Genomic DNA, 56,361 nt, shown 5'->3' on the forward strand with positions numbered 1-56,361 from the left:
GAGACAAAGTGGTCAGCTATTGATGTTGCTCGATGTCCAATCGAGAGCGAGCCGCTCGCGATGTTCATCCGTTCGCGTCGAAAAAGCAGCCCAAAAGGGTGAAGGAGACATGCGATGCCTCCTTCGACCCAAGTGAATGCGAATTCTTCAGGTCATGACCGAAGCCGGCCGGTCGCCTGCTTCTTGAAGGCCGACCACGCCTCCGCGCTCACGGGCAGGTGGGTGGCCGGTGCCTTGCTGTCCCGGATGCCGACGCCGGTGGCGACCTCAACGCAGTTGTCGCCGGTGCCGCTGTAGCTGCTCTTGTGCCACTCGGTCATTGGAGGTCCTCCAAGATGCTGTTGATCACCGCCCTCGATTGTTCCTCATCGAGAGCGACGGCAGCGAGGTCCTTCAGGATGGCTTCGTAGGTGTCCACGGTCTCCTCGTCGTCGAAGAACAGACAGCACTTGAGGCTCTCGATGTAGACGACCGGTGGGTACTTCGGGAACTTCATCAGCCGGAAGTCGCCCGATGTGCCCGCGTGCATGCCGATCGCCGTGGGGATGATCCGGACGCTGATGTACTTGCGCACCGACATCCGCAGCAGATGGGCAAGCTGCTCCCGCCACACCTCCTCACCGCCGACCGGAAGCCGTAGTGCTTGTTCGTGCACGTAGAAGGTGAAGGTCCGGCTGTGTTCGAGGATGTTCGCGCGGGCAACCCGTGCGGCGACCACGGCCGGCATGTCATCGGCGTCGATGGGAGCTGCTTTGGTGACCTCGTTGACGTACTCCGGTATCTGGAGCAGGCCGGGCACGAGGACCATCGACCAGCAGGTGATCTCGTCGGCGTCCTTCTCCTGGTTGATCAGCGTGCGGACCTGGTCCGGCACGCCGTCGTCCGGCACCCTCAGGTAGACGTTCCCCGACTCGCGGTACAGCGCCAGCAGCTCTTCGCGTTCCTTGAGCGGTGTGCGGCAATAGGCCAGGAGCTCGCGGACCTCGGCCTCGTCCACCCCGCCCTTGCCGGCGAGCATGTCGCAGACCTTGGCCTCCTGCCAGCCGAGCAGCTCGGCGAGCCTGCGCTGGGTCAGGCCGGTCCGCTCGACCACCTTCCGGACGCCGTTGCCGAACTCGCGGCCCACCACGCTGGACGATCTCTTGGGCATGCGCGAACGCTAGGAGCAGGAGAGCCCCCGCCTCCATCGTTTCGCACCGAATGTGCCTGAAGGTGGGAGCCCTTGGAACAGCTCCAAGCAGGCCTAAGGCACAAAAACGGTGCCGTAGGCTGGAACGCGTGCTTTCCGACGAAGACATCGAGCTGCGGGCTCGCCTGCTTTCCGCGGCCGACCGGCACGGTCACACCAACGTCGTCGTGAACCCGGACGCCGAGGGCCCGGGGTACGTGTTCTCCGTGGGCGCGTGGCGGCGGTTCGGGGTGGCCGAGGCGGTGGTCATCGGGCTGCCGCAGGGCATGGGCGAGAACCTGGTCAACGCCTACGTGCAGCGGGCCAGCAAAGGTGAGCGGTTCGTGCCGGGGCAGCTCTACCACGACTTCTTCGAGGGCGTGCCGATCACGTTCGAGCGGGTCTACAAGGGGTTCTACCCGGAGTTCTTCGGCAGCGCGTACCTGCTCTACGACGGATCGGACTTCGCGGCGGTGCAGATCATCGTGCCCACGCCGCAGGGGCACTGGCCGTGGCAGCCGGACGCGCCGGAAGGGTTCCACGACCACCAGCTGATCCTCACCGAGAGCGGCCTGCCGGAGAGCTGGACGCCGGGGGTCACCGGGCCGTGAACGTCCACATCGGACCGATCGGGGCCGGTCACGCCGGCGAGGTCCTGACGGTCCAGCGCGCCGCGTACCTGCCGGAGGCGCGCCGGTACGGGGCGTGGGACCTCCCGCCGCTCGTGGAGACGCTCGACGAGATCCGCGACCACCTGGGTGACGGCACGCCCGCGTTCGGCGCGTTCGACGGGCCGCGGCTGGTGGGGTCGGTGCGCAGCCGGATCGACGGCGAGCGGATGGAGATCGCCCGGCTGGCCGTCGCGCCGGACGTGCAGGGCGGCGGCGTCGGCCGGAGATTGCTGCGGGCGGTGGCGGAGCACGCGCCCACGACGGTGAGCGTCGTCTGGCTGCTCACCGGGGCCGAGAGCGACGAGAACCTGAGGTTCTACGAGAGCGCCGGGTTCGTCCGGGCCCGCGAGCACCTCGACGCGGTCGGTATCAGGTGCGTCACCCTGGAGCAGAAGGTCATCTCACGTTCAGGGGCCGGACACGCGGGGCTGGCAGGGTCCTGAAGCGGTCCACCCACGACCGACCACCGGTGCGGACGTCGATCACAACTCGGCTGATCCGTCCGGCACCCGTCCGCCCCGGCGCATCCGGCGCCGGGGCGGACGCTGTTGCGGGCCCGACCGTTGTACGGAGAACGTTGTCCGGTCGGCGCGGCCCGACACCGGACAACGGTGAACCGGTAGAACTGCCGTGTGGCCACCGGTCCGGGGGGATCCAGTGGCGAGGGGGAGGAGCGCCCCGCCGCGCAGGGGTCAGGGGGATGCGCGGCGGGGCGCTTCAGGCTTCCCGGGCCTAGGGTTTGCGGCCCAGTAGTCCGATCAGCCTCGTTTGGTCGTCGGCGTCGGAGGCAACCGGTACAGGTGAGTCGAACATCGAGGAGCCGCTCCAGTCCTCGATGTTGCGTTCGACGTACCCCAGCACCGCCGACGCCAGGTCCGGGTCGATCCGCTCGTCCGCGCCGATCGAGCGCGCCAGGTCCCACGCGTGCACCGCGAGGTCCGCGGTCATCTGCCAGCAGTACTCCTCCGCGGGGATCGTCCCGGACGACACGCTCACGGTCTTCGACAGCGCGGACGGCTCCAGCCACGCCTCGCGCGCCGCCGCGGCCGCCACCACCCAGGACACGAGCGGGTCGTCACCCAGGTTGTCGTGGTCGAACCGGTCGCCGACCTGGTCGGGCGTGCAGCCGGCCAGCAGCTCGGGAGCCCAGAGCTGCTCGTGGACCAGATGACCGACGAGGTCTCTCACCGACCACTCCCGGCAGGGGGTGCCGAGCGACCACTGGTCGGGTGCGATCTCCCGCACCCGCCGGTCGAACTCCGTCATCGCCACACCGTGCGCCTGGATCAACTCCATCTCAGCAGTGCATCAAATCCCGCCCAGGTGCGCATCCCGGCGTGAGAGTTCGACCACTCGGACGCAACCTGAATTGCTAACCGTACGGACGTTCGGCGTAATGTGCACCGATCCGCCGTGACATCGTTGACACGAGAGGACGATGACGTGAGCGCCCCTAGCGCCAGCATCTCCGCACAGGACAAGGGATTCTTCGGGCATCCCCGGGGCCTGTCCACGCTGTTCTTCACCGAGCTCTGGGAACGGTTCTCGTTCTACGGGATGAAGGCCATCCTCGGCCTGTACCTGTGGACAGCCGTGTCCGAGGGCGGCCTCGGCGTCGACAAGGCGCTCGCGCTGTCCGTCGTCGCCATCTACGGCACCGCGGTCTACATGTCCGGCGTGGCGGGAGGCTGGCTCGCCGACCGCGTCTGGGGCGGCCAGCGCTCCACGTTCTACGGCGGCGTGCTGATCATGTGCGGCCACATCGCGCTGTCGCTGCCGATCGGCATCACGGGCGTGTACATCGGCCTGATCTTCATCGTCATCGGCACCGGCCTGCTCAAGCCGAACATCTCGACCGTCGTCGGCGGCCTCTACGACCAGCACGACACGCGTCGTGACGCCGGCTTCACGATCTTCTACATGGCCATCAACATCGGTGGCTTCATCTCGCCGTTGATCACCGGCGCGCTCGCGGACGGCATCGGCTACCACGCGGGCTTCGCGGTCGCCGCGATCGGCATGGCGCTCGGCCTGGTCCAGTACCAGATGGGCCGCAAGCACCTGCGCGGTTCCGCCGCGGTGCCGCCGAACCCGCTGCCCCCGGCCGAGAAGGGCCGCGTCTACGGCCTCATCGGCGGCGTCGCGGTCGCCATCGCCGGGCTGGGCGTCGTCTCGTACCTGATCGGTGGGGTCGAGGGCGTCATCCTGATGATCAGCATCATGTCGATCGTCCTGCCGATCGCGTACTTCACCGTGATGCTGCGCAGCAAGAAGACGCTGCCGCAGGAGAAGCCGCGCGTCATCGCGTACATCCCGCTGTTCGTCGCGGCCGCGATGTTCTGGCTGATCTTCGAGCAGAGCGCGTCGGTCATCGCCGAGTTCGCCGACTCGCACGTCGACAACCACGTGTTCGGCTGGGAGTTCCCGGTCGCCTGGTTCCAGTCGATCAACCCGATCATGATCATCGCCCTGGCGCCGGTGTTCGCGCTGCTGTGGGTGAAGCTCAAGGACCGCGCGCCCTCCACGCCGCGCAAGTTCGCGGGCGCCCTGGTGCTGGTCGGCCTGTCGTTCGTGCTCATGTACTTCGCGAGCAACTCGGCGGCCGACGGCAAGGTGACGCCGCTCTGGCTCGTGGTGATGTTCCTGATCATGACCGCCGGTGAGCTGATGCTCTCGCCGGTCGGCCTGTCGGTCACGACGAAGCTCGCGCCCAGGGCGTTCGCCTCGCAGACGATGAGCCTGTGGTTCCTCGCCACCTCGGCGGGCACCGGTGTGGCCGCGCAGCTCGTGAAGTTCTACACGACGAGCCCCTCGGCGTACTTCCTCACGCTGGGCGGCGCGGCCGTGGTGCTCGGCATCGCCCTGGCCGTCGCGGCACCGGCGATCCGCAAGCTGATGGCGGGCGTCGAGTAGGGCTCCGGACAAGGCGAGAGGGAGGCCCGTCGCGGCGGCGGTGCGGCGGGTCTCCCTCTCGCCTTCCAGCATGCACTACGCAGAAGTGTCATTGGGGCACGAACATTGCTCCAGCCGGGTGAAGTCGCGCACTCGCTGCGACGAATTTCGCCCGACGTCAGCTCGGGTTCACCGCGAGTGGTCGTTTGGTTTCGTTCGCTCGTACCGGAAGTCGCAACGCGCCGCGGATCAGCTTCGACCTCCTGCGCGCCACCGGGCCGTCCGGCGCGAGGCCCGGGAACCGCTTGAACAGCTCGTGCAGCGCGATGGCGCCCTCGATCCGGCTCAGACCGGCGCCGATGCAGTAGTGGATGCCCGCGCTGAACGCGAGGTGCTCGCGCGCGTTGGACCGCGTCGGGTCGAACTTCGCCGGGTCGGCGAACACCCGCGGGTCGCGGTTCGCCGCCGCCAGCACGAGCATCACCGGCATCCCCTTGGGCAGCGACACCCCCGCGAGCTCCAGGCGCTCCTTCGGCCAGCGGATCGTGTACTGGACGGGCGGGTCGAGCCGCAGGACCTCCTCGACGAACCCCTCGGCGTACTCGGGGCTCTGCGCGAGCGGCGCGACCGTGTGCGGGTTCTCGAACGCCTTCAGCACGCCGTTGCTGATCAGGTTCACCGTCGTCTCGAACCCGGCGAAGAGCAGCAGCCCGGTCGTGGCGACGAGGTCCTCGCGGCTGAGGTCCTCGTGCCGCGTCACCAGGTGGCTGACGATGTCGTCCTGCGGGTCGCGGCGGCGCTCGTCGATCAGCACGTCGATGAAGTCGTTGTACTCGATGATCGTCGCGTGCAGGTTCTTGAGCTGCTTGTGCGACCACACGCCGTCGAGCGTCTCCGCGAGCGCCGACCCCCACCGCGCGAAGGTGTCCTTGTGGTCGTCGGGCACGCCCAGCAGGTCCGCGATGACCTGGATCGGCACCTGCGACGCGAACTCCCGCACGACGTCGAACCGGCCGTCGAGCCGGTCGAGGTAGGTCGTGACGATCTTCTGGATGGACTCCGTGCGGTCCTTCAACGCGCGCGGCGTGAAGAATGGCTGCACGAGCTTGCGGAGCCGGGTGTGGTCGGGCGGGTTCATCATCAGGAACGAGTCCTGCACCGGGTTGACGATCTTCTGGCCGTCCTTGACCAGCGTGATGGGCACCATCGACGCCTCGTCGAACGTCGCGGTGATGAACCGGCTGTCCCGCAGCACCGAGTCGCAGATCGCGCGGGACGGCGTCACGTACGCGCCCATGCGGCTGCGGACCATGTCGCCCTTGGCGCGCACCTTCTCGTACATCGCGTACGGGTCGCGGTCCGGCGGTGAGGCCATGACACCCGCGTACGGGTCACCGAGGAGCGCGTAGCCGCGGACGAGCGTGCGCATCGCGAAGAGCTGGGCGGTGGTCTTCAGCGTGGACATGCGTTCACCTTGCGGTGTACGTGAAGAACCTTCAAGAGGTCCGGCGGTGCCTGCGCACGGTTTCCTCGACCAGGTCGAGCACCGGCTCCATGTCGTCGGCGGGAAGCCCCATCGCGAGGTGCGAGACCAGGCCTTCGAGGACGAGCTCCAGGAAGCTCGTCAGGACGGTCACGTCCACGTCGTCGCGCAGGTTGCCGGCTTCGCGCTGGCGGATCAGGCGCTGCCGGGTGGCCGCCGTGAGCTGTTCGCTGCGCTCGGCCCAGCGCGCCCGGAAGTCGGGGTCGGTGCGCAGCCGGCGCGAGACCTCGAGGCGCGTGCCGAGCCAGTCGGCCGCGTGCTCCTCGTCCCGCTTCTCCGGTTCGTCGAGGAGGTCGCGCATGACCTGGACCAGGCCCTGCGCGGCGACGACGTCGGCCATGCGGAGGGCGTCGTCCTCGGCGAGCGCGAGGAACAACGACTCCTTGTCGCGGAAGTGGTGGAAGATCGCACCACGGGACAGTCCGGTCGCCTCTTCCAGACGGCGTACGGTGGCACCCTCGTAGCCGTGACGCGCGAAGCAGGCACGCGCGCCGTCGAGGATCTGACGGCGGCGGGCGTCGAGGTGGTCCTGGCTCACCCTGGGCACCGGTAGATGGTGGCAGGGGGAGGGCGGGAAATCCAATCCGTACGTACGGATTGAACAGGTCCACCCGTGTGATCCTTTCGTGTGGATCACCGGCGGGGAATGTGGGTAGCCGCGCGACATCCCCCATATCCTCCGTCGTCATGGAGACCCAGCAGACCGTGGAGCTGTCGGCGCTCGTCGAGCGCCTCGGGTGGCGGCGGCGCGAGTCGACCGGCGTCCACCTGGTCGACCTGCTGCTGGGCCGCTCCGTCTCGGACCTCGTCGCCGCCCTGGCCGAGCACCGCGATCGGTGACACCGCCGGGGTGCGCGATCTGGGATCGTGACGCCTGCGCGCACCTGTGTGCACCGTTGCTTCACTTGTTCCGCAAGGATTTGAGGGCTGCGACCGCCGGATCCCGCGTGTAGCGTCGAACGGGTCAGACGATCACGGGGGTGTGAGACGTGACTCCGTTGCGCAACCAACCGGTGCCGGCGAGGTTCGCCGACCGCGCCGAGGCCGAGGCCTACGTCGCCTCGGTCTGCTTCAAGCACGGTCCTCCGAGGCTGTTCGGCGTGGAGCTCGAATGGACCGTGCACCACGCGGAAGACCCAGCTCAACGGCTTGACGAACGAAGACTGGCGGCGGCTCTCGGAGAGCACGCGCCGCCGACCCTGGTACCGGACAGTCCCCAGCGGCCGCTCCCGAGCGGCACTCCCTTGACCGTCGAACCGGGCGGGCAGGTCGAGATCTCGACTCCTCCCTGCTCCAGCCTCCCGGACCTCTTCCGCACGGTCGCCAGGACATCTCCCACCTCACCGCCATCCTGGCGGACCACGGCCTCGTGCTCGGTGACCGCGGCGCCGACCAGCACCGCGGCCCCGCGCGCATGCTGCGGGTGCCCCGGTACGCGGCGATGGAGCACGCGTTCAACCAGCTCGGCGACGACGGCATCTCGATGATGTGCAGCACCGCGGGCCTGCAGGTGTGCCTCGACTTCGGCGAGGAGAAGCACCTGGAGGACAGGTGGGCCGCCGTGCACGGGCTGGGGCCGGTGATGATCGCGTTGTTCGCGAACTCGCCGGGCATCGGCGGGCAGCACCGCGGCTGGGCGTCCGCCCGCATGAGGGCGCTCTACGGCACGGATCCCGTGCGCACCAGGCCGAGCGCCGTGTGCGCCGATCCGGCCGCCGCCTACGCGAGGCGGGTCGTCGACACCCCGGTGATCGTCGTGCGCGGGCCGGGCGCGAGCTGGATCCCGCCGCGGCGGCTGACGTTCGCCGAGTGGATCGACGGGGCGCTCGACCGCCCGCCCACGAGCGACGACCTCGACTACCACCTGACGACGATGTTCCCGCCGGTGCGGCCGCGCGGGTACATCGAGATCCGGTACCTGGACACGCCGGCGCCCGGCGGGTGGATCGCCCCGAGCGCGCTGCTCGTCGCGCTGTTCAGCGACCCGTCCGTCGTGGACGGCGTGCTGGCGGCGACGGAACGGGCCGCCGGGCGGTGGCTCACCGCCGCACGGCACGGGATGGCGGACGAGCGCATCGCCACGGCCGCGAGAGAGGTCGTCGCGCTGGGCATCGAGTCGCTGCACCGCACCGGGCTCTCCCACGACCAGATCAGCGTCATCAGCCAGGAGCTTGAGGGGAAGCTGTGACTGAAGAACTCCGCGAGCACGTGGCGGAGGAACTGTTGCGCTCGCGCGCGCGTTCCACCGCCTTGACCGACGCCGTCGACGAGCACGACCTCGTCCGGCAGCACTCGAAGCTGATGTCGCCACTGGTCTGGGACCTGGCGCACATCGGCAACCAGGAGGAGCTGTGGCTCGTCCGCGACGTCGGCGGGCGGGAACCCGTCCGCAGCGACATCGACGAGTACTACGACGCCTTCAAGTACAGCCGGTCGGTCCGGCCGGAGCTGCCGCTGCTGAACCCCCACGAGGCCCGGCAGTACGTCGGGGACGTGCGGGGCAAGGTCTTCGACGTGCTGGAGAAGGTGCCGCTGCAGGGCCGCCGGCTGGTCGAGAACGGCTTCGCCTTCGGCATGATCGTGCAGCACGAGCAGCAGCACGACGAGACGATGCTCGCCACGCACCAGCTCCGCACCGGCGAGCCCGTCCTGCACGCCCCGCTGCCGCCCAAGGGCAAGCTCGTCCCGGCGACGGAGGCGTTCATCCCCGGCGGGCCGTTCGAGATGGGCACCTCGGACGAGCCGTGGGCGCTCGACAACGAGCGTCCGGCGCACACCGTCCACGTCGACCCGTTCTTCATCGACACGACGCCGGTCACGAACGGCGAGTACGCCGAGTTCGTCCTCGCGGGCGGTTACGACGACCGTCGCCTGTGGACCGACGAGGGCTGGGAGCACCGGACCACGGCGAAGCTGCGGGCGCCGCGGTTCTGGCAGCGCGAGGGGAGCGCGTTCGCCCGCACGGTCTTCGGCGTGACCGAGCCGATCGTGGCGGACGAACCGGTGGTGCACGTGTGCTTCCACGAGGCCTGGGCGTACGCCACGTGGGTGGGCAAGCGGCTCCCGACGGAAGCGGAGTGGGAGAAGGCGGCCCGCTTCGACCCCTCGACGGGGCGGACCCGCCGGTGGCCGTGGGGCGAGGAGGACCCGACCGAGCTGCACGCGAACCTCGGCCAGCGGCACCTGCGCCCGGCCCCGGCCGGCGCGTACCCGGCGGGAGCCTCCGCGACCGGGGTGCACCAGCTGATCGGTGACGTGTGGGAGTGGACCTCGACCGACTTCGGCCCCTACCCGGGATTCGAGGTCTTCCCGTACCGCGAGTACTCGGAGGTCTTCTTCGGGCCGGACTACAAGGTGCTGCGCGGCGGTTCGTTCGGCACCGACAAGTCCGCGATCCGCTCGACGTTCCGCAACTGGGACTACCCGATCAGAAGGCAGATCTTCGCGGGCTTCCGCTGCGCCAGGGACGCCTGAGCGGTGTGCCGCCACCTGGCTTACCTCGGCCCCGCCGTGCCCTTGGCCGACCTGCTCTTCGACGCGCCGGACTCGTTGGAGCGGCAGGCCTACGCGCCACAGCGGATGCACGGTGGTGGCACGGTCAACGTCGACGGGTACGGCGTGGGCTGGTTCCCCGGTCCGGTCAGGTACCGCCGCGCCGGTCCGATCTGGGCCGACGCCAACCTGCGCCAGCTCGCCGGGACCGTCCGGTCGGCGGCCTTCCTGGCCGCGGTGCGGTCGGCCACCACCGGCATGCCGGTGGTCGACCCGGCGTGCGCGCCGTTCACCGACGGCACGTGGCTGTTCAGCCACAACGGGCGGATCTCCGGCTGGCCGGGCTCGGTCGCCGACCTCGCGCGGACGCTGCCGGTGACCGACCTGCTCACCATGGACGCGCCGACCGACTCCGCGCTGCTCTGGACGTTGGTGCGGCGCCGGCTGGAGACGGGGAGGAACCCCGCCGACGTCCTCGCCGAGCTGACGAAGGAGGTGGTGGCCGTCGCTCCCGCGTCGCGCCTCAACTTCCTGATGACCGACGGTTCGGTCATCGTCGGCACGACGTGGACCCACTCGCTGTGGGTCCTGCACGACGAGGAGAGCGTCACGCTCGCCTCCGAACCGCTCGACGGCGACGACGCGTGGCGGGAGATCCCCGACAACCACGTCGTGGTGGCCGATCCATCCACTGTGGAGGTTCGACCGATATGACCGAGCCGGTGCTGGACGTTCACCTCACCCCCGAGGACGCCGCACACGCGCTTCGCGCCGACGTGCGTGCCGGGCTCACCGCGGACCCGAAGTGGGTCTCGCCGAAGTGGTTCTACGACGCGGCGGGCAGCGCGTTGTTCGAGGACATCACCCGCCTGCCGGAGTACTACCCGACGCGGGCCGAACGCGAGGTGCTCGCCGGCCGCGCGGGCGAGATCGCGGCGACGACCGGGGCGCACTCGCTGGTGGAGCTGGGCTCCGGGTCGTCGGAGAAGACCCGGCTGCTGCTGAGCGCGCTGCGCGGGCACGGCACGTTGCGGGAGTTCGTGCCGCAGGACGTGTCGGTGTCGGCGCTCACCGAGGCCGCGCACGCGATCATGGCGGACTACCCGGGGCTGCGGGTGCACGGCGTGGTCGGCGACTTCACCCAGCACCTGTCGTTGCTGCCGGGTGAGTCACCGCGCCTGGTGGCGTTCCTGGGCGGCACGATCGGCAACCTCATCCCCGAGGAGCGGGAGAAGTTCCTGCGCACGGTCCGCGACGTGCTGGAGCCGGGGGAGTGGCTGCTGCTCGGGACGGACCTGGTCAAGGACGAGCGGACGCTGGTGCGGGCCTATGACGACGCGCAGGGCGTGACGGCGCAGTTCAACCGCAACGTGCTGAACGTGCTCAACCGCGAAGTCGGCGCCGACTTCGACGTCGAGGCGTTCGAGCACGTGGCGTTGTGGAACGCCGAGCAGGAGTGGATCGAGATGCGCCTGCGGGCCAGGCGGGCGGTGCGGGTGACGCTCGCGGACCTCGGCCTGACCGTCGAGTTCCGCGAGGGGGAGGAACTGCGCACCGAGGTGTCGGCGAAGTTCCGCGAGGAGGGAGTGCGCCGCGAGCTGGAGGAGGGCGGGTTCTCGTTGCACCGCTGGTGGACCGACGCCGCGGGCAGGTTCGCGGTCTCGCTGGCCCAAGCGGTGTAATCGGGGCACAACCCTCCGTTAGACGGTTCCGGGCGGCCCACCGTCAGTGATGGGCTTCGCCGATGACACCTGCAACTTCGCGGGCCGTGCGCGTGGCGCTCGTCAGCGCCCTCGCGCTCGGCACCGTCATCACCGGCCTGGGCACCGCGTCGGCCCAGCCAGGAGCCACGGCGGCCGCCAGACCCGCCGCGTGGGGGCCGTGCGCGGCGGACGTGCTCGCCGAGATCCCGGCGGCCGAGCGCACCAAGGTGAGCTGCGCCGTCCAGGAAGTGCCCGTCGACCACTCGCGGCCGCGCGGCGACTCCACGGGCGTCGTCATGATGAAGCGCCCCGCCGGCGACCCGGCGAAGAAGATCGGCTCGCTGTTCATCAACCCCGGCGGCCCCGGTGGCGCCGGCCTGATCTACAGCGCCTACGGCTCCAGCTTCTTCACCCCGGAGGTCCTGGAGAAGTTCGACCTGATCGGCTTCGACCCGCGCGGTGTCGGCCGCAGCGCGCCGCTGCGCTGCTTCCGCACCCAGGAGGAAGCCGAGGCGGTGAACGACGGCTGGTACGCGCTGCCGATCACCCAGGAGGAGATCGCGAGCTCGATCCGGCAGTCCAAGGCCTACACGGACTACTGCGGGATCAACGCCGGTCCGCTGCTCGACCACATGTCGACCGAGGCCGTCGCCCGCGACCTCGACCTCATGCGCGAGTCCGTCGGCGACCGGCAGCTCACCTACGTCGGCTTCTCGTACGGCACGCTGCTGGGCGCGACCTACGCGAACATCTTCCCGCAGCGGTCCCGCGCCCTCGTGCTGGACGGCAACGTCGACCCGAAGCTGCGGCTGACCAACGGCGCGCAGTACGACCGCGAGCGCGCTCGCGGCTTCGAGATCGCGCTGGACGCGATGCTGCGGCGCTGCGACACCGTCGGCGTCGAGCGGTGCGCGTTCGCCGGTGACGCGCGCAAGAAGTTCGACAACATCCGCGAGTCGCTGCGCAAGGCCCCGACGACGTTGCCGAACGGCACCACGGTCACGCTGACCGACGTCGTCGGCCGCACGGCGAGCAACCTCTACAGCCCGTCGACCTTCAAGTCCCTGGCCGCGTGGTTGCAGTCGATCCACGCCGCCCAGAACCCGTCCGCGGCCGCGCTGGGCGCGCAGTCCGTTGTGGACGTTCCGATGCTGAACAACCTGGCCGGCCGCGCCGACGTGCGGCCGCTGCCGGAGACCCCGTACACGAGCGACGACTCGTACTACGCGGTGAACTGCACGGACAAGCCGTTCGCCCGCACCACCCGCAACTGGGCCACCACGGCGGCCAAGTGGGAGCAGGAGTCGCCGACGTTCGGCCGCTACCAGGCCGCCTCCGACGCGCTGACCTGCCCGACGTGGCCCGCGCGCCACCCGGACCGCTGGATCGGCCCGTGGAACAGGCACACGAAGAACCCGATCGTCGTGGTGGGCAACTACTACGACCCGGCGACGCAGTACCTGTTCTCGCAGCGCATGGCCAAGCAGCTCGGCAACGCCCGGCTGATCAGCGTGGACGCGTTCGGCCACTGCATCCTCGGTGACTCGGCCGGCGCCGACGCGGCGGTGACGAGGTACCTCGTCGACCTCACCGCTCCGGTGCACGGCACGGTCTACCAGCCGAACACGCAGCCCTTCTAGCCCGGTCGGGGGTGGCGGCGCCTTCCCCGGCGCCGCCACCCCGGAACCCTCCGAAAGACGGGTACAAACGGTGCACCGACGGTGATGGGGTGCACCCGTGACGTCATCTTCTGCAACTGTGCGTGTCTTGCTCGCGAGCGTGCTCGCGCTCGGCACCGTCGTACCCGGTCCGGGCACCGCGTCCGCCCAGGCCGCCACCGGACCCGCTGCCTGGGGGCAGTGCGCGGCAGACGTTCTCGCCACGCTTCCCGCCTCGGTCACGCCCGAGGAGCGGGCGCGCCTGTCCTGCGCCGTGCAGGAGGTGCCCGTCGACCACTCGCGCCCGCGCGGGGAGAAGACCGGCATCGCCATGATGAAGCGCCCGGCGAACGACCCGTCCCGCAAGATCGGCTCGATCTTCCTCAACCCCGGCGGTCCCGGCGGCTCCGGCCTGCTCCGCGGCGCCGTCGCCAAGAACTACTTCCAGCCGGAGGTGCTCGACCGGTTCGACGTCATCGGCTTCGACCCGCGCGGTGTGGCCCGCAGCGCCCCGTTGCGCTGCTTCCGCACGCAGGAGGAGTCCGACGCGGTGAACTCGGGCTGGTCCGCGTTGCCGATCACCGAGGAGGAGATCGGCGCCACCATCCGCTCGGCCAAGGCCTACACCGACTACTGCCGGATCAACGCCGGTCCGCTGCTGAACTTCATGTCGACCGAGGCCGTCGCGCGCGACCTCGACGTCCTGCGGGAGGCAGTCGGCGACGAGCAGCTCAACTTCGTCGGCTTCTCGTACGGCACGCTGATCGGCTCGACGTACGCGAACATCTTCCCGCACAGGTCCAGGGCGATCGTGATCGACGGCAACGTCGACCCGCAGCTACGCCTGACCAACGGCGCCGAGTACGACCGCCAGCGCGCGCAGGGCTTCGAGATCGCGCTGGACGCGATGCTGCGGCGGTGCGACAGCGCGGGAGCCGAGAAGTGCGCCTTCGCCGGTGACGCCCGCAAGAAGTTCGAGGACATGAAGAAGGCCCTCGCCGGGGGACCCGCGACGTTGCCGAACGGCACCAAGGTCACGCTGGCCGACGTCGTCAGCCGAGTGGCGGGTGACCTGTACTCGGTGCCGAGGTTCGCCACCCTGGTGGCCTGGCTGCAGAGCGTCCACGTGGCGTTGAACCCCGGCCCGGCCACCTTCGGCGCCGCGTCCACTGTGGACCTGCCGGCGCCGCTGAACAACGGCGGTGGCCGCCTGGACGTCGACCCGCTGCCGGAGACCCCGTACACGGCGGACGACTCGTACTTCGCGGTCAACTGCTCCGACAAGCCGTTCGCCCGCACGAACCGCTTCTGGGAGCAGACCGCGGACAGGTGGGAGAGGCAGTCGCCGACGTTCGGCCGCTACCAGGCCGCCTCGGACCTGCTCGCCTGCCCGACGTGGCCCGCGCGCAACCCGGACCGCTGGATCGGCCCGTGGAACAGGCACACGAAGAACCCGATCGTCGTGGTGGGCAACTACTACGATCCGGCGACGCAGTACCTGTTCTCGCAGCGCATGGCCAAGCAGCTCGGCAACGCCCGGCTGATCAGCGTCGACTCGTTCGGCCACTGCATCCTGGGCCGCTCTGCCGCGACGGACGCGGCCGTGGCGCGGTACCTGGTCGACCTGGTCGCACCCGCGGACGGCTCGGTGTTCCAGCCGAACGTCCAGCCGTTCGCCTGATCACCTCCGCGGAGCGCACTTCCCTACAGGAGTGCGCTCCGCGCGATCAGCACCACGGCACTGACGCCCGCCACGACGAGCGTCGGCGTGCGGACGCCCCCGGCGTCGAACCGCTTGCGCAACGGCCCGGACGCCAGGAAGCCGGCCACCAGGAACGGGATCAGCAGCACCCCGCTCCACAGCTGGTGCGCGGTGACGTTGCCGGTGGCGGCGAGCCCGATGATCGAGGTGATGGAGCCCAGCGCGAAGAACGCCGCGAGCGTCGCCCTGACCTCGGGCCCCGACTGGTTCTGGTACAGCAGCGCGACCATCGGCCCGCCGATCGACGTGGCCGTGCCGAACGACCCGCTCGCCACCCCGGCCGTGACCAGCGCCGGCGCGGTGGGCTCCGGCCGCCACGACAGGACCGAGAGCACGACGCACGCGAGCACCGCCGCGCCGACGACCACGCCGAAGCTCCGCGGGTCGAGCGAGTCGACGATCCAGATGCCGACGACCGTGCCCGGCAGCCGGCCGAGCATCGCCCAGCCCACCCCGCGCCAGTCGGCGTGGCCGAACTCCCTGGCGAGCGACATGACCGCGTGAGCGCTCGCGACCACCAGCACCGGAACCGGCACGAGCGCCGGGTCCAGCAGCGCGAGCAGCGGCACGGCGACCAGCGCCAGGCCGAACCCGATCAGGCCCTGCAGCAGCCCTCCGGCCGCCACGACCACGCCTGCGACGACCAGCAACCCCCAGGACATGGTTAGCAAGGCTACCTATCTGCCGGGGTGGAGAGGTTCGCCCGGCGTTCTCCTGGCGTTGGGAAAGCGCATTTACGCTCCGCGCCATGACCCCCTCCCGTCGTTCCTTCCTGCTGGGCACCGGCGCGACCGCTGCCGCCGCCGCCCTGGTCACGCCCGGTTCCGCCGCCGCGGACAACGTTGCCGGAGCCGGCCGTCCCGACCCGGAGGCACGGCGGTTCACGCTCGCGGTGATCCCGGACACGCAGTACATGTTCGACCTCGACCGCGGCGACTCGGCGCCGTTGAAGGCGACGCTGCAGTACCTGGTCGACCACCAGAGGTCCGAGAACATCGTCTTCGTCAGCCACCTCGGCGACCTCGTCGAGAACGCGCTCCAGAGCGAGATCGACGACATCAGCGAGCGGTTCGAGGTGCTCGACCGGCGCAGAGTGGGCTACAGCGTGCTCGCCGGCAACCACGACGTGCCGGACTCGCGCACCGACGACCAGCGCGGCCGCACGCCGTACCTCGACAGGTTCGGGCCGCAGCGGTTCCGGCGCTCGCCGACGTTCCGCGGCGCGAGCCCGGACGGCTACAACACGTTCCACGTGTTCCGCGCGGCCGGCCGGGACTGGCTGGTCCTCGCGCTGGACTGGCGCATGTCCGCCCGCGGGTTCGAATGGGCGCGCTCGGTGTTCGCGAAGCACCCGAAGCTGCCCGTCATCCTCACCACGCACGAGCTGGCCCGCGAAGGCCACGACGGCGTCGCGCAGATGTCCGACTACGGCCGCAAGCTGTGGGACGAGCTGATCAAGGACAACGACCAGGTCTTCCTCACGCTGAACGGGCACTTCTGGCCGCCCGCCAGGGCGACGCTGCGCAACTCCGCCGGCAACGACGTGCACGTGCACATCACGAACTACCAGGACCGCTACTACGGCGGCGGCGCGATGATCCGGCTCTACCACTTCGACCTCGACCGCTCGACCATCGACGTGCGGACCCTGTCGCCCTGGCTGCTGGGCAAGAAGGCGCTCAACCCGCTGGAGCGCAAGGAGATCGAGCTGACCGGACCGGCCGACCGGTTCAGCGTGCCGATCGACTTCGAGCGGCGGTTCGCCCGGTTCGACCCGCCGGTGCTGCCGCCCGCGCAGCCCGTTCGTGACGTCCTCGTGCGCGGCACGGTCGCGTACTGGCGGCTCGGCGAGGGCCTGAAAGACCTGTCGGGCAACGGGAACGACCTGGTGCAGACCGGCACGCTGACCGCTTCCGACGACCACCACCGGTTCGCGCCGTCACACCGCTCGCTGTACTTCGGCAAGAACGGCCACCTGTCCACGGTGGACAACGCACCGCTGAACGCGCAGACGTTCGAGCGCGGCTACACCATCGAGCTGTTCCTCAAGCTGCCCGCGGACTTCAACCACCCCTGGTGCGGCCTGTTCACCAAGCTCGCGCCGGGCTCGGCGGCGGGCAAGACCGGTGACGACCCGAGCGAGCCGATCGCCACGCTGAACGTCGCGGGCGGCGGCCAGCTCCAGTGGGCGGTGTTCCCGCGCAACCTGCCGGGCATCTCCACGAACTGGGGCCACGAGATGGACTACGAGACGTGGTGGCACATCGCGGTCGTCAACGACGGCGTGCACAGCACGCTGTACGTCGACGGATCCCCGTTGCTGCGCAACCCGTCCACGCCCGCCCGCGGCATCTCCACCGCCGGTGACCCGTGGCTCGTCGGCGCCTACGCGTACGACAAGGTCGTCGAGAAGTCGTTGCACGGCTGGATCGGCGACATGCGGATCGTGAACCGGCCGCTCGACCGTTCGGAGTTCATGCGGTCGAAGGCAGCCCGAACCGCGGGAACAGACTGAGGTCGAAGAACGACGAGACGCGGGTGATCCGGCCGTCGCCGATCTCCAGCACCTGGAGGTTGAACGGCCGGAACACGCCGTCCTCCGCCCGCAGGTACAGGCCGTAGGCGGGCTGGCCGTTGGCCTCGGTGGCGATCATCCTCGCGCCGTGCGGCACCGCGGGGCACTGGTGGGTGAGGTGCCACGCGACCATCTCCCCGCCGTGGTACCACTGCGGGAACGGCGGCATCTCCCAGACGACGTCCTCGGCCAGCATCCCGATGATCGCCGGGATGTCCTTGGCCTCGAACGCCTTCACCCACCGGTCGAGCAGCGGCTTGGCGTCCGCGGGCTCGACGACCTCCTCCTCGCTGAGGTCCCCGAGCCGCGCGTGCGCCCGTTGCAGCGCGCTGTTGACGGCCGCCACGGTCATCCCCAGCTCCCCGGCGGTCTCCGCGGCGCTCAACCGCAGGACGTCGCGCAGGACCAGCACCGCGCGCTGCCTCGGCGGCAGGTGCTGCAGCGCCGCCACGAACGCGAGTCTCGTCGACTCGCGTTCGACGACGATGGCGGCCGGGTCCGTCGGGAACGGCTCCAGCCACGGGACCTCGTGGTCCCGGGTGAGCGGGTCGTCCTCGGTGGCGCCGCTCGTGCCGAGGCCGGACGGCAGCGGCCGCCTGCCGCGGCTGTCGAGCGCGGTGAGGCAGGCGTTCGTCGCGATCCGGTAGAGCCAGGTGCGCACCGACGAGCGGCCCTCGAACCCGTCGTAGGCCTTCCAAGCGCGCAGGTAGGTCTCCTGCACGAGGTCCTCGGCGTCGTGCAGGGAGCCGAGCATCCGGTAGCAGTGCGCGAGCAGCTCCCGCCGGAACGGGTCCGCCGCGGTCTCGAAGTCCACCGTCATCCTCGTGCCCCGATCGCGTTCTGCAGCCTGCCGATGAGCGTTCTCACGTGGTCGGTCAGCTCCTCCGGCTCGTGCACGGTGAAGTCGTGGCCGAGGAACATCAGGTGGAAGACGATCCGGTCGAGCGAGTCGGCGCCCGTGCGCATGAGGCAGGAGCTCTCGTCGATCGGCTCCAGCACCGCCGAGATCGGCGTGGTGCGTTCGGCGACGGCCCGCAGCGGCGCGTGGATCGTGAGCACCGCCTGGTAGGTGTAGACGTTGGAGGCGACCTGCCGGGACACGAACTCGCCGAGGCTCTCCGCCGGTGGCTCGCGGGGCGGGCAGCGCGCGGCGGGGGTGGGCTCGGTGGTGATGCGGTCCACGCGGAAGGTCCGCCAGTCCTCTTTGGACACGTCCCAGGCCACGAGGTACCACCTCCGGCCGGTGTGCACGAGGCCTTGCGGCTCGACCAGCCGCCGGGTGGGCTCGCCGTGCGTCGGGGCGTAGGTGAAGCGCAGCTGCCGGTGGTCGCGGCAGGCGGCGGCGATGGTCGTGAGCGTCTCGGCGTCGACGGTCGGGCCCGCGGCGGACAGCGCGGTGGTGTGCGCCTGGAGTGCCTGCACGCGCCTGCGCAGTCGCGCCGGCAGCACCTGTTCCAGCTTGGTGAGTGCGCGGACCGAGGTCTCCTCGATGCCCGCGACGGTGCCGTTCGCGGCGGTCCTGAGCCCGACCGCGACGGCGACCGCCTCGTCGTCGTCGAGCAGCAGCGGCGGCAGCTCCGCGCCGGCGCCGAGCCGGTAGCCGCCGGCCGCGCCGGGCAGTGACGTGACGGGGTAGCCGAGGCTGCGGAGCTTGTCGACGTCGCGGCGGATCGTGCGCACGTCGACGCCGAGCCGCCCGGCGAGCGCCGGTCCCGTCCAGTCGCGCCGCACCTGCAACAGCGACAGGAGCTTCAGCAGGCGTGCGGACGTCTCCAGCATGTGGCGGATTCTAGATTCCATTGCGGACAACGGCCGGTACTGGCTACTGTTTGCGCCATGACTGCCGGGTCGGCCTTGTGCCGTGAGCGGAACGGTTGCCCGGCCCTGACTTGATCAGGGCCCCTCCTGCCCCGCGCGTGTTCGTTCCAGGAACAGCGCGCCGGGAGAGGAGGTGATGCGCAATGCTTCCCGATGTTGGTGATGTCTTCTCGGGGAAGGTCGTCTCGACCGTTCCCTTCGGTTCGTTCGTCGAGCACCCCGCCGGTGCCCACGGGCTCCTGCCGGGCCAGCAGGCCGAGGTGGGTTCCTCGGTGCAGGTCAAGGTGCTCGCGGTGGACGCCGAACAGCAGCGGTTCAGCCTTGAGCTGGCCTGACGCATGAGTTCCACCGGACAGAGGCGCCCTGTTCGGTGGAACTCACGGCTTCCGGTAGTCCGCGCACTCCACGACCAGGCGGTCGTGCAGGTCCCTGCGGTGCCCCTGCTCCTTGGGCGCCGGGCCCAGCGCGTCCGCCGGGCTCGTGATGCCGTGCAGCAGGCGGTACAACACGACATCCGTTGCGGTGTGAAGCCAATCGTCGGCCTTGCCGGGCGGTGCGGCGGGTCCCAGCATGTTCTCGAACCACGCCGGGAACAGCAGGTCGCGCGCGACCGCGTCCTCGATGCGGTCGCGGATGGTCTGCCGCACCCGTGCGACGGCCTCGTTCCCCGCCGCCTTGGCGGCGGTGTCCCTGGCGTGCGTGTCGTCGTCCGGCAGCTCGGGCCGGTGCCGCCCGGTGATCGTCCGCCACTCCCGGTACTTCTTGCGCCACAACGCCTCCGCGTGCGCGGGCAGCGTGGTGAGGGCGTCGGCCGCGTCGATCGCGGCTAGGGCCGCCCGGTCGTACTCGGCGATGGCCTTCCGGGTGTTCTTGGCTTCCTGCTGCGTGAAGGTCTTGCGCGCGTAGGCTTCCTGGCCCGCGAGGATCGTGGCGACGAGGGAGTCCGGCACCTCCGGCCACGTGTCGAAGTCGGCCTTCTGCGTCTCGCTCGCCCGCACCTTGCGGTTGAGCGCCACCAGGAGGCGTTCCAGGCGGTGCACGCTCTCCGCGAGCTCGGTGACCCGGTCGCCGGTCCTGGTGATCTTGCGGTTGGTGTCGCGGAACTGGTTGGTGGTGCTGAGCTTCTGCTGCGCGGCGTCGGTCTGCGCGTTGTCGATGCGGATGCCGAGGGACTTGACGTCCTTCTTGAGGCGTTCGACCTTGTCGTCCAGGGCCTTGACCGGGTCGATGTCCTTCATCCGAGCGTCCTCCTGGCCCACCACGCGATACCCGCGGCGGTGATCAGGGCCGCCCAGCCGTTCAGGAGTGGCGTGAGCAGCACGGCGAGGAGCGCGGCCGAGATCGCCGCCGTCCTGGCGCGCGGCTCCCAGTGGGTGCGGCCGGTGGGGTCGACGAGGACGGCCGCGGCGGTGGCCACGGCCAGCACGAGGGACAGCAGGGACCAGGCGTCGAACCAGCCCACGGCGACGACCAGGGCGGCGACGCTGGTCCCGGCGGCGGTCGCGCGGTTCGGGACGGTCAGGCGGGCCGCCTCCACGTCTCGGCGTGCCTGCAGCACGGCTTCGACCTCTTTGTCGGTCGCCGCCAGCAGGGCGGGGAAGTCGGGGCTGCCGGGGCCTGCCGCTCGCAGGGCTCTCAGGGCTGTTCGCAGCGCGTGCTGACGATCGGCCAGACGAGCGAACGGTTCGGCTGCCATGCCCCGAAATCGTGATCAACGACGGTGTGGCGAGCTAGACCGGTGGGCGGAGTTGGTCCGGTTGCCGCCGAACTTCCCTCAGGTGGAGCAGTCGTCTCAGGCCGCTCGTCCCGGAAGGTGGCGCCGCACGGTGGCCGCGATGACGCGGTCGAGCGCGCGGTCGGGTAGCAGCCGGGTCAGGCGGGTGAGCAGGGCGGCGTCGCGGCCGACGGTGTAGCGGGCGCGGGGCCGTGGGGTCGTCACGGCCTTCGCGATGACCCGGGCGGCGGCGTCGGCGGTCACGCCCGACGAGGTGCCGGAGGCCATCAGCGAGTTGATCGCCTGGACCAGGCCGCCGTACCGCGCGTCCTGCTCGGGCGTCATCCGGGAGGCCAGGTCGTTCGCCGTGGCGATGCCGCGGGACGCCATCTCCGTGCGGACCCCGCCGGGCTCGACCACGACCACCCGCACGCCCAGCGCCGTGACCTCCCGGCGCAGTGCGTCGCTCACGGCCTCCAAGGCGAACTTGGCACCGGCGTACGCGCCGTAGGTCGGCATGGCGGCCTTGCCGCCGACCGAGCTGATGTTGACGACACGCCCGTGGGTGCGCAGCAACGCCGGGAACAGCGCCTGCGTGACCGCGACGTGGCCGAACAGGTTGACCTCGAACACGTGCCGCCACTGCGCCAGCGGCAGCGCCTCGACGGGCGCGTTCACCTGGATGCCCGCGTTGTTCACGACCGCCCGCAGACCGCGGTGGTCGGCGGCGACCCGTTCGGCGAGCGCCGCCACGTGCCCGGCGTCGGTGATGTCGAGGATGACGGGCTCGACGCCCGCCGCGCGGATGGCCTCGGCGTCGGTGTCGCGCCGCACGCCGGCCAGGACGTGGAAGCCCCGGCGAGCCAGTTCGCGGGCGGCAGCGGCGCCCATGCCCGTCGAAGCCCCGGTCACGACGACCAGTTCGGAATTTTCAGATGACGTTGTCACCTCAACCACGCTACACGCTGAGATGACACTGTCAACTGTAGGATGACCGACATGGTCACCCGCGCGGAGTCCGCCGCCGCCACCCGCCGCGCCCTGCTCGACGCCGCCGCAGAGCTCCTCGACCTCGGCGGCCCGGACGCGGTCACGCTGCGGGAGGTGGGCGCGAAGGCGGGGGTGACCAGGGGAGCGCCGTACCGGCACTTCGCGGACAAGGACAGCCTGCTGACCGCCGTCGCGTCCGAGGGCTGGGAGCGGCTCGCCGACCGGGTCCACGCCCTGCGGACCGACCCGTCCCGGCCGGCGTCCGAGAAGCTGCGCGACGCCGTGCGAGCACTCGTCGACCTCGGCCGCGCCCAGCCGCACCTGCACCGGATGCTGTTCCGGTGGAACGACAAGCGCCTCGGCACGCTCGAACGCCTGCACCGCCAGGTGTGCGGGCCCGCAGGCGACCCGGACGCGGCCGACCGCGCGGCGGGACGGTTCCAGGAGGAGTTCCTGGCCGTCGTCACCGCCGTCGCGGGGGAGCGCGGAGCCGGGCACCACGGCGCCCTGCTGCTGGCCGGCGCCCACGGAATCGTGGACATGGAGCACGGCGGCCACCTCGGCGCGGACCGGTGGCGCACGACCGCGGACGAGCTGGTCGGCACGCTCGTCCGCGTGGTCGTGGAGGCCGGTGAGCGCTAGGTGTTCCTGACCTCTCGGGTCAGAACACCTAGGACTTGCGGCGGGCCTGCGGGGGCCAGACCACCTCGATCGGCACGCCGGACGCCCGTGCCTGCTCCACCACGTCGGCCGTCCCGCCCTTGCCCTGCGCCGGGACGCCGTCCCACACCGCCACCAGCAGCTCGACCGAGGCGAGCATGCGCTCGTTGGCGGCGACGTACGCCTGGCGTCCGCTCGACATGTGCGGGAGCACGCTGACGACCGTGGCGGCGGCCCGCAGCTCGTCGTACTCGGCCAGCTGGTGCGGTTTCAGCCGGTCGCGGTAGTCCAGGGCGGGCAGGACGACCTCGACCTGGCCGCCGAGGTCCAGCACGGCGCGGGCGAAGACCTGGTCGGCGCCCGGCGCGAGGCAGGTGACGCCGACCAGGGGGTGGCCCAGGCCCGCGAGGACGTCGGAGATGGCCGCCTGGACAGCCGGGACGCACTCGGGGACCAGGTTGCTGTGCCCGGTGATGCCGACGCGCATCAAGCTGTCCGAATCGCTCTGATGGCGTCGCGGGTGTCCTGCACGGCGGGGATGTGGCGGTGCCGTGCCGCCTCCTTCGCGAAGTCCTCCAGCTTGCGCAGGACCCGGCCGGAGGAGAGCTTCGCCGCGGTGGGCAGGACCTCGTTGATCAACCCGCACGCCGCCTCCGGGTCTCCCGCCACCATCTTGGTGCGCGCCAGTCCGATCACGTCGAAGGCGCGGTTGCGCACCTTCGACGGGTCCCGCAGTTGCAGCGCCCGCCGGATGTGCTGCTCGGCGAACACGGCCTGGGCCGGGTCGTGCATCGCGAGGTCGCGGCACCGGGCGCCGATCACGCCCTCCAGCTCGGCCTCGTCGAAGCTGTGCAGGTAACGGGGCTCGTTGCCCTGCTCGCGCTGCGCGAAGCTGTCCTGGGCCATGCCGACGGCCTGGTGGAACTCGCGGGTCCTGCCCATCTGGGCGTAGGCCCAGGCCTCGCGGGTCAGCAGCAGGGCCTTCAGCACCGGCGTGCCCGTGCGGCGGGTGCCGTACTGGCCGAGCTGGACGAGCTCCAAGCCGTCCTCCGGGCGGCCGAGGTCGAACATCTGCCTGGCCATGGCCGCGAGGCACAGCGCCGCGAAGCCGTCGTTGTGGCCGGCCTTGGCCATGCGGACGGCCAGCACGTAGTAGCGCTGGGCCGCGTTGTGCAGGCCGGCGTCGAACGACATGCTCGCCGCCACCTTGGACAGCTCGGCGCCGATGAAGAACGCCCGTTCCGTCGTCGGGCCCGCCGGGGCGCGCTGCAGCCGCTCGGCCAGCTCGTCGAGCTGGCCCAGGACGGCCTTGCGGGCCAGCCCGTACCCGCCGCGGCCACCCCAGCCGCGCAGGCCGTCGGCCACTCGCTGCAGGGCCGCCAGCTCCTCCTCGCTGATCGCCGAGTGCGACGACCACTTCGACAGGTTCTGCAGCGGGTGCAACCACCGCTGCAGCGGCTCGACCAGTGCGGATCCCACCGTCACCGCGGCAGCCCCTGTGAGCGCCGCTCGTCTGCTGATCGCCAAGTCGCTCCTCGCCGTCTCCTCGACCGAACGGGCAATGCTCGTCGCCTCCCAGGGGGCGGCGAGCACATCCGGCGGGCCCGTCTTCTCGGATGAGCCCACCTGAGCTGGGATGACGACTCGGTCGAACCACAGTCGTTCGCCCGGCACACCGAGCACCAGCGCGAAGTGGCGCAGCCGGTCGAGCCGGTCGATCTGGTTCTCGCCCGACTCGTAACGCGAGAGCTGCGCCTGGCTGATGCCGAGCCACGCCGCCATGCGGTCCTGGGTGACGCGGCTCAGGTGCTGGGGGTGGTGCCGGTACGCGGAGATCAACGCCCCCATGTCGCGGTCTGCGCAGGCGGCCGCGATGGAGGGGTGGTCCCAGAAGTCGCCGGGGACCTCAGGGGGGCCGTGCACGCCGGAACGAGCGTTGCGGCGGCACCGGTGACAGAGCCGATCGGTGTTGTCGGCGGCGATGAACGCTCCACACGGGCAGGCTCGCCTGGATTTGGGTCTTGCGGCATCCATCGGCATCGCCCCCGTCACTGAGCGTTCTCCCAGTGTACGGAGCCGTGATCGTCAGTCCATCCATTCCATGCATAAGCCGTCATGGATTCGCGTGTCGCAGTCCCGGTGCCCCCGCGCGGCGGATGAGCTTCATGCGTCCGCTGCATGAAGCTCATGCAGCGGCCGAGTGGTGTTGGCGTGAGGTGCGACGCACCCTGCACATCGTCGGGGCGCGGGTAGATCCCCGTGGCCTGCCAGTGCCTGACCCACCAACGGGGAGGACAACCGCCGATGAGCCTCACGACCGCGGAGACCGGCACCGGGAACGCCGGGATCCCACAGAACAGGGGACACGAACGGGCGATCGGGGAGGCCGTTGCCGCCTACCGGCTGCTCGGCTGGCAGGTGAGCATCACCGAGCAGGGGGTGTTCCTGCCGCTCGGACCCGCGACCACCGCGCTGGCCATGCCGGCGCGCATCGGGTCGCGGGTGCTGGCCGACCTGAAGTCGCGCATGCTCGCCGGACCCGTCACCGTCATCCCCGGCCCCCGCGAACACTGGATCTTCCTCGCCGAGCTGGTCGCGTTGCTGCCGACGCACCTCAAGGCGCCGCCGGAGGTCCAGTTCGTCCGCTCGCCGCACCGCATCGCGCTGCCGCCGACGATGACCAGGTACGGGTCGCTGCGGTGGGCGAACCCGCCGTCGCACTCGCGGCACTGGTTCCCGCCGTTCACGGCCGTGCTGGCGCTGGCCCGGTCGGCGGCCGCGGAGGACCAGCGCCGATAATCGGTGCCCGTGGACCGTCGATCAGTGCTGTTGTGCGGGCTCGCCGCCGTGGTGAGCGCCTGTGGTGAGCCCGCTCCTCGCAAGACCGGCGGCACCGGGACCGCCCGGCCCGGCGACCGGGTGACGGCCGCGTCCGCCGTCCCCGTGAACGGCGGCGTGCTGGTGGACCTGCCCGGCAACGCCCAGCTGCTGGTCGTCCAGCCCCGGCCGGGTGAGTTCCGCGCGTTCAACCCGTCCTGCCCGCACGTGGGTTCACTCGTCAACCCTCCCGCCGGCGGTGTCATCACCTGCCCGTTGCACGGGAGCACCTTCGACCCCGCCTCCGGCGCGGTCCGCAAGGGACCCGCGGCCTCCGGTCTCGCCGAGGTCGCGATCACGCTTTCGGGCGAGGACCTGGTCCTCGCCTAGGACCTGTGCGTTTCCTATGCATCGGGCTTCCGGCTGAACTCCCTCCCGCCGTTTCGCGTAATGCTGTGGTGTGACCCCGAACACCCACCACCACGGAGGACCGGTCGTGAACACCGAAAGCCTGGTCAGCAGGCGAGCGGCGCTGTGCGGAATCGCGGTTGCCCTCGCCGTGCCCAGCGGACTCGTGACCGCGTGCGGCTCCGCGGGTCCCTCCGGCACCGGCTCCACGCCGACCCGGGGCGGCTCGGCGCCGACCGGGTCCACCGGCGCGTCCGGTTCCGCCGGCACCGCGCTCGTCGCGCTCGCCGACGTGCCCGAGGGCGGTGGCGCCGTCGTCGACGGCCCCGGCGGCGAGAAGATCGTCGTGGCGCGGGTGTCCGCCACGGAGGTCAAGGCCTACGACGCGACGTGCCCGCACCAGGGTTCGATGGTCGCGGAGCCCGCCAACGGCACCATCCTCTGCCCCTCCCACGGAAGCCAGTTCGCCGCCGCGGACGGCGCGGTGAAGAAGGGGCCGGCCACCACCGGCCTGCGCGCGGTCGCGGTGCGGGTGGACGGTGACCAGGTGGTCCTGACCTGACCCTTTCCGGTTTTGTCAGACCGCGTCGATAGTCTGGACGGCGTGGCAGATCCCTCGACGTACCGCCCGGCGATGGGCACGATCCCCGAGGCTCCCGGCGTCTACAAGTTCCGCGACGCCGGTGGCCGGGTCGTCTACGTCGGCAAGGCGAAGAGCTTGCGCAGCAGGCTGAACTCGTACTTCGCGGATCTCGCCGGGCTGCACCCGCGCACGCGGCAGATGGTGACGACGGCGGCCTCCGTCGAGTGGACCGTCGTCACCACCGAGGTCGAGGCGCTCCAGCTCGAGTACAACTGGATCAAGGAGTTCGACCCGCGCTTCAACGTCCGCTACCGCGACGACAAGTCGTACCCGGTGCTGGCCGTGACGCTGCACGAGGACTACCCGCGGCTGCACGTGTACCGCGGCCCGCGCAAGAAGGGCGTCCGCTACTTCGGGCCGTTCGCGCACGCCTGGGCGATCCGCGAGACGCTGGACATGCTGCTGCGCGTGTTCCCCGCCCGCACCTGCGCGGCGGGCGTTTTCAAGCGCCACCACCAGATCGGCCGCCCGTGCCTGCTCGGGTACATCGACAAGTGCTCGGCGCCGTGCGTGGGCAAGGTGTCGGCGGACGAGCACCGCGCGATCGTCGAGGACTTCTGCGATTTCCTGGCGGGCAAGACGGACCACATGATCCGCCGCCTGGAACGCGAGATGACCGCGGCCGCCGAGGAGCTGGAGTTCGAACGCGCGGCCCGTCTCCGCGACGACCTGGGCGCGCTGCGCCGCGCGATGGAGAAGCAGGCGGTCGTGCTCGGCGACGGCACGGACGCGGACGTGATGGCGTTCGCGCAGGACGAGCTGGAGGTCTCCGTCCAGGTCTTCCACGTGCGCGGCGGCCGGGTGCGCGGCCAGCGCGGCTGGGTGCTCGACAAGGTGGAGGCGGTCGACGACGCGGGGCTGGTCGATCAGTTCATCATGCAGTTCTACGGCGACAACACCGAGAGCACCCCGCGCGAGGTGCTCGTGCCGGTGCTGCCGGACGACGCGCCGGCGTTGGAGGACCTGCTGTCCGAGCAGCGCGGCTCCCGCGTCGTGCTGCGCGTCCCGCAGCGGGGCGACAAGCGCGCGCTGATGGAGACCGTGGCGCGCAACGCCGCCGAGGCGTTCGCCCAGCACAAGCTCCGCCGCGCCGGCGACCTCACCGCGCGCTCGGCCGCGCTGCAGGAGCTGCAGGACGCCCTGGCCCTCGACACCGCGCCGCTGCGCATCGAGTGCGTCGACATCAGCCACGTCCAGGGCACCGACGTGGTGGCCTCGCTCGTCGTCTTCGAGGACGGCCTGGCCCGCAAGTCCGAGTACCGCCGCTTCGCGATCCGCGAGGCCGCCGCGGAAGGCGACGTCGCCTCCATCGCCGAGGTGGTCCGCCGCCGCTTCCAGGCGATGCTGCGCGAGACCGCGTCCGGCGGCCCGAACCCCGGCATCGACCCGGACACGGGCAAACCCCGCAAGTTCGCCTACCCGCCCAACCTCCTGGTGGTCGACGGCGCCGGCCCCCAGGCCGCCGCGGCGGCCGACGTCCTCGCCGAGCTGGGCATCAACGACGTGGCGGTCGTCGGCCTGGCCAAGCGGCTGGAGGAGGTCTGGGTCCCCGGCGAGGCGGACCCGGTGATCCTGCCCCGCACCAGCGACGCGCTGTACCTGCTGCAACGCGTCCGCGACGAGGCCCACCGCTTCGCCATCGCCTACCACCGCCAGAAGCGCTCGAAGCGCATGATCGCCTCCGAGCTCGACGGCGTCCCCGGCCTGGGCGAGACCCGCAAAGCCGCCCTGCTCAAGCACTTCGGCTCGGTCCGCAAGCTCCGCCAGGCCACAGTGGACGAGATCAGCGGCGTCCCCGGCGTGGGTCGCCGCACCGCCGAAGCCGTGGTGGCGAGCCTCGCCACCTCCGAGGCCAAGCCGTGAGACCGGCGTCCCGCCCTCCGCGCGCCGTGCACGACGGCGCAGGGGCGCCGCTGGATCGCGTTGCGCCTCGATTGGAGGGTGGGGCGGAGGCCGGGACGTGCTGTCCGGCCGCGGGGTGAGCGCGATGTGCCGCCTGCTTGTGGCACGTGAGCCGCTCTTGCGCCGGGAGGGCGTAGAGGCGTTGGACGCGGTGGGAGTGTTCGGTGGCGTGTTGGCGGGGGTGTTCCGGCCTCCGCCGCCGACACGTGCCCATTGGGAGTGGGCTCGTGCCAACGGGATCTCACCCGCCGCTGCCGCGGGCGAGCCACCCGCAGGTGCGATGTCCCGCCTCACCGAACCGTCAGCCGCCGTGGTCCAGCCGCCGCCCCGGCCGCACTCCGCCCCGGCCGCGCCTTGCCCCGGCCGCGCCTTGCCCCGGCCGCGCCTTGCCCCGGCCGCGCCTTGCCCCGGCCGCGCCTTGCCCCGGCCGCGCCTTGCCCCGGCCGCGCCTTGCCCCGGCCGCGCCTTGCCCCGGCCGCACCCCGCCCCGGCCGCGCCTTGCCCCGGCCGCGCCTTGCCCCGGCCGCACCCCGCCCCGGCCGCGCCTTGCCTTGGCCGCACCTCGCTCCGGCCGCACCCCGCCTCGCCTCGGCTGCACCCCGCCTCGCCTTGGCTACGCCTTGCCTTGGCCGCACCCCGCCCCAGTCCCGCCTCGCCCCGGCCGCACCCCGCCTCGCCTCGACCACCGCTCCACAAGCCCCACCAGCCGCACCGCCCACAACACTCCCACCGGGCACCGAACCCCCACCGGCCACCCAGCCCCCACGAATCCCCGCCCATGCCCCGAAATGGGACGAAGGATCGTGACCACGACCACGGCACGCCCGCCACAACGGCCGAACCTGCCGCGCGCGAGGCCCGTTCCGGTGGAGACTCATCCCGGGCCCCGGCAAGTGGTGTGGCCCCCAGCAACCGAGCTAGCCCAAACGAGAGCGCCGATGCGCTCATGAACAGGTAACGGAGTCGTAGTCGTGAACGCGGAGAAGTCCGGCATCGAAGTCGCCGTGGTGACCGGGCTGTCCGGTGCGGGCCGCAGCACCGCGGCCAAGTGCCTGGAGGACCTCGGCTGGTTCGTCGTCGACAACCTGCCCCCGGAACTCATCGCCACGATGGTGGAGCTCGGCGCGCAGGCGCGTGGGGCCATCACCAGGGTCGCGGTCGTCATGGACGTGCGCAGCCGTGCGTTCACCGAGGACCTGGCCGCCATCATCAAGGACCTCGACGCGCGCGGGTACAAGCCGCGCGTGCTGTTCCTCGAAGCCACCGACGACGTGCTGATCCGCCGGTTCGAGGCCGTGCGCCGCGGTCACCCGATGCAGGGCGACGGGCGGTTGCAGGACGGCATCGAGGCCGAGCGGATCCTGCTCACGCCGCTCAAGCAGGAAGCCGACCTGGTGCTCGACACCAGCGCGCTGAGCGTTCACCAGTTGCGGGCGAAGATCGAGGACACGTTCGGCACGGAGGCCGCCAGCAGGACCAGGGTCACGGTGCTGAGCTTCGGCTACAAGTACGGCCTGCCGATGGACGCCGACCTCGTCATGGACGTGCGGTTCCTGCCCAACCCGTTCTGGATCCCCGAGCTGCGCGAGCAGACGGGCCTCGATGGTGAGGTGCGCAACTACGTGCTGTCCCAGGAGGGCGCCGACGAGTTCCTTGACCGGTACCACGAGTTGCTGCGGCTGATCGGCGCCGGGTACCGGCGTGAGGGCAAGCGCTACCTCACGCTCGCGATCGGCTGCACCGGTGGCAAGCACCGCAGTGTGGCCTTGAGCGAGGAGCTGGCCGCGCGGCTGGCGAGCGAGGACGGCATGGCTGTCAAGGTCGTGCACAGGGATCTGGGACGCGAGTGACGAAGTTGAAGGCTGTTGCACTTGGTGGTGGGCACGGGCTGCACGCGACGCTGACGGCGTTGCGGCGGATCACCGACGACGTGACGGCCGTGGTGACCGTCGCGGACGACGGGGGTTCGTCGGGACGGCTGCGCCGGGAGCTCTCCGACCTCCTGCCGCCGGGTGACCTGCGCAAGGCCCTGGCGGCGCTGGCGGGGGAGGACGAGGCCAGCAGGCTGTGGACGTCCCTGTTCAAGCACCGCTTCGGCGGCACGGGCGCGCTGGCCGGCCACGCGGTCGGCAACCTGGTGATCGCCGGGCTGCTCGAGCAGCTCGGCGAGCCGGTGGCGGTGCTCGACCACATGTGCAGGTTGCTCGGCGTCCGGGGCAGGGTGCTGCCCATGTCGAACGAGCCGCTCGACATCGAGGCCGACGTCATGGGCCTCGACGAGGACGCGCGGGACGTCCGGCGCATCCGGGGGCAGGTCGCCATCGCGACCACGCCCGGACTCGTGCAGCGCATCCGGCTGACGGCCCCGAACGGGCGACCTGTCGGCTGTCCGGAAGCAGTACAGGCTGTACTTGACGCCGATCTCGTGCTACTCGGCCCCGGATCGTGGTTCACCAGCGTGTTGCCGCATCTGCTCGTACCGGAACTGCATGACGCGCTGGTGCACACGCGGGCCAAGAAGGCGCTTGTGCTCAATCTTGTCCCCCAACCGGGGGAAACTGCCGGTTTCTCTCCGGAGCGCCACTTGGACGTAGTCTGCGAACACGCACCCGAGCTGAAGGTGGACGCGGTGATCGCGGACGTCTACTCGGTCCCCACCCCGGACCGGCTGACGCGCGCCGCCTCGGCGCTGGGCGCGCGTACGCATCTGGCGAAGATCGCCGCACCGGACGCCGTCGAACGGCATGATCCGGAGGCGCTCGCCGGTTGCCTGAGGCAGGTGGTCGCGGAGACCGGAGTGGGAGGGACAGACCCGTGGCGATGACGTCGGCGGTCAAGGACGAGCTGAGCAGGCTCGCGGTATCCAAGACCTGTTGCCGCCGCGCGGAGGTGTCCTCCCTGCTCAGGTTCGCCGGCGGCCTGCACATCGTGTCCGGCCGCGTCGTCGTCGAGGCCGAGCTCGACCTCGGGTCCGCGGCCCGCAGGCTCCTCAAGGAGATCCAGGCCCTCTACGGCCACCACGCCGAGGTCTTCACCATCCAGTCGAACGGGCTGCGCAAGGGCACCCGCTACGTGGTCCGCGTGGTCAAGGACGGCGAGGGGCTCGCCCGCCAGACCGGTCTGCTCGACCCGCGCGGACGGCCGGTCCGCGGCCTGCCCGCGCCGGTCGTGTCCGGTGGCGTGTGCGACGCCGAGGCGGCGTGGCGCGGGGCCTTCCTCGCGCACGGATCGCTGACCGAGCCCGGCCGCAGCTCCTCGCTGGAGATCACCTGCCCCGGCCCGGAGGCGGCGCTGGCGCTCGTCGGCGCGGCGCGCCGGATGGGCATCGCGTCGAAGTCGCGCGAGGTGCGCGGCGCCGAGCGCGTGGTGATAAGGGACGGCGACGCCATCGGGGCGATGCTGACCAAGCTCGGCGCGCACGACAGCGTGCTGGCCTGGGAAGAGCGGCGGATGCGGCGTGAGGTCCGCGCCACCGCGAACCGGCTCGCCAACTTCGACGACGCGAACCTGCGCCGCTCGGCGCGGGCCGCGGTCGCCGCGGCGGCGCGCGTGGCGCGGGCGCTCGAGATCCTCGGGCCGGAGGCGCCGGACCACCTGGCCGCCGCCGGGCAGCTCCGCCTCGCGCACCGCCAGGCGTCGCTCGAGGAACTGGGCCAGCTGTCCGACCCGCAGATGACCAAGGACGCGGTGGCCGGCCGCATAAGGCGCCTGCTGGCCATGGCGGACAAGCGGGCCAAGGACCTGGGACTGCCCGACACGGAGTCCGCGGTCACGGCGGAGATGCTCGAAGCCGAGGTCTGACGGCCCCAGTGGTGGTCGCGGCCCGGCGAAGGCCGCGACCACCACACCCGAGTGCTAGATCAGTCCCAGTCCGGTGAGCAACGGCGTCGCCAAGGTGCGCACGTAGGTGTTGGTCACGTGGTTGTTCCGGTACACCACGACGTTGCCGACCACCGCGGGGCAGACGTCGTCGCGGCAGTACCACGACGTCAGGTCGACGACCTCGACGCCGGAGACGCCCTCGGCCGCCGCCACGAGCGGGTCGCCCTCGCCCCGGAACGCCTCCGCCTGCGGCGTGCCGCACGCGGCCGGGTCGTCGGCGTTGCGTTCCAGGCAGCGCGGCACCTGGCTGTTCGGCCGGGGCAGGTCCTTGATCACCGCGACCGGGATGCCGGCGGCGGAGAACGCGGTCAGCATCTCCCGGTAGCCGCGCACCATGTCCTCGCGGGACTGCCACGTCCACTTCAGGTCGCTGACGTAGGACTCGCGGCTCATGCCGGACAGCACCACGAGGTCCGGCTTGAGGTCCCTGACGCGGTCGAGCACGACGCGGTTCTGGTCGGAGCACACCGTCAACGGCGTGCCGGCCTCCGCCGGGGGCACCGCGTTGAACGGGCAGCCGTTGCGGGTCATCGCCCGCACCTTCCACAGCCCCTTGCCCGCGCCGCGGGCGAAGTCGATCAGCGGGGTGCTGTACTGCGCCGCGTGCGAGTCCCCGAGCAGCACGACCGTCTTCAGCGCGGCCTCGTCACCCCACCAGCAGGCGGTCTCGGGGTAGTCGAGCCGGTAGACGTGGCAGTCGGAGCCGTCGGGGCTGGTGCCGTAGGGGCCGTCCTCGTTCGCGACGGCCGGGTCGGGCAGCAGCGGCACGCCGGTGGGCGCCGGCCGCGGTGACCGGGGAGCCAGCGCCATCGCGCCGGGGTGGTCGGCGTCGAGCCCCATGCGGGACAGGAGCCGGGTCCGCTGCTCCTGCGCGGTGTACCAGGGCACCGAGGCCGCGACCACGGAGACGACCACGAGGACGGCTCCGAGGAGGTACGTGCCGCGGCGGCCGACCCGGTCGCGGCGGAACGGGTCCTCGACGAAGCGCTTGGACAGCGCGGCCAGCCCGAAGCTGATGACCGCGGCGACGAGCATCTCCTTCTTCGACAACCTGTCCTCGCCGCTGAGCTCGAGGATCACCACGATGACCGGCCAGTGCCACAGGTACAGGCTGTAGGAGATGTCACCGACGTAGCGGACGGGGCGGACGCTCAGCAGCCTCGCCAGCGCCGTGCCCGCGCACGCCAGCATCGCCGCCGTGCCGAGCACCGGCAGGGCCGCCACCCAGCCGGGGAACTCCATGTCCGTCGTGTAGAGGGCGGTGGCCGCCAGCACGGCGCCGAAGCCCAGCCAGCCGAGCACCTCGCGGACCGCGCGCGTCAGTGTCACGCGGTGCAGCACCATCGCGGTCAGACCGCCGATGCCGAGCTCCCACATGCGGGTCGGCGTCACGAAGTAGGCGGCTCCGTGGTCGACGGGGGTGTAGTAGACCGAGAACGCGAACGATGCGACCGTCACCAGCGCGACGGCGCCGACGGCGTAGGGGACCGTGCGGCCGTTCAGCCGGCCGGCGAGCGCGGCGCTGGCGATCAGCAGCAGCGGGATGACGAGGTAGAACTGCTCCTCGACGGCGAGCGACCAGTAGTGCTGGACCGGTGACGCGCCGGCGGTGGCGTGCCCGTAGTCGTTGGACAGCACCGCGAGCAGCCAGTTCTGCGCGTTCAGCGCCGCCGCGACGACCTCGCGCAGGAAGCCCGGCCACCGCGACTGGGGCAGCAGCAGCACGACGGCGGCCACGACGGCGAGCAGGGTGGCGGTCGCCGCGGGCAGCAGGCGGCGGATGCGCCGCGCGTAGAAGTCGCGCAGGCTGATCGTCCCGCTGCGGCGCAGCTCGGTGGTGAGCGTGCCGATGATCAGGAAACCGGAGATGACGAAGAAGACGTCGACGCCCACGAACCCACCGGGCAGCCACGACGGCCGCAGGTGGTAGAGCAGCACCACGCCGACGGCGAGCGCCCGCAGGCCTTGGACGTCCCCGCGCAGGGCGTGCCGCGGCCGGGGGGTGTCGAGCACCTCGACAGGACGCTCGGTGAAGGTGACCGCCACGGATCGCTCCCGTCTCCGAAGGTTCACGGAGTACGTCCGTGTCAGCAAAGGCGCTGAGGATAACCAGGCGGGGCCCCCGTTTTCCGCTCCGGGGTGGTGGTCCCGCCGCTGCCGTCACGCACCGCAGCGCCGAGGCGGCGGAGGAGCCGAGCGCCTGCCTCCGGACGCCCTGCGGGACCCGCGGCCGAACGGCCTAGTCGGGGCCTGTTTGTCTGGCTCGATACAGAGATCCGCACTATCCCTGTGACCAGCGACGCAGTTCGGCAGATAGGGTGGGGCTGTACCTGCCAGTCGAACGCAAGGAGACCGTCGTGACGGTTCGTGTAGGTGTCAACGGGTTCGGTCGCATCGGCCGCAACTTCTGGCGCGCTGTGAAGGCCAGCGGCCACGACATCGAGATCGTCGCGTTCAACGACCTCGGTGACGTCGCCACCATGGCGCACCTGCTGAAGTACGACAGCATTCTCGGTCGTCTGGACGCTGACGTGCAGGTCACCGAGGAAGGCATCTCCGTCGACGGCAAGGTCATCAAGGCCCTGGCCGAGCGCGACCCCGGGGCTCTCCCGTGGAAGGACCTCGGCGTCGACGTCGTCGTCGAGTCGACCGGCTTCTTCACGGACGCCACCGCCGCGCGCAAGCACGTGGACGAGGGCGGCGCCAAGAAGGTCATCATCTCCGCGCCGGCCAAGGGCGAGGACCTGACCATCGTCCTCGGCGCCAACGAGGACAAGTACGACGGTTCGCAGACGATCATCTCGAACGCGTCCTGCACCACCAACTGCCTCGCGCCGCTGGCCAAGGTCCTCAACGACAGCTTCGGCATCGAGCAGGGCCTCATGACCACGATCCACGCGTACACGCAGGACCAGAACCTGCAGGACGCGCCGCACAAGGACCTGCGCCGCGCCCGCGCCGCCGCGCTGAACATCGTCCCGACCTCCACGGGCGCCGCGAAGGCCATCGGCCTCGTGCTGCCGGAGCTCAAGGGCAAGCTCGACGGCTACGCGCTGCGCGTCCCGGTCCCGACCGGCTCGGCCACCGACCTGACCGTCACGCTCAAGCGCGAGGTCACCGTCGACGAGGTCAACGCCGCGTACCAGGCCGCCGCCGAGGGCCCGCTGGCCGGCATCCTGAAGTACTCGACCGACCCGATCGTGTCGGCCGACATCGTCACCGACCCGCACTCCTGCATCTACGACGCGCCGCTGACCAAGGTCATCGGCAACCAGGTGAAGGTCGTCGGCTGGTACGACAACGAGTGGGGCTACTCCAACCGCCTCGCGGACCTGGTCAAGCTCGTCGCCTCCAAGATCTGATCCGGGAGCGGTGGGTTGAAGACTCTCAGCGACCTGCTCGCCGAGGGTGTCGCAGGTCGGCGCGTCCTGGTGCGCGCCGACCTGAACGTCCCCCTGGATGGCGACAAGATCACCGACGACGGCCGCGTGCGCGCGTCGGTGCCGACGATCAAGGCGCTCGCCGACGCGGGCGCCCGCGTGGTCGTCACCGCGCACCTCGGCCGCCCCAAGGGCGAGCCCGACCCGAAGTTCTCCCTCGCGCCCGCCGCCGCTCGCCTCGGTGAGCTGCTCGGCGTCGACGTGGCGCTCGCGGAGGACCTCGTCGGCCCGTCCGCCACCTCCGCGGTCGGCGGGCTGACCGACGGCGGCGTCGTGATGCTGGAGAACGTCCGCTTCGACGCCCGCGAGACCTCGAAGGACGACGCGGAGCGCGAGGCGCTGGCCGACGAGCTGGCGTCGTTCGCGGACGCGTTCGTGTCCGACGGCTTCGGCGTCGTGCACCGCAAGCAGGCCTCCGTCTACGACGTCGCGAAGAAGCTGCCCGCGTACGTCGGCGGTCTCGTCGAGACCGAGCTGGGCGTCCTGCGCAAGCTCACCGACGACCTGGAGCGCCCGTACGTCGTGGTGCTCGGCGGCGCGAAGGTCTCCGACAAGCTCGGCGTCATCGCGAACCTGCTCACGAAGGTCGACCGGCTGATCGTCGGCGGCGGCATGGCGTACACGTTCCTCAAGGCCCAGGGCCACGAGGTCGGCACGTCGCTGCTGCAGTCCGACCAGCTCGACCAGGTCAAGGGCTTCCTCGCGGAGGCGCAGCAGCGCGGCGTCGAGCTCGTGCTGCCGGTCGACGTGCTGGTCACCGCCGAGTTCGGCAGCCAGGAGCACGACGTCGTCGGCACCGACGCGATCCCCGCCGACCGGATGGGCCTCGACATCGGCCCGAAGTCGCGCGAGCTGTTCGCGTCGAAGCTCACCGACGCCAAGACCGTGTTCTGGAACGGCCCGATGGGCGTCTTCGAGATCGAGACCTACGCCGGTGGCACGCGTGCCGTCGCCGAGGCGCTCGTGAGCTCCGAGGCGTTCACCGTCGTCGGCGGTGGCGACTCCGCGGCGGCCGTGCGCGCGCTGGGTCTGCCCGAGGACGGTTTCTCGCACATCTCCACCGGCGGCGGCGCCTCCCTGGAATTCCTCGAGGGCAAGGAATTGCCCGGCATCAGCGTTTTGGAGTCCTGATGGCAGCCCGGCTCCCGCTCATCGCGGGCAACTGGAAGATGAACCTCAACCACCTCGAAGCGATCGGCCTCGTGCAGAAGATCGCTTTCTCCCTGCCGGAGAAGTACTTCGCCAAGGTCGAGGTGGCGGTTCTCCCGCCGTTCGTGGACATCCGCAGCATCCAGACGCTGGTCGACGGCGACAAGCTGCTCATCAAGTACGGCGCGCAGGACATCTCCCAGCACGACTCCGGTGCCTACACCGGTGAGGTGTCCGGCCCGATGCTCAAGAAGCTCGCCTGCCACTACGTCGTGGTCGGTCACTCCGAGCGCCGCGAGTACCACGGCGAGACGGACGCGATCGTCAACGCGAAGGTCAAGGCCGCGCTCAAGCACGAGGTCACCCCGATCTTCTGCTTCGGCGAGAAGCTCGAGACCCGTGAGGCCAAGGGCCACCTGGAGCTGGTGCGCCAGCAGCTCGAAGCCGGGCTCAAGGGCTTCACCGCCGAGCAGGTCGCCAGGATCGTGTTCGCCTACGAGCCGGTCTGGGCGATCGGCACCGGCCGCACGGCGTCCTCCGCCGACGCGCAGGAGGTGTGCTCGCTGGTCCGCTCGTTCGTCGCGGAGAAGTACGGCGAGGAGACCGCGGCCGTCGTCCGGGTGCTCTACGGCGGTTCGGTGAAGTCGTCGAACATCAGCGAACTGATTGCGCAGAAGGACATCGACGGCGCTCTTGTCGGCGGCGCGAGCCTTCAGGCGGACGAGTTCAGCAAGCTGTGCGCTCTGGCCGCCGGTGGCCCTCTACCCTAAGTTGATCTGGGTAAACCCTTCGTCCCAACTGGTTGCACACGTTCGGCAGTCGAACAGGTACTCTATGGCGTCGGCTGCCTGACAGCGAGGAAGAAATGATCCTGTTCCTGCAGATCCTGTTGATCGTCTCCAGCGTGCTGCTGGTGCTGCTCGTGCTGTTGCACCGCGGCCGTGGTGGCGGCCTTTCTTCGCTGTTCGGTGGCGGTATGCAGTCGAGTCTGTCCGGTTCCTCCGTTGTCGAGAAGAACCTCGACCGCCTGACGCTCTTCGTCGGCGCGGTCTGGGTCATCGCCATCGTGGGCATCGGGCTGCTGATCAAGCTCCCCGGAGCCTGATCAACCGTTCAGCGGCAGAAGCCCCTCGGGGCTTGGGGTAACCACTTGGTGGGGGTGTAACGGTCGATGTCCGGTGGTAACGCGATTCGCGGTACCCGCGTCGGCGCAGGTCCGATGGGCGAATCGGAGCGCGGCGAGTCCGCGCCCCGCCGTCGGGTGTCGTACTGGTGCGCGAACGGTCACGAGTCCCGGCCTTCCTTCGCGGTCGACGCGGAGGTGCCGGAGAACTGGGACTGCCCGCGCTGCGGCCTGCCGGCAGGTCGTGACGAGCAGACGCCACCCGCGCCTCCGCGCAACGAGCCGTACAAGACGCACCTTGCGTACGTGAAGGAGCGGCGCTCCGACGCGGACGGCGAGGCGATCCTCGAAGAGGCGCTCGCCAAGCTGCGCCGCCAGCGCGAAGAGCCGTAGGCTCTCGGCTCGAACGAGAACAACGCGAAATGCCCCCTCTGCTGCGGAGAGGGGGCATTTCGCGTTTCGTCTTCTTTCAGCGCCGCAGTCCGGCGAACTGGCGGCGCAGCATCGCGGCACCGACCAGGAGGAAGAACAGCAGCACCACGAGCGTGCCGGTCGTGCCGCCCGACGAGCTCGACAGCGTCACGTCGACGTTGCCGACCAGGGTGATGCCGCACTCGGCACGCACCTTGTGCCTGCCGGGCTCGATGTCCGTGAACCTCACCGGCGAGGTGAACTCGCCGTTCTCGTCGGCCACGGTCCTGCCCACGTCCTGGCCCAGCGACTTCAGCGTGACGTCCGCGCCCCCGGGGCAGCCGGTGCCGGTCGCGGTCAAGTCGTCGCCCGGCTGGATGTTCTCCTTGTCCAGCACCAGGACACCGGCGCCGGGGCCGGCCGGCTCGCTCGCGGAGGACGAGGGCTGCGACGAGGACGGCGGCGTGGTCGTCGTCGTGACCGGCGGAGTCGTGGTGGTCGTGACGACCGGGGTTCGCGTCGTCACCGGCGGGGCGGTGACGGGAGGGTTCGTGACCGGGGGAGGGGTGACCGGCGGGGTGGTCGTCGTGGTGACCGGGGCCGGCGTCACGCGGAACGTGCCGCGCGCCAGGCGGTTGCACTCGTCGCTCGCGGTGAAGACGTACGAGCCTTCCTTGGCACCTGCCGGGATCGTCGCGGTGACCGAACCGTTAGCCGCCCACGGCGCGGTGGCCAGTACGCTTCCGCCCCAGCCGATGCGCACGGTGCCCTTGCACCGGTAGAAGCCTGACCAGGTGAAAGTCGCGCTGGAACCGGCGGGGCCGCTGTTCGGGCTCGCGGTCACCGCCGGTGGTTGCTGGGCGGTCGCCGGTGTGGCGACCAGCACCGTAACACCGGCTGCCAGAGCCACGAGTAAGCCTGAAGACCGCATTCCAACTCCCGGATCAGAACCGAAGGTGTGCTAGTGAGACGTCGCTTGGCCGGTGCAGGTTTACTGCTGTGGTGCGGGATTATGCTGGCACCGCCGGCGGCCTCCGCAGAGGACGGGTCCGTGCTGCTCGAGGCCGATGTGGACGGCAGGCCCGTCGGGGTGGGCAACCTGGTGCTCGACCCCTCGGACACCGCCAAGGTGTCCGTTACGGTCCGCAACGGCACGGACACCGTGCAGCGCGTGAAGACCGTGCGGATCAGCGGCACCGCGCTGGCGTTGACCTTCTTCGCCTACGACACGACGGTCCCGTTCGACGTCCCGCCGCGCTCCGCCGAGACGCGGTCGTTCCCGCTCGACCCCTCCGACCTCGGCTCGCAGGCCATCGGTCTCCTGCCGGTCACCATCGAGGTCGTCGACGTGCGGCGGGAGACCATCGCGTCCGTCGGAACCACCGGGGACGTCAAGGGCTCGCTGTGGTCCGTGTACGGCGCGTTCGGGCTGGCGGTGCTGGTGCTGACGGCGTTGTCGTGGACCGCGGCCCTGATCGCGCTGGCGCGCCGCCGGCTGCCCGCGAACCGGTGGCAGCGCGCCATGCGGTTCCTGCCCGCCGGCATCGGGACCGGGCTCGTCGCGGTGATCTCGTTGTCGGTGCTGCGGCTCGTCGCACCGTCACCGGCGGCCGAGATCCCGTTCATCGTCGGTGCCGCCGCGGTGGCGTTGCTCCTCGGCTACGTGACACCGCATCCGGGTGAGCGGCGGGGGATGTCCGACCTGGACGCCGACACCGTGAGGATCCGGCTGTGAGCCTGCCGAGCGTGGTGGCCGCGCTCCCGCAGTACGCGGTCGGCGAGCAGATCGGCGAAGGCGGGATGGGGGTCGTCTACGGCGGCGTGCACCGGCAGCTCGGCCGGCCCGTCGCGATCAAACGGCTGCCGCACGCGGTGGCCGAGGACCCGCGGATGAGCGAGCGCTTCGAGCACGAGGCGCGGCTGCTCGCCCGGCTCGACCACCCGCACATCGTGCCGGTGTACGACTACGTCCGGCAGCAGGGCGAGCACCTGCTGGTGATGGAACGCCTCGACGGCGGCACCGTCTGGTCGCGGTTCTCCGGCGATGGACTGACCGCGCAGCAGTCGTGCGGCATTGTGCTGGCGGCGTTGTCCGGCCTGCACGCCGCGCACGAGGCCGGCGTGCTGCACCTGGACGTGAAGCCGAAGAACCTGCTCTTCACCTCGACCGGCGTGGTCAAGGTGGCGGACTTCGGCATCTCCCAGGTGGTGTCGGAGGGCGCCACGCTCGTGACGCACGGCGGCGCGGTGCTCGGCACGCCCGCTTACATCGCGCCGGAACAGGCGATGGGCAACGCGTTGTCGCCCGCGGCCGACGTCTACGCGACCGGCACGATGCTCTACGAGCTGCTGTGCGGCGACCTGCCGTTCGACCGCGGCGGCGGGCCGATCGCGATGATCCAGAAGCGGGTGCACCAGGACCCGCGGCCGTTGCCGACCGTGCCGGAGCCCCTGGCGGGCGTGGTGATGCGCAGCATCGCGCGGGCCCCGGAAGCGCGGTACCGCAACGCCGAGACGTTCGCGATCGACCTGGCGGGCGCGGCCGGCCACCTGTTCGGCCCGGACTGGCTGGTGCGCCTGGGGATGCCGGTGCACCTGGCGCCGCAGGTGTCGGCGTCGTCCGCGCGCCCGTCGTTGCGGCCGGTCGAGCGGGACACCGCCTCGCTCACGCACCAGCCGATCCGCGCCACGCTGGTGGACCCGGTGCCCGCCGCGCGGCTGGGCGGCAGCGGCACGCTGGTGCCCGCCGCGCGGGTGATCGCGAAACCGGCGACGCCGTGGGTGCTGTGGCTCGCGGCGGCGGTCGCCCTGCTCGCGCTGGTCGTCGTGCCGTTCCTGGCCTCCGGCCGGGAGCTGGCCGAGGTCGGCCACGACCTGACCGAGCCGGTGGCCGAGCAGGGGAACCAGCTCGTGGTGAGCCTCGCCGGGATCGAGCTCGCGAACGTGCGGCGCGGGCCGGACGGGTTCGAGCTGCCCGGCGCGGCGCGCTGGATCGTGGGCGGAGCGGTGACGGCGTCGGTGGACGGGCGGGAGTTCCTGCTCGTGTCGAACCGGTCGCCGTGGCTGAGCATCATGGGCACCGGGTCCGCGTTGCTGCTGCTCTTCACGCTCGCGTACCTGGAGTCGAACCTGCGGGCGCTGCGCCGGCGGCAGACCGGGATGGCCGCGGTGGTCGCGTCGGTGCCGCTCGGCTTCGGGCTGGGGCTGGCCGTGTGGCTGCTGGTGTCCGTACTGCTCAAGCACGAGCCGACGGCGGCGATCGCACTCACGTGCGGTGTGCTCGGCGCGGCGGCGGCGCTCAGCGCGTCGCTGGCTTCCCGGCGTGCTTGACGGCCTGATCGACCAGGTCGGCGAACTCCTTCGCGTGCTCGTTCCCCGCGTTCCGGCGGTTCACTCGCTGACCACGCGTTCCTTCGGGAACGACGCCGTCACCAGGAAGCCGCCGTCCTCGGTCGGTCCCGCCGCGAACGCGCCACCGAGCAGCGTGGCGCGTTCGCGCAGGCCGACCAGGCCGTGGCCACCGCTCGGCAACGACGACGACGGGCTGGACGCGGCGGTGTTGCGCACCTCGACCCGCACGTCGTCGTCGTGGGCGTCGATGAGCACGGTCGCGCTCGCTCCCACGGCGTGCTTGCGGATGTTGGTCAGTGCCTCCTGCACCGTCCGGTAGACGGCGCCGGACACCGGCGTGGCGAGGTCCTCGACCGGTCCCTTGAGCTGGATCTTCACCTCGAAGCCCGCGTCCGCCGCCAGGTCGGGCAGCTCGTCGAGGCCGGGCTGGTTGTCGTCGGTGGTGCGCAGGACCGACACGAGCTGGCGGAGCTCGTCGAGCGTGCGCGTCGACAACGTGCGGATGGTGCCCGCGACCTGTTTGTGCTCGGCGTCGGCGACGGCCATGCGCAGCGCACCCGCCTGCATCGCGATGAGGCTGACCTGGTGCGACACCACGTCGTGCATCTCACGGGCGAGCTTGGCCCGTTCGTCGGCACGGATGGCGTGCGCGTGCAGCACTCGTTCTCTCTCGCGCGACTCGGCCAGTTCCGCGATGCGGCTCGACAGCTCCTGCCGCGCGTGCGCCAGCAGGCCGATCGCGATCGGCAGGCCCGCCACCAGGAAGCCGTAGATGGCGGAGTGGAAGTGCCCCGACGCCGGTCTCTCGATGAGCTCCTGCGGCGGCCAGGCGACGAACCGGCAGAGCCACACGAGTGCCGCGGCGAGACCGGTCTGCCAGGCGCCGACGTAGCGGCGCGCCACCGAGTACAGGGCGATCATCGCGGCGAGCTGCGACCAGCCGACGAAGAAGCCGGGGATGGTCAGCACGAGGGTGACGAACGGGAACCGGCGGCGCAGCGCCAGCGCGCCGACCGCGATCCAGTTGAGCCAGACCTGGTACTGCTCGACCGCGGGCAGGCCGGGCACCGGATCGGCCTCGAGCCACAGCCCGTACAGCCAGACGTCGAGCACCGCGAAGGAGATCAGCGCCAGGTCGATCAGAACCTGGCGGTAGTCGCCACTCAGCGGCCAGCCCGAACCGGCCGCGGTCCCCTCCCGCCGTCGTCTGGCGGGGAGCAGCGTCGTGGTCAGGATCCGACCTCCCCTGTGAGCCTTCCGATCCCCACCGTACTGCGCGTATGCGGCGGTTGGCATTGGTTGCCCCTTTACCCCGACCTGCCCCGTCATGGGGGTAAGACGCCCTCACACGCGAATCGGTACGGCGCTCGGCTCACATATGTGCTACCGCACACGCTCGGGTGAGCGCGTGCGGTAGTCACAGCACTGCTACGGGCAGGTCTTCCAGCTGAACCGGTACGTCGTGTCGATGGCACCGTCCGTCGAGTCCATGGACACGAAACTCGTCGTGGTGGCCGTGTCGGACGTGCCGGGGTAGACGCGCAGCTCCGTGTTGATGTTGAAGTTCCGCTGCTCGCCGCAGGGGTGGTAGACGATCGCGGTGAGCTCGGTCGTGTCGGTCGCCTGCCACCCGTCGCTGTGCGGGCCGTTGTAGCGGTGGGTCGCCGCGTCGTTCTGCGACATGCCCTGGAAGTAGTAGTTGGCCTTCTGGACGGCGTAGGCGCCGCGTTCCAGGTGTGCGAAACCTCTGTAGTCGGCCTGGGCGATGCCGTAGGTGAAGCCCTGCGGCACGTTCACCCGCAGGTTGAGCTGGCAGTTCTTGCGGAAGTCGGTCGGCAGCGCACCGACGCCGACCTGGGCCAGGTAGTCGCTGTAGGTGACGGTGAAGGCCTTGTTGTCCTCCGACACCGCGACCGCCGCCGTCCCCGCCGGGCAGCCGGAGCCGTTGACCGTGACGATCTCGATGGTGAGGTGATCGGGCGGCGGCGTGGTGTTCGGCGCGCCGGGCGGGATGACGATGGACGAGGCGAGCAGGGCAGCGGCAACCGCGGTGAGCATGGGGCACCTTTCCGACGCGTCTCACGGGGTGGGTGGCGGCGGTGGCGGCCTTTACCGGAGAATCAGCAGCGCTTCCACGAGAACTGGTAGAGCGTGCGCACTTCTCCGCGCGTGTAGTCCATCGTCATGAAACTGTTCGCATTGGCGTCCGAGGTTCCCTTGTCAACGCGCAGGGAGCTGTTGACGTTGAGATTCTTCTTCTCGCCGCACGGGGCGTGGACGATGTCCGCGAACTCCGTTCGATGCTTGATCGACCAGTTGTCGTCGAACGGCCCGGCGAACGTGTGCTTCCATGTGTTGGTGGCCGATTGACCCTGGAAGTAGTAATTCACCCACTGGTGGCCCGTCGCTCCGCTTTCGAGGTGGGCGAAACCGGCGTAGGTCGCTTCCGCGATGCCGTACGTGAAGCCCTGCGGAACGTTGATCTGCAGGTGGAGCTGGCAGTTCTTGCGGAAGTCGGTCGCGGGAGCGCCCTTGCCGGCCTGGGCGAGGTAGTCGCTGTAGATCAACCAGAACGACGTGTTGTCCGGCGAGACGACCACTTCCGCGGTGCCTTGCCTGCACCCGGACCCGTTCACCGTCACCACGTCGACCGTCACCCGTTCCGAAGGAATCACCTCGGCGTGCGCGGGTGTGGACGACAATGTGAACAGCACTGCCAGAGCGGCTGCTGCCGTCGCTTTGCGCATGAAGTTGGCCCTTCCTGGTGCCTCTTTCTCAGCGTGGAGCGGCAGCGGTGCCGCGAAGGTTAGCGCAGACCCTCCACCAATGGTGTGACCCGAATGGCGGATGTCACGCTGATGGAGCAGCTCGTGAGGAATTCCCGTGAACAACCGGCCACCTGGTGCTGAGGGAACGAATAGTTTCCGGCATACTGACGCGCATGTCGCAAGCTGGGCTGGTGCTCGTGGTAGAGGACGAGGACCCCGTGCGGAGGTACACCGTCAGCCTGCTCGAGGAGCTCGGCTACGCGGTCCTGCAAGCCGGCGACGGGCAGCAGGCCATCGCGGTCCTGCGCGAGCGCCGCGCGGAGGTCAGCGCGATGCTGCTCGACCACAGCATGCCCGGCCTGTCCGGCGAGGAGGTGCTGGCCGAGCTGGAGCGCGAGGGCCTCACCGTGCCGGTCGTGCTGACCAGCGGCCACGACCGCACCGCGCTGGAGCGCCGGTTCGCCGGCCACGAGGTCGCCGGCTACCTGCAGAAACCGTTCCGGCTCGAGCAGCTCGACGAGACCGTGCGCGCCGCGCTCGCCAAGCGCGCTCAGGCGTCTTGACGCAGCACGTCGCGCACCCGTTCGAGCAGGTCGGACTCCGCGTACGGCTTGGTGATCAGCACCTCGTCGTCGAGGACCTCGTCGGTCGTGTACCCGGACATGTAGATCACCGCGGGCGCCGCGCCGGTCGAGCGGAGCAGCCGGACGAGCTCGGGACCGCCCATCTTCGGCATCACGACGTCGGTGAGCACGAGGTCGATGGTGCTGCGGTGCGCCGTCGCGAGCTGGAGCGCCTCCTGCCCGTCACCCGCCTCGATCACCGCGTAGCCCGCGGTCTCCAGCGAGCGCCTGGTCATGATCCGCACCTGCGCGTCGTCCTCCACGAGCAGCACCGTGCCGACGCCCCGGTGCGAGGTGATGCGACGCGCGCACGGCGCTTCGGGGGTGCCGTCGCGCTCGTGCGGCACCGGCAGGTAGACGTCGACGGTCGTGCCCACGCCGAGTGCGCTGCGCACCTCGATCTGCCCGCCGGACTGCTGCACGATGCCGAACACCGTGGACAGGCCCAGACCGGTGCCCTTGCCGACCGGTTTGGTGGTGAAGTACGGCTCGAACACCTGCGCCTGCACGTCCGCGGGCATGCCCGTGCCGGTGTCCTGGACGCGCAGCACGACGTACGCGCCCGGCCGCACGCCCACGATCCTCCCGGTGTCGCCCGCGCCGAGGGTGGCGTTCGCGATCGAGATCAGCAGCTTGCCGCCGTCGGGCATCGCGTCCCGGGAGTTGACGGCGAGGTTGAACACGATCTGCTCGACCTGGCCCGCGTCCGCCCACACCCGTGCGACGTCCCGCGGCAGGTGCATCTCCAGCTCGATGCGGTCGCCGACGAGCGTGCGCAGCATCGACCGGACCTTGGCCAGGTTCTCCCGCAGGTCGAGCGACTCCGGGTGCAGCACCTGCTGGCGGGTGAACGCGAGCAGCTGCCTGGTCAGGTTCGCGGCCCGTTCTCCGGCGTGCCGGATGTCCTCGATCGCCGCGCGCCGCGGGTCGTCCGGGAGAGTGCGCCGCAGCAGCATCTCGCTGTTGCCGTTCACGACCGTGAGGATGTTGTTGAAGTCGTGCGCGATGCCACCGGTCAGCCTGCCGATGGCCTCCATCTTCTGTGCGTGCCGTAGCTGCGCCTCTGTCTCGCCGACGCGTTCTTCGAGCCGTGCGCGCGCGTCCTTCAGTTCCTGCGTCAGCCGGATGCCGCGCAACGCGCTGCTGAGCTGTTGCTGCACGGCCTCGTAGATCCAGCCGGACGCCGGGCCCTCCTCGAAGATCACGTACCCGAGGTGGTCCTCGTCGGTGTGCAGCGGGGCGACCAGCGCGCTGAACGGCTCGGCCCGCCAGAACGGGTACGGCGTGAGGCTGGTGGTGGGGAACGGGGTGTCCGGCGGGGTCTTGAGCTCGTCGTTCTCGTAGCGGACGAGCACGCGCGCCGTGCCCGCGGTGTCGTACGCGATGACGTGGCAGCCGGGAATGCTCAGGCGGGGGAGTTCCTCGGTGAGGGCGTTCTTCAGCTCGTCGACGTCCCGTGAGGCGATGAGCCGTTGTCCTGCTTCACGGACCGTCTGGTCGTGGCGCTCGTGCGAGAGGTACTTGAAGCGTGCGTCCGTGGCGAAGGCATCACCCACGAGGAGCTGCACGCGCAGCCACAGGTTGTTGATGATCGTCGCGTCGCTGATCCGCGCCGTCACGAACTGATGCAGGTCGAACAGCGGTGGCCACCACCGCTCCGGTTCGCCGCCCGCGCGCGCACTCGCGCGGATGTACTCGGCCAGCAGTTCGAGGAACTCCGCGCCCTCGACCTCGCCCCGCCCCGCCGCCATCAGCTCGACGATCAGCTTCTCGGCCCATCCGTCCGGCAGCCGGGCCGACAGCGGGCCGAGCGAGCTGCGCAGGTGGTCGGCCACCGTGGCCGCGGTCGCCGACTCGGTGGTCCTCAGCCGGCCGTGCGCGGGCGCGTGACCGCCCAGCCCCGTCGGCAGGCAGCCGCACGACCGGCGCACGACCAGCTCGGTCGGCATCGTCTGCCGGTGCACCGCCGGCCGGCCCCCGACCAGTGCCAGCGCCAGTTCCGCTGCCCGGAAACCCATCTCGCGAAACGGCGCCCGCACAGTGGTGAGGTCCTGCGTGCGGACGTTCGCGTGGTCGCCGTACCCGACGACGGCGACGTCCTCCGGCGTGCGCAGACCCAGCTCCTCCAACGCGGACACCACACCGATCGCGTAGTCGTCGTCGGCGGCGGCGATGGCGTCCGGCGGCTCCCCGAGCGAAGTGATCATCTCGCGCACCGCGTCGGCCGGTTCCCAGATGATCGAGCCGGGCACCGTGACGAGCGCCGGGTCGACCGGGATCCCGTGCCTGCGCAACGAATCCACGTACCCGTGGAACCGCTCCTGGGCCCCGGCATGGGTTTGCGGCCCCCCGACGAACGCGATCCGGCGCTTGCCGTGCACCTCGATGAGATGGTCAACGGCCTGTTCCATGCCGTTGCGGTTGTCCATGAGGATGGTTGGCCACTGGGCAAGGGGCGTCTCGACGCTCACGATGGGCATGGGCGCGTACCGCTTGACGTACTCGCGCATACCTTCAGGCCCGATGAGCTGCCCCACGCGCGTGGTCCACACGACGAGCGCATCGATCCGGTTCGGCGAAATGAGGTCGTACACCGTGTTGGCACGACGCTTGTGCGGGTCCGGGTGGTCGAGCTCGCTGCCCACGAAGCAGACGAGGTCGCACCCGAGGTGCTGAGCGCCGTCACTGACGCCACGCCACTGCTCACCCGCGAGCTCGATGAGCGGGCCAGCGGTGATCATCCCGATGGTGGGACGTCGCCTCGCACTGCCGTTCGCCACAGAACCCCCGCTGCTCAACGCAATTCGGGATGATACGCGGTGTCGAGGGGAAAGCCCGCCGTGCTACCGGGGTGATTGGTGAACGCTGTACTGGACGGTCTGGCCGCGAACCCCGCCCTGCCTCCCCGGTTGGCCGACCGCCTGGCCGCCGTGCCCGGGGTGGCCCGCGAACTGGCCTGTCGCCCCGATCTGACGGCGGCGCAGGTGCGGGCGCTGCTGGCGCTGGACGACTGCGCGGTGGTGGCCGAGCTGCTGCACCGGGGCCGGGTCGCCCCCGCGGACGTGCCGGCCGCGAACCCGCGGGCCGCGCTGGTGCTGACCGGGCACCCGGACTGCGATCCCGCTCTGGTCCGCACCCTCGCCGCGCACCCGGACCCCGACGTCCGGGCCCAGCTTCCCGGGGCCGCCCGTTCGCTGCCTCCGGACGTGCTGGAAGAGCTGCTGCTCGATCCCGCGACGGCCGTCGAAGTCGTGCTGCACCACGCCTTGCCCCCCCTCGGCGGCCGGCTCGCTGAGCCGGCATCCGTGCCGGGAGGTGCGCGAAGCGTTGGCGGCCAGCCCTTTCACGCCTCCCGCCATCCTTTCGCGGATGAGCTCCGAGGCCGCGCTCGCCCGCGCACTGGCGTCGAACCCCGCCACACCCGCCCCGGTCGCCGCCGGCCTGATGCGCCACCACAGCGCCCGCCACTGCCTGGCCGCGCGCACGGACCTGCCCGCGGACCTCTACGAACAGCTCGCCTCGGAGGTCGAGCCCGGCGTTCTCGCGCGGCTGGCCCGCAACCCCGCCGTTCCCGGGCACGTCCTGCGCAGGCTCACCGGAACCCGCGCGCTGCGCCAGGAACTCCTGCGCACCCCGGCGCTCCCGCTGGACCTGCTCGCCGACGTGGCCGCGACCGCACACCCCGGCCGCTTCCCGGTGCCGCGCATCGCTTCCGCCACGCGGGCCGAGCTCCGGACGCTGGCCGAGTCCGGCACGACGCCCGTGCGCAGGCTGGTGGCGGCCCACCCCGGCCTGCCGCCGGACCTGGTCGAGAGGTTCGTCGCGGACGCCGATCCCGGCGTGGCCGGGGCCGTGGCGCCGACCCCGCAGGTGCCCGCCGACCGGCTGCGCGAGCTCGTCCCGCGGCACGGCCCCCGGCTGTGCCCGCGGGTGGCGCTGAACCCTTCCTGCCCACCGGAGTTGTTGCACCACATGGCTTTGTGCGTTTCGTCGTCGGCGGAGACGTACCGCGCGATCGCGCGGCATCCCGGCGCACGGGGCGAGACGTTGTTGCTGTGCCTGGGAGACGCGCAGGCCCGGCACCTGGCCGCGGCGCACCCGAACCTGCCGGTGGAGACGATCCTCGAGTTGCTGGGCAGTGAGTTCACGGCGGGGCCCGCGGCGGCCAACCCGTCGTTGCCGGTGCACGTGATGGAGGAGCTGGTCGACAGGAGCGGAGCGTGAAGTCGTTGGCGCGGACCAAGCCGCGAAGCGCATGAGCGCCAAGGCGCACCGCTCGACCTCCGGTGCTCCTCCCCGCAGAAGCAGAACGGCCCCCGAGCCGAAGCTCGGAGGCCGTCCCGTTGTCACCTCAAGCCAGCGGTGGCTTGAACAAAGCCGGAACCTTCGACGCGGCCGCCGTGTCCAGCAGCCACAACGTCCGCCGCCGCCCGGTGGCGCCGGCGGCGGGTAGCTGCACCTCACCCGTGCCGGTCAGCGCCATGGCCACCGCGGCGGCCTTGGCCTCACCGGTGGTCATCAGCCAGACCTCCTGCGCGCGCCGCACCGACGACAACGTCAGCGACACGCGCGTGGGCGGCGGCTTCGGGCAGTTCCGCACCGCGACGACGGTGCGCTCCTTCTCGTACACCGCGGGAGAAGCCGGGAACACCGACGCCACGTGCCCCTCCTCGCCGACGCCCAGCAGGCACACGTCGAACGTCGGCACGTCGCCGTGGTCCTCCGGGCGGGCCAGGGAGGCCAGCACGTCGGCGTAGGCCGAGGCGGCGGCCTCGGGGTCGTCGCCGAACTTGCCGTCCGACGGCTCCATCACGTGCACGCGGGCGGGATCCACCGGCACGTGGTCCAGCAGCGCCGCGCGGGCCTGGGTCTCGTTGCGCTCCGGGTGCCCGGACGGCAGGAAGCGCTCGTCGCCCCAGAACAGGTCGACGCGGGACCAGTCCACGGCGTCGCGGGCGCCGTTGCGGTTCAGGTGTTCCAGGACCGCGGTGCCGGTGCGGCCGCCGGTCAGCACGACCGACGCGGAGCCGCGGGCGGCCTGGGCGTCGACCATGCGGGTCACCAGGCGGGCCGCCGCGGCGGCGGCCAGGAGGTCGCCGTCGCGGTGGACCACTACTTGCGCGTTGCTCACGAACTCGCCTTCGCCTTGGACTTCTTCACCGGCGCCGCCTTGCCGTTGGCCGGCTCCGCGGCCTCCGCGGCGGGCTCCTCCGCGGGCTTCGCGGACGGCACGCGACCCTTCGAGACCTTCGACAGCGACTTCAGCGCGGCCGCGTAGACCTCGTCCGGGTCGAGCCTGCGCAGCTCCTCCGCGAGGCAGTCGCGCACCGAACGGCGTTGCAGCGCCACCCGGCGCGACGGCTGGCCCGGCTGCGACAGCGTGCCCACCTTGCCGTCCGGGCGGTGCAGGTCGACGTCACCGGACGCACGGCCAAGGCGGACCTGGACGATGCCCTCGCCGGTGGTCGCCTTGAAGCGCTTGGCCGGCACCTTCAGCCTGTCGGTCAGCCACGCGGCCAGCAGGTCGGTGGACGGCGAGTCGGCCTCGCCGGTGACCTCGGCCTCGACGATCTTCTCGTAGGGCGGCAGGTCCAGCGACGCCGAGAGCATGGCGCGCCACAGCGTCAGACGCGTCCACGCCAGATCGGTGTCACCTGGCGCGTAGTGCGCCCGGCGCGTCTCCAGGGCCTTGATCGGGTTCTTCTCGGCGGCCGCGTCGGTGATGCGGCGCTGCGCGAGCTGGCCGATCGGGTCCTTGGACGGCGACACCGGCGCGTCGAACGGCCACCACGCCACGACCGGGGTGTCCGGCAGCAGCAGCGGGACCACGCAGGACGCGCCTTCCTTGGCGAGCTCGCCGTAGAGCCGCAGGACCACGACCTCGGACGCGCCCGCGTCACCGCCGACGCGGATCTGCGCGTCCAGGCGCGGGGCGGCCTGCCGGGCACCGCGGGCCACGACGATCACGCGGCACGGGTGCTCGCGCGAGGCGTCGTTGGCCGCGTCGATCGCGGCGTCGGTGCGCTGGCCGTCCTCGGTCACGATGACCAGGGTCAGCACGCGGCCGAGGGTGGTCGCGCCACCCTCGTCCCGCAGCCTCACCAGGCGCGAGTTGATCTGGGACGTGGTGGTCGAGGGCAGGTCGATGATCACGGACGCCTCCAGTGCCTTCCGGTCCTGGCGGTCATCGCGTCCGCCGACGGCGGTCCCCAGGTTCCAGCCTTGTACTTCTCGAGCGCGGGTTCGTCCTTGCGCGCCCAGAACTCCAGCACCGGGTCGAGGATCTCCCAGGAGAGCTCGACCTCGTCGTTCTTCGGGAACAGCGACGGCTCCCCGAGCAGCACGTCCAGCAGCAGCCGCTCGTAGGCCTCCGGCGACGACTCGGTGAACGAGTGGCCGTAGCCGAAGTCCATCGTGACGTCGCGGACCTCCATCGTGTTGCCCGGCACCTTCGACCCGAACCGGATCGTCACGCCCTCGTCCGGCTGCACGCGCACGACGAGCGCGTTCTGGCCGAGCTCCTCGGTCGCGGTGTCGTCGAACGGCAGGTGCGGCGCCCGCTTGAACACGACGGCCACCTCGGTGACGCGGCGGCCCAGGCGCTTGCCGGTGCGCAGGTAGAACGGCACGCCCGCCCAGCGCCGGGTGTTGACCTCGCAGGTGATCGCGCCGAACGTCTCGGTCTTCGACTCGGGCGAGAAGCCGCCCTCCTCGAGCAGGCCGGGCACCTTCTGGCCGCCCTGCCAGCCGCCGGTGTACTGGCCGCGCGCGGTGGTCTCCTCGAACGGCTCCGCCGGACGCGTCGCCGAGAGGATCTTCACCTTCTCCGCCCGCAGGTCCGCGGGCTTGAAGGAGACGGGCTCCTCCATCGCGATCAGCGCGAGCAGCTGCAGCAGGTGGTTCTGGATGACGTCGCGCGTCGCGCCGATGCCGTCGTAGTAGCCGGCCCGGCCACCGAGACCGATGTCCTCGGCCATGGTGATCTGCACGTGGTCGACGTAGTTCGAGTTCCAGATGGGTTCGTAGAGCTGGTTCGCGAACCGCAGCGCCAGGATGTTCTGCACGGTCTCCTTGCCGAGGTAGTGGTCGATGCGGAACACCGACTCCTCGGGGAAGACCTCGTTGACCGTGCGGTTGAGCTCCTTGGCCGAGGCGAGGTCGTGGCCGAACGGCTTCTCGATGACGACCCGGCGCCACTGGTCGCCCTGCGCCTGCGCCAGGCCCGCGCGCTTGAGCTGGTTGATCACCGTCGGGAACGCGCCCGGCGGGATCGACAGGTAGAACGCGTGGTTGCCGCCCGTGCCGCGCTCGGAGTCGAGCGCGGCGAGGCACGAGGCCAGGTTGTCGAACGCCTCGTCGTCGTCGAACGTGCCCTGCACGAACCGGATGCCCTCGGCGAGCTGCGCCCAGACCGCCTCGTTGAACGGCGTCCGCGCGTGCTCCTTGACCGCGTCGTGGACGACCTTCATGAAGTCCTGGTCCGCCCAGTCGCGGCGGGCGAAGCCCACCAGGCCGAAGCCCGGCGGCAGCAGACCCCGGTTCGCGAGGTCGTAGATCGCGGGCATCAGCTTCTTGCGCGACAGGTCACCGGTCACGCCGAAGATGACCAGCGCGCTGGGGCCCGCGATGCGGGGCAGGCGCTTGTCGCGCGCGTCCCGCAGCGGGTTGCGCCACTTGCCGGATGTGGTCACGAGCCGTCCTCCTGGACTGCCTCGACGAGCTGGGCCAGACCTGCGATCCGGTCCTGCAGGTGCAGCCGCAGCACCGGCCGGCCGTGCTCGGCCAGCACCTGACCGTCGCCGAGCGCCTGCGCGAGCTGGAGCTGCGCGAGCGTGTAGGGACGGCCGGGCACCTCCAGGTCGTCGCCGGACTCGCCGGTGATCTGGATGAACACGCCGTTCTGGTGACCGCCCTTGTGGTACTGGCCGGTCGAGTGCAGGAACCGCGGACCCCAGCCGAACGTGGTCTGCAGGTGCGTCCGCTTCGCGATCTCCGCGCGGAGCAACGCGAACGACGCGTCGTCGATCCTGTCCAGGTACGCCTGAACCGAGATGTAGCCGTGCTCGGGCGCCACCTCGACCAGCGCCGCGAGCGCTTCCGCGACGGTGTGCACCTCGCGCGGCGCCCAGCCGGTGCCGTGGCCCTCGACCGGACCGTCCACGAAGGACGGCGCGGTGGCCGCGACCGCCGGAGCGTCGAGCAGGGCGCGAGCGGCCTTCTTCGCGGCCTCGACGTCGGGCTGGTCGAACGGGTTGATGCCGAGCACCCGGCCGACGAGCGCGGTCGCGTACTCCCACAGCAGGAACTGCGCGCCCAGCTTGCCCTCGACCGCGACGTTCGCCGACCCGGTGGCCGGTCCGATGGCGACGGTCGTCGCGTCGGAGCGCGCGTTCACGAAGCCCTCGGCGCCGGGGCCCTCGACGACGACCGGCAGCAGGCCGGTGCCGTTCTTGCCGGTGGACTCGGCGATGAGCTGCTCGGCCCAGTCGCCGAACCCGGCGATGCCGGAGCCGGTGTCGGCGAACACGATCTTCTCCGCGCCGTTCGCGTGCGCGGCGCCGAAGATGGCCGCGAGCTGGACGGCGGGGTTGTCGGGCGAGTCCTGCGACAGGACCTCGGCGGCCTCCGCCGCGTCGTCGAGGAGCGACTCGACGTCGGCGCCCGCGAGGTAGGACGGCACCAGGCCGAACGCGGTCAGCGCCGAGTAGCGCCCGCCCACGTTCGGGTCGGCCAGGAACACCTTGCGGTAGCCCGCCTCCTCGGACGCCGACTGCAGGGGCGAACCGGGGTCGGTGACCACCACGATGCGCGACGCGGCGTCGATGCCCGCGTCGGCGAAGGCCTTCTCGAAGATGCGCCGGTGGCTGTCGGTCTCGACGGTGCCACCGGACTTGGACGACACCACGATCACCGTGCGCTCGAGGTCACCGGCGAGCGCGTCGGCGACCTGGGCGGGATCGGTGGTGTCCAGCACGACCAGGGGGACGTTCTGCGTCCGCGTGATCACCTCGGGGGCCAGCGAGGAGCCGCCCATCCCGGCGAGCACGACGCGGTCGACGCCCTCGGCGTGCAGCTGCTCGCGCAGAGCCTTCAGCTCTCCGAGCAGCGGGCGGGAGGTCTCGTGCAACGTCGTCCACGAGAGGCGGATGCTCGCCTCGGACTCGGCTTCCGGCCCCCACAGGGTCGGGTCCTGCGCGGTCAGCTTGCTCGGCACCGAATCCGCGACCAGGTCAGCAGCGATCGTGCTGACCTGGTCGGCGTTCGGTGACCTCACGATGTCGACGGAGGTCACTTCGTGATCAGCCCTTCAGTTGAGCCAGTTGGTTCGTCACCGTCTCGAGCAACTCTTCCCAGGACTTCTCGAACTTCTCGACGCCCTCGGTCTCCAGGGCGACGAACACGTCCTGCAGGTCGATTCCCACGGCGGCGAGCCGGTCGAAGACCTCCTGGCCCTCGGCGGCGCGTCCGGTGACCGTGTCACCGGTGATCTTGCCCCCGTCTGCGACGGCCTGCAGCGTCTTCTCCGGCATCGTGTTCACGACGCCGGCGACGACGAGCTGGTCGACGTAGAGGGTGGGGGAGTAGCTCGGGTCCTTCACGCCGGTCGACGCCCACAGCGGGCGCTGCGCGTTCGCGCCGTCCGCCTTCAGAGCCTCCCAGCGCTCACCCTGGAAAGTCTTCTCGAACGCGCCGTAGGCGATCCACGCGTTGGCCAGGGCCGCCTTGCCGCGCAGCGCCTTGGCCTCGTCCGAGCCGATCGCGTCCAGGCGCTTGTCGATCTCGGTGTCCACGCGGGACACGAAGAACGACGCGACGGAGTGGATCGTGCGCAGGTCGTGGCCGTTGGCCTTGGCCTGCTCGAGGCCCGCGAGGTAGGCCTCCATGACGAGCTCGTAGCGCTCGACGGAGAAGATCAGCGTGACGTTGACGGAGATGCCCTCGGCGATCACCTTCGTGATCGCGGGGATGCCCGCCTCGGTGGCCGGGATCTTCACCAGCAGGTTCGGCCGGTCCACGGTCTTCCACAGGTCCTGCGCCTCGGCCACGGTCTTGTCCGTGTCGAACGCCAGGCGCGGGTCGACCTCGATGGAGACGCGGCCGTCCACACCACCGGTCGAGTTGTAGATGTCGCGGAACTTGTCGCACGCGTTGCGCACGTCGGTCGTCGTGACCTCGCGGATGGTGGCCTCGGTGTCGGCACCCCGGTTCGCGAGCTCGCGGACCTGCTCGTCGTAGGACTCGCCCTTCGACAGCGCGCCCGCGAAGATCGTCGGGTTCGTCGTGACGCCGACGACGTTCCACTCACGGATCAGCTCGTCGAGGTTGCCGCTGGTGAGGCGCTCGCGGGACAGGTCGTCCAGCCAGATGGAGACGCCGGCTCCTGACAGTGCTTCGAGATGCGGCTTGCTCACTTGTTACCCCTCACTCGGTCAAGGGAACGGCGTGCGGCGGCGACGACGTTCTCCGTCGTGAAGCCGAACTCCTTGAACAGGACCTGGTAGTCGGCCGAGGCACCGAAGTGCTCGATCGACACGATCTCGCCGTTGTCGCCGACGTAGCGGTACCACGGCTGTGCGATACCGGCTTCCACCGCGACGCGCGCCTTAACCGAAGACGGGATGACCGACTCGCGGTAGTCGGCGTCCTGCTTCTCGAACCACTCGACGGACGGCATGGAGACCACACGCACTGCAACGCCCTCGCCCTGCAGAACCTTTCCGGCTTCCAGGGCGACCTGCAGTTCGGAGCCTGTGCCGATGATCACGATCTCCGGGTTCTCGTCACCGAAGAGCACGTAACCACCGCGCTTGACGCCCTCCGCGGAGGTGCCCTCCAGGATCGGCAGGTTCTGCCGGCTCAGCGCGAAGCCGACCGGGCCGAGCTGCTCGAGGGTGGCCTTCCAGGCGTACGCGGTCTCGTTCGCGTCACCGGGGCGGACGACCGCGAAGTCCGGGATCGCGCGCAGGGCCGCGAGGTGCTCGATCGGCTGGTGCGTCGGGCCGTCCTCGCCGAGGCCGATCGAGTCGTGCGTCCACACGTACGTGACGGCGGCCTGCATGATCGCGGCCAGGCGCACCGACGGGCGCATGTAGTCGGAGAACACGAGGAACGTGCCGCCGAACGGGCGGGTCGGGCCGTGCAGGGCGATGCCGTTGAGGATCGCGCCCATCGCGTGCTCGCGGACACCGAAGTGCAGC

At 70.8% G+C, this 56,361-nt stretch carries 54 protein-coding genes and 1 pseudogene (1 of these 55 only partly in view); 29 read left to right on the forward strand and 26 right to left on the reverse strand.

The features are described 5' to 3' along the window. Positions 1–152: 152 nt before the first annotated feature. Together BMW88_RS32175 and BMW88_RS32180 are read right to left on the reverse strand one after the other, a co-directional pair. Positions 153–320 carry a DUF397 domain-containing protein gene (locus tag BMW88_RS32175; RefSeq protein ID WP_089958196.1) on the reverse strand — a complete coding sequence of 56 codons (168 nt, stop codon included), beginning with the start codon at positions 318–320 and terminating at the stop codon, positions 153–155. Next, positions 317–1,150: a helix-turn-helix domain-containing protein gene (locus tag BMW88_RS32180; protein ID WP_089958199.1), complete on the reverse strand. Its 834-nt coding sequence runs from the start codon at positions 1,148–1,150 to the stop codon at positions 317–319. The genes BMW88_RS32175 and BMW88_RS32180 overlap by 4 nt, the downstream gene beginning before the upstream one ends. 128 nt (positions 1,151–1,278) lie before the next feature. Here BMW88_RS32180 and BMW88_RS32185 point away from each other — a divergent pair, with 128 nt between their 5' ends. Further along, positions 1,279–1,779 (forward strand): DUF4262 domain-containing protein, encoded by a 501-nt coding sequence (locus tag BMW88_RS32185; RefSeq protein WP_245778194.1) that lies wholly within the window; start codon positions 1,279–1,281, stop codon positions 1,777–1,779. After that, positions 1,776–2,282, forward strand: a complete 507-nt coding sequence (locus tag BMW88_RS32190; RefSeq protein WP_089958205.1) for a GNAT family N-acetyltransferase — start codon at positions 1,776–1,778, stop codon at positions 2,280–2,282. The genes BMW88_RS32185 and BMW88_RS32190 overlap by 4 nt, the downstream gene beginning before the upstream one ends. Positions 2,283–2,571: 289 nt before the next feature. Here the strand turns inward: BMW88_RS32190 and BMW88_RS32195 are convergent, their stop codons facing one another. Then, on the reverse strand, positions 2,572–3,135 hold the full coding sequence (locus BMW88_RS32195) for a TIGR03086 family metal-binding protein (RefSeq protein ID WP_089958208.1): 564 nt from the start codon (positions 3,133–3,135) through the stop codon (positions 2,572–2,574). 147 nt (positions 3,136–3,282) lie between these two features. On the opposite strand from BMW88_RS32195, the gene BMW88_RS32200 reads away from it, so the two are divergent. Continuing rightward, complete coding sequence (locus BMW88_RS32200; protein ID WP_089958210.1) at positions 3,283–4,752, forward strand: peptide MFS transporter; 1,470 nt, start codon at positions 3,283–3,285, stop codon at positions 4,750–4,752. Positions 4,753–4,909: 157 nt separating this feature from the next. Here the strand turns inward: BMW88_RS32200 and BMW88_RS32205 are convergent, their stop codons facing one another. Together BMW88_RS32205 and BMW88_RS32210 are read right to left on the reverse strand one after the other, a co-directional pair. Then, positions 4,910–6,196: a cytochrome P450 gene (locus BMW88_RS32205; protein WP_089958213.1), complete on the reverse strand. Its 1,287-nt coding sequence runs from the start codon at positions 6,194–6,196 to the stop codon at positions 4,910–4,912. A gap of 31 nt (positions 6,197–6,227) precedes the next feature. After that, positions 6,228–6,821, reverse strand: coding sequence for a TetR/AcrR family transcriptional regulator (locus tag BMW88_RS32210; protein WP_089958217.1), 594 nt, complete (start codon positions 6,819–6,821; stop codon positions 6,228–6,230). Between the two features lie 140 nt (positions 6,822–6,961). Here BMW88_RS32210 and BMW88_RS42375 point away from each other — a divergent pair, with 140 nt between their 5' ends. From BMW88_RS42375 to BMW88_RS32240, 7 genes and pseudogenes are all read left to right on the forward strand, one after another. Continuing rightward, positions 6,962–7,114 carry a hypothetical protein gene (locus BMW88_RS42375; RefSeq protein ID WP_177221523.1) on the forward strand — a complete coding sequence of 51 codons (153 nt, stop codon included), beginning with the start codon at positions 6,962–6,964 and terminating at the stop codon, positions 7,112–7,114. 278 nt (positions 7,115–7,392) lie between these two features. Then, positions 7,393–8,462, forward strand: a pseudogene (locus tag BMW88_RS32215) (glutamate-cysteine ligase family protein). Further along, positions 8,459–9,748 (forward strand): ergothioneine biosynthesis protein EgtB, encoded by a 1,290-nt coding sequence (gene egtB / locus BMW88_RS32220; protein WP_089958220.1) that lies wholly within the window; start codon positions 8,459–8,461, stop codon positions 9,746–9,748. Before BMW88_RS32215 ends, egtB begins: the two are co-directional and overlap by 4 nt. A 3-nt stretch (positions 9,749–9,751) precedes the next feature. Further along, positions 9,752–10,480 carry an ergothioneine biosynthesis protein EgtC gene (egtC, locus tag BMW88_RS32225; RefSeq protein ID WP_089958222.1) on the forward strand — a complete coding sequence of 243 codons (729 nt, stop codon included), beginning with the start codon at positions 9,752–9,754 and terminating at the stop codon, positions 10,478–10,480. Next, the gene (gene egtD, locus BMW88_RS32230; RefSeq protein WP_089958225.1) at positions 10,477–11,448 is read left to right on the forward strand and encodes an L-histidine N(alpha)-methyltransferase; all 972 of its coding nucleotides are present in this window, start codon (positions 10,477–10,479) and stop codon (positions 11,446–11,448) included. The genes egtC and egtD overlap by 4 nt, the downstream gene beginning before the upstream one ends. 62 nt (positions 11,449–11,510) lie before the next feature. Then, a complete protein-coding gene (locus BMW88_RS32235) occupies positions 11,511–13,109 on the forward strand; it encodes an alpha/beta fold hydrolase (protein ID WP_089958228.1) in 1,599 nt (532 codons plus the stop codon). A gap of 118 nt (positions 13,110–13,227) precedes the next feature. Next, positions 13,228–14,808 (forward strand): alpha/beta fold hydrolase, encoded by a 1,581-nt coding sequence (locus BMW88_RS32240; RefSeq protein WP_245778196.1) that lies wholly within the window; start codon positions 13,228–13,230, stop codon positions 14,806–14,808. Between the two features lie 23 nt (positions 14,809–14,831). Here the strand turns inward: BMW88_RS32240 and BMW88_RS32245 are convergent, their stop codons facing one another. Continuing rightward, the gene (locus tag BMW88_RS32245; protein WP_089958233.1) at positions 14,832–15,551 is read right to left on the reverse strand and encodes a sulfite exporter TauE/SafE family protein; all 720 of its coding nucleotides are present in this window, start codon (positions 15,549–15,551) and stop codon (positions 14,832–14,834) included. A gap of 86 nt (positions 15,552–15,637) precedes the next feature. Between BMW88_RS32245 and BMW88_RS32250 the strand changes: the two genes are divergently transcribed. Then, positions 15,638–17,404, forward strand: a complete 1,767-nt coding sequence (locus BMW88_RS32250; protein WP_089958235.1) for a LamG-like jellyroll fold domain-containing protein — start codon at positions 15,638–15,640, stop codon at positions 17,402–17,404. Here the strand turns inward: BMW88_RS32250 and BMW88_RS32255 are convergent. Both BMW88_RS32255 and BMW88_RS32260 read right to left on the reverse strand, forming a co-directional pair. Then, a complete protein-coding gene (locus tag BMW88_RS32255) occupies positions 17,364–18,284 on the reverse strand; it encodes a sigma-70 family RNA polymerase sigma factor (RefSeq protein ID WP_089958238.1) in 921 nt (306 codons plus the stop codon). The two genes, BMW88_RS32250 and BMW88_RS32255, sit on opposite strands and share 41 nt — an antisense overlap. After that, positions 18,281–19,243, reverse strand: a complete 963-nt coding sequence (locus BMW88_RS32260) for a helix-turn-helix transcriptional regulator (RefSeq protein ID WP_089958240.1) — start codon at positions 19,241–19,243, stop codon at positions 18,281–18,283. Before BMW88_RS32260 ends, BMW88_RS32255 begins: the two co-directional genes overlap by 4 nt. Before the next feature lie 182 nt (positions 19,244–19,425). Here BMW88_RS32260 and BMW88_RS32265 point away from each other — a divergent pair, with 182 nt between their 5' ends. Next, positions 19,426–19,617, forward strand: a complete 192-nt coding sequence (locus tag BMW88_RS32265; RefSeq protein WP_089958242.1) for a S1 RNA-binding domain-containing protein — start codon at positions 19,426–19,428, stop codon at positions 19,615–19,617. Positions 19,618–19,659: 42 nt separating this feature from the next. On the opposite strand, the gene BMW88_RS42930 is transcribed toward BMW88_RS32265, so the two are convergent. From BMW88_RS42930 to BMW88_RS32280, 3 genes are all read right to left on the reverse strand, one after another. After that, on the reverse strand, positions 19,660–20,520 hold the full coding sequence (locus tag BMW88_RS42930; protein ID WP_218148287.1) for a hypothetical protein: 861 nt from the start codon (positions 20,518–20,520) through the stop codon (positions 19,660–19,662). Then, positions 20,517–20,978, reverse strand: coding sequence for a hypothetical protein (locus BMW88_RS32275; RefSeq protein WP_089958245.1), 462 nt, complete (start codon positions 20,976–20,978; stop codon positions 20,517–20,519). The genes BMW88_RS42930 and BMW88_RS32275 overlap by 4 nt, the downstream gene beginning before the upstream one ends. A 96-nt stretch (positions 20,979–21,074) precedes the next feature. Beyond that, positions 21,075–21,944 carry an SDR family NAD(P)-dependent oxidoreductase gene (locus BMW88_RS32280; RefSeq protein WP_089958248.1) on the reverse strand — a complete coding sequence of 290 codons (870 nt, stop codon included), beginning with the start codon at positions 21,942–21,944 and terminating at the stop codon, positions 21,075–21,077. 51 nt (positions 21,945–21,995) lie between these two features. Here BMW88_RS32280 and BMW88_RS32285 point away from each other — a divergent pair, with 51 nt between their 5' ends. Further along, positions 21,996–22,628: a TetR/AcrR family transcriptional regulator gene (locus BMW88_RS32285; protein WP_089958415.1), complete on the forward strand. Its 633-nt coding sequence runs from the start codon at positions 21,996–21,998 to the stop codon at positions 22,626–22,628. A gap of 28 nt (positions 22,629–22,656) precedes the next feature. Here the strand turns inward: BMW88_RS32285 and BMW88_RS32290 are convergent, their stop codons facing one another. Both BMW88_RS32290 and BMW88_RS32295 read right to left on the reverse strand, forming a co-directional pair. Then, a complete protein-coding gene (locus BMW88_RS32290) occupies positions 22,657–23,133 on the reverse strand; it encodes a hypothetical protein (protein WP_089958250.1) in 477 nt (158 codons plus the stop codon). Further along, positions 23,133–24,569 carry a helix-turn-helix domain-containing protein gene (locus BMW88_RS32295; RefSeq protein ID WP_245778198.1) on the reverse strand — a complete coding sequence of 479 codons (1,437 nt, stop codon included), beginning with the start codon at positions 24,567–24,569 and terminating at the stop codon, positions 23,133–23,135. Before BMW88_RS32295 ends, BMW88_RS32290 begins: the two co-directional genes overlap by 1 nt. Positions 24,570–24,950: 381 nt before the next feature. On the opposite strand from BMW88_RS32295, the gene BMW88_RS32300 reads away from it, so the two are divergent. From BMW88_RS32300 to whiA, 7 genes are all read left to right on the forward strand, one after another. Continuing rightward, entirely contained in the window at positions 24,951–25,445 is a 495-nt protein-coding gene (locus BMW88_RS32300; protein WP_089958252.1) for a hypothetical protein, read from the forward strand. A gap of 9 nt (positions 25,446–25,454) precedes the next feature. Next, positions 25,455–25,853 (forward strand): Rieske (2Fe-2S) protein, encoded by a 399-nt coding sequence (locus BMW88_RS32305; RefSeq protein WP_089958254.1) that lies wholly within the window; start codon positions 25,455–25,457, stop codon positions 25,851–25,853. Positions 25,854–25,959: 106 nt separating this feature from the next. After that, positions 25,960–26,433, forward strand: coding sequence for a Rieske (2Fe-2S) protein (locus BMW88_RS32310; protein WP_089958420.1), 474 nt, complete (start codon positions 25,960–25,962; stop codon positions 26,431–26,433). 42 nt (positions 26,434–26,475) lie between these two features. Then, a complete protein-coding gene (uvrC, locus tag BMW88_RS32315; RefSeq protein WP_089958257.1) occupies positions 26,476–28,377 on the forward strand; it encodes an excinuclease ABC subunit UvrC in 1,902 nt (633 codons plus the stop codon). A gap of 1,031 nt (positions 28,378–29,408) precedes the next feature. Continuing rightward, the gene (rapZ, locus tag BMW88_RS32320; RefSeq protein ID WP_177221526.1) at positions 29,409–30,266 is read left to right on the forward strand and encodes an RNase adapter RapZ; all 858 of its coding nucleotides are present in this window, start codon (positions 29,409–29,411) and stop codon (positions 30,264–30,266) included. A 5-nt stretch (positions 30,267–30,271) separates the two neighbouring features. Further along, positions 30,272–31,240, forward strand: a complete 969-nt coding sequence (locus BMW88_RS32325) for a gluconeogenesis factor YvcK family protein (RefSeq protein WP_089958423.1) — start codon at positions 30,272–30,274, stop codon at positions 31,238–31,240. Continuing rightward, positions 31,231–32,217: a DNA-binding protein WhiA gene (gene whiA / locus BMW88_RS32330; protein ID WP_089958262.1), complete on the forward strand. Its 987-nt coding sequence runs from the start codon at positions 31,231–31,233 to the stop codon at positions 32,215–32,217. Before BMW88_RS32325 ends, whiA begins: the two co-directional genes overlap by 10 nt. 54 nt (positions 32,218–32,271) lie before the next feature. Here whiA and BMW88_RS32335 read toward each other — a convergent pair whose 3' ends face one another. Then, positions 32,272–34,344 carry an acyltransferase family protein gene (locus BMW88_RS32335; protein ID WP_177221524.1) on the reverse strand — a complete coding sequence of 691 codons (2,073 nt, stop codon included), beginning with the start codon at positions 34,342–34,344 and terminating at the stop codon, positions 32,272–32,274. Positions 34,345–34,655: 311 nt separating this feature from the next. Between BMW88_RS32335 and gap the strand changes: the two genes are divergently transcribed. The 5 genes from gap to BMW88_RS32360 all read left to right on the forward strand — a co-directional run bounded on the left by gap (position 34,656) and on the right by BMW88_RS32360 (position 38,403). Then, on the forward strand, positions 34,656–35,660 hold the full coding sequence (gene gap, locus BMW88_RS32340; RefSeq protein ID WP_089958425.1) for a type I glyceraldehyde-3-phosphate dehydrogenase: 1,005 nt from the start codon (positions 34,656–34,658) through the stop codon (positions 35,658–35,660). 15 nt (positions 35,661–35,675) lie between these two features. Then, a complete protein-coding gene (locus BMW88_RS32345; protein WP_089958268.1) occupies positions 35,676–36,869 on the forward strand; it encodes a phosphoglycerate kinase in 1,194 nt (397 codons plus the stop codon). Further along, complete coding sequence (gene tpiA / locus BMW88_RS32350; RefSeq protein WP_089958270.1) at positions 36,869–37,657, forward strand: triose-phosphate isomerase; 789 nt, start codon at positions 36,869–36,871, stop codon at positions 37,655–37,657. The genes BMW88_RS32345 and tpiA overlap by 1 nt, the downstream gene beginning before the upstream one ends. Positions 37,658–37,752: 95 nt before the next feature. After that, complete coding sequence (gene secG, locus BMW88_RS32355; protein WP_089958273.1) at positions 37,753–37,992, forward strand: preprotein translocase subunit SecG; 240 nt, start codon at positions 37,753–37,755, stop codon at positions 37,990–37,992. Positions 37,993–38,058: 66 nt separating this feature from the next. After that, complete coding sequence (locus BMW88_RS32360) at positions 38,059–38,403, forward strand: RNA polymerase-binding protein RbpA (RefSeq protein WP_030470277.1); 345 nt, start codon at positions 38,059–38,061, stop codon at positions 38,401–38,403. Between the two features lie 76 nt (positions 38,404–38,479). Here BMW88_RS32360 and BMW88_RS43675 read toward each other — a convergent pair whose 3' ends face one another. Continuing rightward, positions 38,480–39,307 carry a hypothetical protein gene (locus BMW88_RS43675; protein WP_245778199.1) on the reverse strand — a complete coding sequence of 276 codons (828 nt, stop codon included), beginning with the start codon at positions 39,305–39,307 and terminating at the stop codon, positions 38,480–38,482. Between the two features lie 126 nt (positions 39,308–39,433). Here BMW88_RS43675 and BMW88_RS32370 point away from each other — a divergent pair, with 126 nt between their 5' ends. Continuing rightward, the gene (locus tag BMW88_RS32370; protein WP_089958275.1) at positions 39,434–40,156 is read left to right on the forward strand and encodes a hypothetical protein; all 723 of its coding nucleotides are present in this window, start codon (positions 39,434–39,436) and stop codon (positions 40,154–40,156) included. Then, entirely contained in the window at positions 40,153–41,751 is a 1,599-nt protein-coding gene (locus BMW88_RS32375) for a serine/threonine-protein kinase (protein WP_089958278.1), read from the forward strand. Before BMW88_RS32370 ends, BMW88_RS32375 begins: the two co-directional genes overlap by 4 nt. Positions 41,752–41,811: 60 nt before the next feature. Here the strand turns inward: BMW88_RS32375 and BMW88_RS32380 are convergent, their stop codons facing one another. The 3 genes from BMW88_RS32380 to BMW88_RS32390 form a co-directional block, all read right to left on the reverse strand. Further along, positions 41,812–43,068: a sensor histidine kinase gene (locus tag BMW88_RS32380; protein ID WP_089958280.1), complete on the reverse strand. Its 1,257-nt coding sequence runs from the start codon at positions 43,066–43,068 to the stop codon at positions 41,812–41,814. Between the two features lie 132 nt (positions 43,069–43,200). Further along, positions 43,201–43,830, reverse strand: coding sequence for a DUF4360 domain-containing protein (locus BMW88_RS32385; RefSeq protein ID WP_089958283.1), 630 nt, complete (start codon positions 43,828–43,830; stop codon positions 43,201–43,203). A 62-nt stretch (positions 43,831–43,892) separates the two neighbouring features. Continuing rightward, entirely contained in the window at positions 43,893–44,519 is a 627-nt protein-coding gene (locus tag BMW88_RS32390) for a DUF4360 domain-containing protein (protein ID WP_089958286.1), read from the reverse strand. A 194-nt stretch (positions 44,520–44,713) separates the two neighbouring features. On the opposite strand from BMW88_RS32390, the gene BMW88_RS32395 reads away from it, so the two are divergent. Next, the gene (locus tag BMW88_RS32395; RefSeq protein ID WP_089958288.1) at positions 44,714–45,103 is read left to right on the forward strand and encodes a response regulator; all 390 of its coding nucleotides are present in this window, start codon (positions 44,714–44,716) and stop codon (positions 45,101–45,103) included. On the opposite strand, the gene BMW88_RS32400 is transcribed toward BMW88_RS32395, so the two are convergent. Further along, entirely contained in the window at positions 45,091–47,904 is a 2,814-nt protein-coding gene (locus BMW88_RS32400; RefSeq protein ID WP_089958291.1) for a substrate-binding domain-containing protein, read from the reverse strand. The genes BMW88_RS32395 and BMW88_RS32400 overlap by 13 nt on opposite strands. Before the next feature lie 102 nt (positions 47,905–48,006). Beyond that, positions 48,007–48,510 (reverse strand): hypothetical protein, encoded by a 504-nt coding sequence (locus BMW88_RS32405; RefSeq protein WP_143116377.1) that lies wholly within the window; start codon positions 48,508–48,510, stop codon positions 48,007–48,009. 22 nt (positions 48,511–48,532) lie between these two features. Here BMW88_RS32405 and BMW88_RS32410 point away from each other — a divergent pair, with 22 nt between their 5' ends. After that, positions 48,533–49,387 (forward strand): variant leucine-rich repeat-containing protein, encoded by an 855-nt coding sequence (locus BMW88_RS32410; protein ID WP_089958296.1) that lies wholly within the window; start codon positions 48,533–48,535, stop codon positions 49,385–49,387. A 127-nt stretch (positions 49,388–49,514) separates the two neighbouring features. On the opposite strand, the gene pgl is transcribed toward BMW88_RS32410, so the two are convergent. The 6 genes in view from pgl to tkt are tightly spaced (at most 25 nt apart) and all read right to left on the reverse strand, a layout consistent with a single transcriptional unit that may run on beyond the window. Further along, complete coding sequence (gene pgl / locus BMW88_RS32415; protein WP_089958298.1) at positions 49,515–50,294, reverse strand: 6-phosphogluconolactonase; 780 nt, start codon at positions 50,292–50,294, stop codon at positions 49,515–49,517. Then, a complete protein-coding gene (gene opcA, locus BMW88_RS32420) occupies positions 50,291–51,316 on the reverse strand; it encodes a glucose-6-phosphate dehydrogenase assembly protein OpcA (RefSeq protein ID WP_089958301.1) in 1,026 nt (341 codons plus the stop codon). The genes pgl and opcA overlap by 4 nt, the downstream gene beginning before the upstream one ends. Further along, positions 51,313–52,854 carry a glucose-6-phosphate dehydrogenase gene (gene zwf, locus BMW88_RS32425; protein WP_089958303.1) on the reverse strand — a complete coding sequence of 514 codons (1,542 nt, stop codon included), beginning with the start codon at positions 52,852–52,854 and terminating at the stop codon, positions 51,313–51,315. The genes opcA and zwf overlap by 4 nt, the downstream gene beginning before the upstream one ends. Then, positions 52,851–54,437, reverse strand: coding sequence for a glucose-6-phosphate isomerase (locus BMW88_RS32430; protein ID WP_245778200.1), 1,587 nt, complete (start codon positions 54,435–54,437; stop codon positions 52,851–52,853). The genes zwf and BMW88_RS32430 overlap by 4 nt, the downstream gene beginning before the upstream one ends. Before the next feature lie 25 nt (positions 54,438–54,462). After that, on the reverse strand, positions 54,463–55,575 hold the full coding sequence (gene tal / locus BMW88_RS32435) for a transaldolase (protein WP_089958310.1): 1,113 nt from the start codon (positions 55,573–55,575) through the stop codon (positions 54,463–54,465). After that, a protein-coding gene (gene tkt, locus BMW88_RS32440; RefSeq protein ID WP_089958312.1) for a transketolase crosses the window boundary here: on the reverse strand, positions 55,572–56,361 show its end. 1,301 nt of this gene lie beyond the right edge of the window; only the last 790 of its 2,091 coding nucleotides appear in the window; the start codon falls outside the window, past its right edge; it ends in the stop codon at positions 55,572–55,574. The genes tal and tkt overlap by 4 nt, the downstream gene beginning before the upstream one ends.

The organism is Lentzea xinjiangensis, from assembly GCF_900110955.1.
GTDB lineage: Bacteria > Actinomycetota > Actinomycetes > Mycobacteriales > Pseudonocardiaceae > Lentzea > Lentzea xinjiangensis.

Bases quoted from the DNA above. Each gene is read 5' to 3' on its own strand.
- BMW88_RS32175 (WP_089958196.1), bottom strand. From the start codon at position 320: ATGACCGAGTGGCACAAGAGCAGCTACAGCGGCACCGGCGACAACTGC.
- BMW88_RS32180 (WP_089958199.1), bottom strand. From the start codon at position 1,150: ATGCCCAAGAGATCGTCCAGCGTGGTGGGCCGCGAGTTCGGCAACGGC.
- BMW88_RS32195 (WP_089958208.1), bottom strand. From the start codon at position 3,135: ATGGAGTTGATCCAGGCGCACGGTGTGGCGATGACGGAGTTCGACCGG.
- BMW88_RS32205 (WP_089958213.1), bottom strand. From the start codon at position 6,196: ATGTCCACGCTGAAGACCACCGCCCAGCTCTTCGCGATGCGCACGCTC.
- BMW88_RS42375 (WP_177221523.1), top strand. From the start codon at position 6,962: ATGGAGACCCAGCAGACCGTGGAGCTGTCGGCGCTCGTCGAGCGCCTC.
- egtD (WP_089958225.1), top strand. From the start codon at position 10,477: ATGACCGAGCCGGTGCTGGACGTTCACCTCACCCCCGAGGACGCCGCA.
- BMW88_RS32235 (WP_089958228.1), top strand. From the start codon at position 11,511: ATGACACCTGCAACTTCGCGGGCCGTGCGCGTGGCGCTCGTCAGCGCC.
- BMW88_RS32245 (WP_089958233.1), bottom strand. From the start codon at position 15,551: ATGTCCTGGGGGTTGCTGGTCGTCGCAGGCGTGGTCGTGGCGGCCGGA.
- BMW88_RS32250 (WP_089958235.1), top strand. From the start codon at position 15,638: ATGACCCCCTCCCGTCGTTCCTTCCTGCTGGGCACCGGCGCGACCGCT.
- BMW88_RS32255 (WP_089958238.1), bottom strand. From the start codon at position 18,284: ATGACGGTGGACTTCGAGACCGCGGCGGACCCGTTCCGGCGGGAGCTG.
- BMW88_RS32260 (WP_089958240.1), bottom strand. From the start codon at position 19,243: ATGCTGGAGACGTCCGCACGCCTGCTGAAGCTCCTGTCGCTGTTGCAG.
- BMW88_RS32265 (WP_089958242.1), top strand. From the start codon at position 19,426: ATGCTTCCCGATGTTGGTGATGTCTTCTCGGGGAAGGTCGTCTCGACC.
- BMW88_RS42930 (WP_218148287.1), bottom strand. From the start codon at position 20,520: ATGAAGGACATCGACCCGGTCAAGGCCCTGGACGACAAGGTCGAACGC.
- BMW88_RS32275 (WP_089958245.1), bottom strand. From the start codon at position 20,978: ATGGCAGCCGAACCGTTCGCTCGTCTGGCCGATCGTCAGCACGCGCTG.
- BMW88_RS32285 (WP_089958415.1), top strand. From the start codon at position 21,996: ATGGTCACCCGCGCGGAGTCCGCCGCCGCCACCCGCCGCGCCCTGCTC.
- BMW88_RS32290 (WP_089958250.1), bottom strand. From the start codon at position 23,133: ATGCGCGTCGGCATCACCGGGCACAGCAACCTGGTCCCCGAGTGCGTC.
- BMW88_RS32300 (WP_089958252.1), top strand. From the start codon at position 24,951: ATGAGCCTCACGACCGCGGAGACCGGCACCGGGAACGCCGGGATCCCA.
- tpiA (WP_089958270.1), top strand. From the start codon at position 36,869: ATGGCAGCCCGGCTCCCGCTCATCGCGGGCAACTGGAAGATGAACCTC.
- secG (WP_089958273.1), top strand. From the start codon at position 37,753: ATGATCCTGTTCCTGCAGATCCTGTTGATCGTCTCCAGCGTGCTGCTG.
- BMW88_RS32360 (WP_030470277.1), top strand. From the start codon at position 38,059: ATGTCCGGTGGTAACGCGATTCGCGGTACCCGCGTCGGCGCAGGTCCG.
- BMW88_RS32370 (WP_089958275.1), top strand. From the start codon at position 39,434: ATGCTGGCACCGCCGGCGGCCTCCGCAGAGGACGGGTCCGTGCTGCTC.
- BMW88_RS32380 (WP_089958280.1), bottom strand. From the start codon at position 43,068: ATGCCAACCGCCGCATACGCGCAGTACGGTGGGGATCGGAAGGCTCAC.
- BMW88_RS32385 (WP_089958283.1), bottom strand. From the start codon at position 43,830: ATGCTCACCGCGGTTGCCGCTGCCCTGCTCGCCTCGTCCATCGTCATC.
- BMW88_RS32390 (WP_089958286.1), bottom strand. From the start codon at position 44,519: ATGCGCAAAGCGACGGCAGCAGCCGCTCTGGCAGTGCTGTTCACATTG.
- BMW88_RS32395 (WP_089958288.1), top strand. From the start codon at position 44,714: ATGTCGCAAGCTGGGCTGGTGCTCGTGGTAGAGGACGAGGACCCCGTG.
- BMW88_RS32400 (WP_089958291.1), bottom strand. From the start codon at position 47,904: ATGATCACCGCTGGCCCGCTCATCGAGCTCGCGGGTGAGCAGTGGCGT.
- BMW88_RS32410 (WP_089958296.1), top strand. From the start codon at position 48,533: ATGAGCTCCGAGGCCGCGCTCGCCCGCGCACTGGCGTCGAACCCCGCC.